This window comes from Streptomyces sp. TAA486 (assembly GCF_000426165.1).
In genome coordinates this window covers 114,833-171,071 of sequence record NZ_AUEV01000003.1, presented here as the reverse complement: position 1 = coordinate 171,071, position 56,239 = coordinate 114,833, and the positions used below count along the sequence as shown (strand labels likewise).

55 protein-coding genes, 1 pseudogene and 1 riboswitch (2 of these 57 cut by a window edge) are annotated in these 56,239 nt (G+C 71.9%); of the genes and pseudogenes, 27 read left to right on the top strand and 29 right to left on the bottom strand.

Annotation, left to right across the window (positions count from 1 at the left end; genetic code table 11):
• The 3 genes in view from I004_RS0107480 to I004_RS0107470 are tightly spaced (at most 10 nt apart) and all read left to right on the top strand, a layout consistent with a single transcriptional unit that may run on beyond the window.
• Positions 1-16 carry the final stretch of an Nramp family divalent metal transporter gene (locus I004_RS0107480; protein WP_028434961.1) on the top strand. Its footprint begins 1,436 nt before the window's first position, so only the last 16 of its 1,452 coding nucleotides appear in the window; the start codon falls outside the window, past its left edge; the stop codon is at positions 14-16.
• 10 nt (positions 17-26) lie between these two features.
• Entirely contained in the window at positions 27-410 is a 384-nt protein-coding gene (locus I004_RS0107475; RefSeq protein ID WP_158677014.1) for a hypothetical protein, read from the top strand.
• 1 nt (position 411) lies between these two features.
• A complete protein-coding gene (locus I004_RS0107470) occupies positions 412-1,260 on the top strand; it encodes an NAD(P)-dependent oxidoreductase (RefSeq protein WP_028434959.1) in 849 nt (282 codons plus the stop codon).
• A 467-nt stretch (positions 1,261-1,727) separates the two neighbouring features.
• Here I004_RS0107470 and I004_RS0107465 read toward each other — a convergent pair whose 3' ends face one another.
• On the bottom strand, positions 1,728-2,252 hold the full coding sequence (locus tag I004_RS0107465) for a DUF6578 domain-containing protein (RefSeq protein ID WP_028434958.1): 525 nt from the start codon (positions 2,250-2,252) through the stop codon (positions 1,728-1,730).
• A gap of 206 nt (positions 2,253-2,458) precedes the next feature.
• On the opposite strand from I004_RS0107465, the gene I004_RS0107460 reads away from it, so the two are divergent.
• Positions 2,459-2,842: a DoxX family protein gene (locus tag I004_RS0107460; RefSeq protein ID WP_028434957.1), complete on the top strand. Its 384-nt coding sequence runs from the start codon at positions 2,459-2,461 to the stop codon at positions 2,840-2,842.
• Here I004_RS0107460 and I004_RS0107455 read toward each other — a convergent pair.
• Entirely contained in the window at positions 2,832-5,063 is a 2,232-nt protein-coding gene (locus tag I004_RS0107455) for an AAA family ATPase (RefSeq protein WP_051344818.1), read from the bottom strand. The genes I004_RS0107460 and I004_RS0107455 overlap by 11 nt on opposite strands.
• Before the next feature lie 279 nt (positions 5,064-5,342).
• Here I004_RS0107455 and I004_RS32795 point away from each other — a divergent pair.
• A pseudogene (locus tag I004_RS32795) lies at positions 5,343-6,575 on the top strand (IS30 family transposase).
• A gap of 124 nt (positions 6,576-6,699) precedes the next feature.
• Here I004_RS32795 and I004_RS40200 read toward each other — a convergent pair.
• Both I004_RS40200 and I004_RS40195 read right to left on the bottom strand, forming a co-directional pair.
• Positions 6,700-7,218 carry a baeRF2 domain-containing protein gene (locus I004_RS40200; RefSeq protein WP_486579870.1) on the bottom strand — a complete coding sequence of 173 codons (519 nt, stop codon included), beginning with the start codon at positions 7,216-7,218 and terminating at the stop codon, positions 6,700-6,702.
• Positions 7,199-7,729 (bottom strand): hypothetical protein, encoded by a 531-nt coding sequence (locus I004_RS40195; RefSeq protein WP_486579839.1) that lies wholly within the window; start codon positions 7,727-7,729, stop codon positions 7,199-7,201. The genes I004_RS40200 and I004_RS40195 overlap by 20 nt, the downstream gene beginning before the upstream one ends.
• A 394-nt stretch (positions 7,730-8,123) precedes the next feature.
• Between I004_RS40195 and I004_RS0107440 the strand changes: the two genes are divergently transcribed.
• A complete protein-coding gene (locus I004_RS0107440; RefSeq protein WP_028434955.1) occupies positions 8,124-8,519 on the top strand; it encodes a DUF2267 domain-containing protein in 396 nt (131 codons plus the stop codon).
• Between the two features lie 211 nt (positions 8,520-8,730).
• On the opposite strand, the gene I004_RS40190 is transcribed toward I004_RS0107440, so the two are convergent.
• Complete coding sequence (locus I004_RS40190; RefSeq protein WP_486579838.1) at positions 8,731-9,291, bottom strand: MmpS family transport accessory protein; 561 nt, start codon at positions 9,289-9,291, stop codon at positions 8,731-8,733.
• 267 nt (positions 9,292-9,558) lie between these two features.
• Here I004_RS40190 and I004_RS32785 point away from each other — a divergent pair, with 267 nt between their 5' ends.
• Entirely contained in the window at positions 9,559-10,164 is a 606-nt protein-coding gene (locus tag I004_RS32785) for a hypothetical protein (RefSeq protein WP_051344817.1), read from the top strand.
• A gap of 169 nt (positions 10,165-10,333) precedes the next feature.
• Positions 10,334-11,425, top strand: coding sequence for a chitinase (locus I004_RS32780; RefSeq protein ID WP_199779348.1), 1,092 nt, complete (start codon positions 10,334-10,336; stop codon positions 11,423-11,425).
• A 122-nt stretch (positions 11,426-11,547) separates the two neighbouring features.
• Here I004_RS32780 and I004_RS0107420 read toward each other — a convergent pair whose 3' ends face one another.
• The 4 genes from I004_RS0107420 to I004_RS39810 form a co-directional block, all read right to left on the bottom strand.
• A complete protein-coding gene (locus I004_RS0107420) occupies positions 11,548-12,216 on the bottom strand; it encodes a VTT domain-containing protein (RefSeq protein WP_028434953.1) in 669 nt (222 codons plus the stop codon).
• Between the two features lie 210 nt (positions 12,217-12,426).
• Positions 12,427-14,298: an alkaline phosphatase D family protein gene (locus I004_RS32775; protein ID WP_051344816.1), complete on the bottom strand. Its 1,872-nt coding sequence runs from the start codon at positions 14,296-14,298 to the stop codon at positions 12,427-12,429.
• Positions 14,299-14,734: 436 nt separating this feature from the next.
• Positions 14,735-15,406: an HNH endonuclease family protein gene (locus I004_RS0107410; protein WP_037975357.1), complete on the bottom strand. Its 672-nt coding sequence runs from the start codon at positions 15,404-15,406 to the stop codon at positions 14,735-14,737.
• Positions 15,407-15,664: 258 nt separating this feature from the next.
• Positions 15,665-15,922, bottom strand: a complete 258-nt coding sequence (locus I004_RS39810) for a hypothetical protein (protein WP_199779347.1) — start codon at positions 15,920-15,922, stop codon at positions 15,665-15,667.
• 280 nt (positions 15,923-16,202) lie between these two features.
• Between I004_RS39810 and I004_RS0107400 the strand changes: the two genes are divergently transcribed.
• From I004_RS0107400 to I004_RS0107385, 4 genes are all read left to right on the top strand, one after another.
• Entirely contained in the window at positions 16,203-16,790 is a 588-nt protein-coding gene (locus I004_RS0107400) for a TMEM165/GDT1 family protein (protein WP_028434951.1), read from the top strand.
• Between the two features lie 333 nt (positions 16,791-17,123).
• Positions 17,124-18,221, top strand: coding sequence for a hypothetical protein (locus tag I004_RS32770; protein ID WP_158677013.1), 1,098 nt, complete (start codon positions 17,124-17,126; stop codon positions 18,219-18,221).
• A gap of 361 nt (positions 18,222-18,582) precedes the next feature.
• Entirely contained in the window at positions 18,583-19,635 is a 1,053-nt protein-coding gene (locus I004_RS39400) for a peptidoglycan-binding domain-containing protein (protein ID WP_486579837.1), read from the top strand.
• A gap of 219 nt (positions 19,636-19,854) precedes the next feature.
• Positions 19,855-20,520, top strand: coding sequence for an HAD-IA family hydrolase (locus I004_RS0107385; RefSeq protein WP_028434950.1), 666 nt, complete (start codon positions 19,855-19,857; stop codon positions 20,518-20,520).
• 58 nt (positions 20,521-20,578) lie between these two features.
• Here the strand turns inward: I004_RS0107385 and I004_RS0107380 are convergent, their stop codons facing one another.
• The 9 genes from I004_RS0107380 to I004_RS0107340 all read right to left on the bottom strand — a co-directional run bounded on the left by I004_RS0107380 (position 20,579) and on the right by I004_RS0107340 (position 29,559).
• Positions 20,579-21,331: a class I SAM-dependent methyltransferase gene (locus I004_RS0107380; protein ID WP_028434949.1), complete on the bottom strand. Its 753-nt coding sequence runs from the start codon at positions 21,329-21,331 to the stop codon at positions 20,579-20,581.
• 189 nt (positions 21,332-21,520) lie between these two features.
• Positions 21,521-21,700: a hypothetical protein gene (locus I004_RS39395; RefSeq protein WP_028434948.1), complete on the bottom strand. Its 180-nt coding sequence runs from the start codon at positions 21,698-21,700 to the stop codon at positions 21,521-21,523.
• 158 nt (positions 21,701-21,858) lie between these two features.
• Complete coding sequence (locus I004_RS0107370) at positions 21,859-22,176, bottom strand: antibiotic biosynthesis monooxygenase family protein (protein ID WP_028434947.1); 318 nt, start codon at positions 22,174-22,176, stop codon at positions 21,859-21,861.
• Complete coding sequence (locus I004_RS32760; RefSeq protein WP_106965297.1) at positions 22,136-23,080, bottom strand: ECF transporter S component; 945 nt, start codon at positions 23,078-23,080, stop codon at positions 22,136-22,138. The genes I004_RS0107370 and I004_RS32760 overlap by 41 nt, the downstream gene beginning before the upstream one ends.
• Before the next feature lie 14 nt (positions 23,081-23,094).
• A complete protein-coding gene (locus tag I004_RS0107360) occupies positions 23,095-24,912 on the bottom strand; it encodes an ABC transporter ATP-binding protein (protein ID WP_028434946.1) in 1,818 nt (605 codons plus the stop codon).
• The gene (locus I004_RS32755; protein WP_051344862.1) at positions 24,909-26,063 is read right to left on the bottom strand and encodes a CbiQ family ECF transporter T component; all 1,155 of its coding nucleotides are present in this window, start codon (positions 26,061-26,063) and stop codon (positions 24,909-24,911) included. The genes I004_RS0107360 and I004_RS32755 overlap by 4 nt, the downstream gene beginning before the upstream one ends.
• 22 nt (positions 26,064-26,085) lie before the next feature.
• On the bottom strand, positions 26,086-26,856 hold the full coding sequence (locus I004_RS0107350; RefSeq protein ID WP_486579836.1) for an SCO2322 family protein: 771 nt from the start codon (positions 26,854-26,856) through the stop codon (positions 26,086-26,088).
• Between the two features lie 59 nt (positions 26,857-26,915).
• Positions 26,916-28,277, bottom strand: coding sequence for an SCO2321 family membrane protein (locus tag I004_RS0107345; RefSeq protein WP_028434944.1), 1,362 nt, complete (start codon positions 28,275-28,277; stop codon positions 26,916-26,918).
• A 183-nt stretch (positions 28,278-28,460) separates the two neighbouring features.
• Positions 28,461-28,568: riboswitch (cobalamin riboswitch) on the bottom strand.
• Between the two features lie 286 nt (positions 28,569-28,854).
• Positions 28,855-29,559, bottom strand: a complete 705-nt coding sequence (locus I004_RS0107340) for a GntR family transcriptional regulator (protein WP_028434943.1) — start codon at positions 29,557-29,559, stop codon at positions 28,855-28,857.
• A 107-nt stretch (positions 29,560-29,666) separates the two neighbouring features.
• Here I004_RS0107340 and I004_RS0107335 point away from each other — a divergent pair, with 107 nt between their 5' ends.
• The 6 genes from I004_RS0107335 to I004_RS0107310 all read left to right on the top strand — a co-directional run bounded on the left by I004_RS0107335 (position 29,667) and on the right by I004_RS0107310 (position 35,943).
• Positions 29,667-30,419, top strand: a complete 753-nt coding sequence (locus I004_RS0107335; protein ID WP_028434942.1) for a 5-oxoprolinase subunit PxpA — start codon at positions 29,667-29,669, stop codon at positions 30,417-30,419.
• Positions 30,420-30,460: 41 nt separating this feature from the next.
• Entirely contained in the window at positions 30,461-31,084 is a 624-nt protein-coding gene (locus I004_RS0107330) for a 5-oxoprolinase subunit B family protein (RefSeq protein WP_037975355.1), read from the top strand.
• Positions 31,081-32,094, top strand: coding sequence for a 5-oxoprolinase subunit C family protein (locus I004_RS32750; RefSeq protein ID WP_078510913.1), 1,014 nt, complete (start codon positions 31,081-31,083; stop codon positions 32,092-32,094). Before I004_RS0107330 ends, I004_RS32750 begins: the two co-directional genes overlap by 4 nt.
• Before the next feature lie 546 nt (positions 32,095-32,640).
• Entirely contained in the window at positions 32,641-33,984 is a 1,344-nt protein-coding gene (locus tag I004_RS32745) for a glycosyltransferase family 4 protein (RefSeq protein WP_051344859.1), read from the top strand.
• An 82-nt stretch (positions 33,985-34,066) separates the two neighbouring features.
• Positions 34,067-34,879: a methyltransferase domain-containing protein gene (locus I004_RS0107315; RefSeq protein ID WP_028434940.1), complete on the top strand. Its 813-nt coding sequence runs from the start codon at positions 34,067-34,069 to the stop codon at positions 34,877-34,879.
• Positions 34,876-35,943, top strand: a complete 1,068-nt coding sequence (locus I004_RS0107310) for a prenyltransferase (protein WP_028434939.1) — start codon at positions 34,876-34,878, stop codon at positions 35,941-35,943. The genes I004_RS0107315 and I004_RS0107310 overlap by 4 nt, the downstream gene beginning before the upstream one ends.
• Positions 35,944-35,989: 46 nt before the next feature.
• Here the strand turns inward: I004_RS0107310 and I004_RS32740 are convergent, their stop codons facing one another.
• The 5 genes from I004_RS32740 to I004_RS32735 form a co-directional block, all read right to left on the bottom strand.
• Positions 35,990-36,334, bottom strand: a complete 345-nt coding sequence (locus I004_RS32740; RefSeq protein ID WP_051344813.1) for a transcriptional regulator — start codon at positions 36,332-36,334, stop codon at positions 35,990-35,992.
• Entirely contained in the window at positions 36,334-36,789 is a 456-nt protein-coding gene (locus tag I004_RS0107300) for a hypothetical protein (RefSeq protein WP_028434938.1), read from the bottom strand. The genes I004_RS32740 and I004_RS0107300 overlap by 1 nt, the downstream gene beginning before the upstream one ends.
• Before the next feature lie 146 nt (positions 36,790-36,935).
• Positions 36,936-37,850, bottom strand: coding sequence for a hypothetical protein (locus I004_RS0107295; protein WP_028434937.1), 915 nt, complete (start codon positions 37,848-37,850; stop codon positions 36,936-36,938).
• Between the two features lie 114 nt (positions 37,851-37,964).
• Positions 37,965-38,954: an N-acetylmuramoyl-L-alanine amidase gene (locus I004_RS0107290; protein WP_486579834.1), complete on the bottom strand. Its 990-nt coding sequence runs from the start codon at positions 38,952-38,954 to the stop codon at positions 37,965-37,967.
• A 22-nt stretch (positions 38,955-38,976) separates the two neighbouring features.
• Positions 38,977-39,564 (bottom strand): class I SAM-dependent methyltransferase, encoded by a 588-nt coding sequence (locus tag I004_RS32735; protein WP_486579869.1) that lies wholly within the window; start codon positions 39,562-39,564, stop codon positions 38,977-38,979.
• Positions 39,565-40,021: 457 nt separating this feature from the next.
• Here I004_RS32735 and I004_RS32730 point away from each other — a divergent pair, with 457 nt between their 5' ends.
• The 3 genes from I004_RS32730 to I004_RS32720 all read left to right on the top strand — a co-directional run bounded on the left by I004_RS32730 (position 40,022) and on the right by I004_RS32720 (position 43,104).
• A complete protein-coding gene (locus I004_RS32730) occupies positions 40,022-40,690 on the top strand; it encodes a molybdopterin-dependent oxidoreductase (RefSeq protein WP_037975456.1) in 669 nt (222 codons plus the stop codon).
• On the top strand, positions 40,671-41,432 hold the full coding sequence (locus I004_RS32725; protein ID WP_078510912.1) for a cytochrome b/b6 domain-containing protein: 762 nt from the start codon (positions 40,671-40,673) through the stop codon (positions 41,430-41,432). The genes I004_RS32730 and I004_RS32725 overlap by 20 nt, the downstream gene beginning before the upstream one ends.
• Before the next feature lie 127 nt (positions 41,433-41,559).
• Complete coding sequence (locus I004_RS32720; RefSeq protein ID WP_078510911.1) at positions 41,560-43,104, top strand: MFS transporter; 1,545 nt, start codon at positions 41,560-41,562, stop codon at positions 43,102-43,104.
• Between the two features lie 172 nt (positions 43,105-43,276).
• On the opposite strand, the gene I004_RS0107265 is transcribed toward I004_RS32720, so the two are convergent.
• Entirely contained in the window at positions 43,277-44,083 is an 807-nt protein-coding gene (locus I004_RS0107265) for an SAM-dependent methyltransferase (RefSeq protein WP_051344811.1), read from the bottom strand.
• A 165-nt stretch (positions 44,084-44,248) separates the two neighbouring features.
• Here I004_RS0107265 and I004_RS0107260 point away from each other — a divergent pair, with 165 nt between their 5' ends.
• Positions 44,249-45,157: a MaoC/PaaZ C-terminal domain-containing protein gene (locus I004_RS0107260; RefSeq protein ID WP_028434933.1), complete on the top strand. Its 909-nt coding sequence runs from the start codon at positions 44,249-44,251 to the stop codon at positions 45,155-45,157.
• Positions 45,158-45,495: 338 nt separating this feature from the next.
• Here the strand turns inward: I004_RS0107260 and I004_RS37450 are convergent, their stop codons facing one another.
• Positions 45,496-47,262: a hypothetical protein gene (locus I004_RS37450; protein WP_051344810.1), complete on the bottom strand. Its 1,767-nt coding sequence runs from the start codon at positions 47,260-47,262 to the stop codon at positions 45,496-45,498.
• A gap of 332 nt (positions 47,263-47,594) precedes the next feature.
• On the opposite strand from I004_RS37450, the gene I004_RS0107250 reads away from it, so the two are divergent.
• The 3 genes from I004_RS0107250 to I004_RS0107240 are packed head-to-tail and all read left to right on the top strand — an operon-like array spanning position 47,595 to position 50,496.
• Complete coding sequence (locus I004_RS0107250; RefSeq protein ID WP_028434932.1) at positions 47,595-48,518, top strand: Nif3-like dinuclear metal center hexameric protein; 924 nt, start codon at positions 47,595-47,597, stop codon at positions 48,516-48,518.
• A complete protein-coding gene (locus I004_RS0107245; RefSeq protein WP_028434931.1) occupies positions 48,515-49,258 on the top strand; it encodes a CT398-like coiled coil hairpin domain-containing protein in 744 nt (247 codons plus the stop codon). Before I004_RS0107250 ends, I004_RS0107245 begins: the two co-directional genes overlap by 4 nt.
• Complete coding sequence (locus I004_RS0107240) at positions 49,258-50,496, top strand: bifunctional RNase H/acid phosphatase (protein ID WP_028434930.1); 1,239 nt, start codon at positions 49,258-49,260, stop codon at positions 50,494-50,496. The genes I004_RS0107245 and I004_RS0107240 overlap by 1 nt, the downstream gene beginning before the upstream one ends.
• 69 nt (positions 50,497-50,565) lie before the next feature.
• On the opposite strand, the gene eda is transcribed toward I004_RS0107240, so the two are convergent.
• A complete protein-coding gene (eda, locus tag I004_RS0107235) occupies positions 50,566-51,228 on the bottom strand; it encodes a bifunctional 4-hydroxy-2-oxoglutarate aldolase/2-dehydro-3-deoxy-phosphogluconate aldolase (RefSeq protein WP_028434929.1) in 663 nt (220 codons plus the stop codon).
• 86 nt (positions 51,229-51,314) lie between these two features.
• Positions 51,315-52,115, bottom strand: a complete 801-nt coding sequence (gene yaaA, locus I004_RS0107230; protein ID WP_028434928.1) for a peroxide stress protein YaaA — start codon at positions 52,113-52,115, stop codon at positions 51,315-51,317.
• Positions 52,116-52,435: 320 nt separating this feature from the next.
• Here yaaA and I004_RS0107225 point away from each other — a divergent pair, with 320 nt between their 5' ends.
• Positions 52,436-53,716, top strand: coding sequence for a PP2C family protein-serine/threonine phosphatase (locus I004_RS0107225; protein WP_037975353.1), 1,281 nt, complete (start codon positions 52,436-52,438; stop codon positions 53,714-53,716).
• 26 nt (positions 53,717-53,742) lie between these two features.
• Here I004_RS0107225 and I004_RS0107220 read toward each other — a convergent pair whose 3' ends face one another.
• Positions 53,743-54,984, bottom strand: a complete 1,242-nt coding sequence (locus I004_RS0107220) for a SpoIIE family protein phosphatase (RefSeq protein ID WP_028434926.1) — start codon at positions 54,982-54,984, stop codon at positions 53,743-53,745.
• 303 nt (positions 54,985-55,287) lie between these two features.
• Between I004_RS0107220 and I004_RS0107215 the strand changes: the two genes are divergently transcribed.
• A complete protein-coding gene (locus I004_RS0107215) occupies positions 55,288-55,989 on the top strand; it encodes a zinc metalloprotease (RefSeq protein WP_037975351.1) in 702 nt (233 codons plus the stop codon).
• 107 nt (positions 55,990-56,096) lie between these two features.
• On the opposite strand, the gene I004_RS37445 is transcribed toward I004_RS0107215, so the two are convergent.
• On the bottom strand, positions 56,097-56,239 hold the 3' portion of the coding sequence (locus tag I004_RS37445; RefSeq protein ID WP_051344809.1) for a helix-turn-helix domain-containing protein. It continues 1,423 nt past the right edge of the window; the window shows 143 of its 1,566 coding nt (coding positions 1,424-1,566); its start codon lies beyond the right edge, outside the window; the stop codon is at positions 56,097-56,099.

The window sequence follows — 56,239 nt, the reverse complement described above, 5'->3', positions numbered from 1 at the left end:
GGAACTCTTCGCGTAGGGAGAGAGCGATGCGACCTGGAACCCTCATCATGGCGGCCTGCCTGGCGCTGGTGTCCTGCCTGCGCTTCACCGAGCAGGCCTACGGTCTCGCGGCGCTGTTCGCCGTCCTGGCGCTGGGCGCGCTCGCGCTCGGGGCACGCCCCGGGCGGACGGCGTCGCCGCCGCCCGCCGAATTCCCCTCGGCCGGCAGCGTGAAGGCGGCTTGGGCCACGCACGCGAGGAACGCACGCACCTGGCGCGCTATCGCGCTCTTCGGCTTCGCGGCCAGCGCGGTCGGCGCGTTCGTCTTCCCGCCGATGGCTCTGGTCGTGGCCGGGCTGTCGGTGTACGCGGTGCACCGGATGCGCCAGTCACGGCAGTCCACGTACCTGCTCGGGAAGGTGACCGACTGAGATGCGGACCGGATTCGTCGGCCTGGGCACCCTGGGAACACCCATGGTGCGTGCGTTGCTCGGCGGCGGCTGGGCCGTGCGCGTGTACGACGTCGACGCGCGCCGCGTGGAGGCCTGCGCGCGGGCCGGCGCCGAGGCGGCCGGTTCGGTCCGGGAGCTGGCCGGTCAGGAACTGGTGGCAGTGGCGGTGCCGGACGACGACGCCGTGACCCTCGTCCTGGCCGGCGACGAAGGGCTCTTCGCGCTGCTGGCTCCTGGTTCAACGGTCGTGCTGCACAGCACCGTGCGGCCGGAGACGGTGCGCCGTCTGAGCGAGCTGGGCAGCCGGCGCGGCATCCACCTGCTGGACGCCCCAGTCAGCGGCGGACCGGCGCGCGCGGAGAGCGGCGACCTGACGGTCATGGCCGGCGGCGACGGCGACGCGTTCCGGCGCGCGGAGCCGTTGCTGCACACCGTGGGCTCGGAGGTGGCACACGTCGGCCCGTCCGGAGCGGGCGCGGCGGTCAAGCTGGCCAACCAGCTGATGCTCTTCAGCGCCCTCGCCGGAGTGCACGAGGCCCTGGACCTGGCTGCGGCGTACGCCGTCCCCGAGGAGGCCGTCCTCGACGTCGCCCGGACGAGCCTCGGCGACTCCTGGGTGGTGCGCAACTGGGGCTTCTTCGACGGGATGGCGGCCGATTACGACCGCGGCGGCACGCCCGTACGGGAGCGGTCGTGGAGCAAGGACCTGTGGGACGTCGTCGTCACCGCCCGCGACGCGGACCTGCGGCTGCCCGTGGCAGGTCTGCTGGCACAGCACCTCACCGAGGTGGTCGAGGGCCACGCCCGCAGGAGCCGGCGCGAGCGGTGAGCGGCCATCCAGGCGAGCCATCCAGGGAGCCAGAGGTCACAACACTGACTACAACTCGCTGGACGGTAGCGGACCATCCACGCGTGAAGCTTCTGGTGAGAGGCGGCTTCGGGTCTGCTGCAGGGTCTGGTGACATCTGACCTGCCCCACCTCTCAGGTTCCGTAAGAGGGCCGTCGGTGGCGGGGCCTCGGCGAACGACCTCGAAGAAGCCGACAACATCGATCTGCTCACGTCCGGGCCCGTGCTGAACGGAACGGCCTGGCAGGTCACGGTCGAAAGCCTTAACAGCGGCACCACCGAGGGGCAGTTCTCTGCGGTCTGCGCGGATGTCGACGCCTGACATCTGATCCGCCGGCGGCCTGGCTCGTCCGTCAGGCCGGAACGGTCTCAGCGGTGCTGGGCCCTGGCCCGGAAGCGGGAGGAACACCTCCGGTTCGCGGGCCAGGGCCCTGGCATTCGGGGACGCCTACTGCCGCCGACCGCGGCGCCGGGCCCGGCCCCGGGTCACGTTCACCAGCGTGATGAGCCAGCCGTCGAGGCCGCACCGCCTGCCGCGCGGAGCGTCCGGACTGATAGCGCTGTTTGCGGAGCTGTCGACGGCGTGCAGCCACAACCGACCGGGCACCGGAGTGAACGCACGTGACCCTGGCGGGTCCTCCCGCCAGGACAGCGCCACCGTGTGGATGGCGCCGATCCGCGCGGTGACCCGCTCGGGCTCGCCGCCGGCCAAGCCGTGCAGGCTCATCTCGACCATCCCGTACATCCGCGCCCCCTTGGGCGGGGAGACGGGCTCCCGATCGACGGCCGTGCGGCGCAGAGCGGGCAGCTCGTCCGGGTCGAGCTCGGTGAGATGGTCCCGCCAGGTGGCCCCTTGGCCCTTGTCCAGGTCCATCAGCCCGAGCTCCCAGGCGACTTCGTCGTCGACGCGGAACGGTTTCCCGCAGCAGGAGTGCTCCCACTCCGCGTGGAACGCTTCCACTTGCTTCGCCACGCCGCCATCGTGCCCCGTCGTCCGGGTGGGGGCACCTGGATTACCGGGCCGCGGCGACTGCACGGACAGGGCGGGCGGTCCTGGTGGTGTGCGCGGGAAGCCGCTACGGGAGTGCACCTCCCCGGAAGGGGCGTCGGCGGATGTCACAGGGCGGGGACTGCTGTCCGTCCTAGGTGTGCAGGCGATTCTCGATCGAGGAGCGGATGATGAACCTCGCGCTGTGGATCGCTGCCGGACTGCTGGCCGTGGTGGCCCTGACCGGCGGCATCAGCAAGGCGTTCGTGCCCAAGGAGAAGCTGGCTGCGGCGAAGGGCGGGGGATGGACGGAAGACGCGGGCGTCGGCTTCGTGAAGACCCTCGGCGTCATGGAACTCCTCGCCGCGGCGGGCCTGATCCTGCCCGCCGTGCTCGGCATCGCGCCGGTTCTGGTGCCGGTGACCGCGGTCTGCTGGGTCCTGCTGATGGTGGGCGCGATGGTCACCCATGGCCGACGCGGCGAGTTCAAGTTCGTGGCGCTGAACCTCATCTACCTCGCGCTTGCGGCATGCATCGCGTGGGGCCGCTTCGGCCCCGAGCCCTTCACCGGCTGATGGCCCCCGCTTCCTCCAATCCGCCGAGCTCCGCGGGCAGTTCGACGGTGTGCAGCACCCCGAGACGCTGGGTGGCGCGGGTCAGTGCGACGTACAGGTCGCTCACTCCGTACTCGGCCGGTTCCACGACCAGCACCGTGTCGAACTCCAGCCCCTTGGCCTGCCTCGCGTCCAGCAGCACCACGTCCCGGGTGAGGTCGGGCTCGGGCCCGTGACCCGCGTCCGGCAGCTCCGCCAGGAGCGACGCGTGCAGCGCCGCCGGGGCGACGACCGCGACCCGTCCGCCGTCCAGGGCCGCCGCGGCCTCCCGCGCCACGGCAGCGGCGAGGACGTCGGCGGCGACTCGCAGCGCCCAGGGCCGCACCCCGGTCGACCGCACCGAGCGGGGCGCGGCGAACGACGTGTCGTGCGCCCGCAGGAACCCGGCCGCCACCTCCATGATCTCGGCGGGCGTGCGGTAGTTGACCCCCAGGCGCACGTGCTCCCAGCGGTCGCCCACATACGGTTCCAGGATGCGTTCCCAGGAGCCGAGCCCGGCGGTTTCCGCGGTCTGTGCAGGGTCGCCGACGAGCGTCATGGAACGCGTCGGGATGCGCCGCATCAGCAGCCGCCACGCCATCGCCGAGAGCTCCTGCGCCTCATCGACGACGATGTGGCCGAACGCCCAGGTCCGGTCGGCGGCCGCACGCTCGGCGGCGCTGCGGTGGTCGGCCTCCTCGTGCCGTTCGGCCATGCGCTCGGCGTCGATGATGTCGTGCGCGGCGAGGACCTCGGACTCCTCGTCCTCGAACTCGTACGTCTCCGAGCCGGCGGACAGCTCCAACACGCCCTGTGCGTAGGCGATCCGCTCCTGACGCTCGGCCTCGGCAGCCGCCTGGGCCGCACTGTCGTCCGCGCCGAGGAGTTCGGCGGCCTCGTCGAGGAGCGGCACGTCGGCCTGCGTCCACGCCCCGCCCTGACGCCGGATCAACGCGGCCGACTCGTCGTCGAGATGGACCGGATCCGCGAGGAAGTCCGCGACGAACTCCTGAGGGGTGAGCTGCGGCCACAGCTCGTCGATGGCCGCGTGGACCTCCGGGCTCGTCGCGATCTCCTTGCCCATCTGGGCGATGTCGTCGGGCCCCAGCAGATTCGGCCCGCCGAACGGGTCGGCGCCGATCCGCTCGACCAGTTGGTCCGTGAGCGCGTCGATGACGTGGAACGCGAAGACGGGCCTGGCCAGGTTGTGCGGCAGCCCGCTCTCGCGCGCCCGCCAGCGCGCGTCCTCGGCCATCGCCCGTTCCAGCTGGAGCGTCCCGTAGCCGTCGTGGTCGATCTCCGTCGCCCACTCGGGCGCGGTCTGACGGTCACGCAGTGCCTTCGCCAGCACGCCGGCCATCGCGACGCGTCCCTTGACCTCCGCGGCGGCGGGACTGTCGGTGCCGGTGGCGCGCACACCGGGGAAGAGTTCGCCGAGTGTCGCCAGCAGCACCCCGGTCTCGCCCAGGGACGGCAGCACGTCGCCGATGTACCTCAGGAAGGCCGGGTTGGGGCCGACGATCAGCACTGCCCGACGGGCCAGCAACTCCCGGTGCTCGTACAGCAGATACGCCGCCCGGTGCAGCGCGACCACGGTCTTCCCGGTGCCGGGACCGCCCTCGACGACCATGATGCCCTGGTGCGGTGCCCGGATGATGCCGTCCTGCTCGGCCTGGATCGTCCGGACGATGTCGTGCATCCGCCCCGTGCGGGCGGCGCCCAGGGCGGCCAGCAGGACCTCGTCCGCGTCCGTGCCCTCGTGGCCGGTGCGGGTCGGGTCGCTGAGGTCCATCAACTCGTCGTGCAGCGCGGTGACGGTGCGCCCCTCTGTGGTGATGTGCCGTCTGCGCCGCAGGCCCATCGGGGTATGACCGGTGGCCAGGTAGAAGGGACGCGCCACCTCGGCCCGCCAGTCGATCACCAGGGGCGTACGGGACGGGTCGTCCTGACGGATTCCGATGCGCCCGATGTGGTGGGTTGCGCCGTCCCGGAAGTCGAGGCGTCCGAAACAGAGCCCGTTCTCCCCCGCGTGGATCGCACTGAGCAGCCCGGACTGCTCCGCCACCAGCACATCCCGTTCGAGCCTGGCCTGAAAACCGTTCCCGGCCTGCACGAGCGCGTCGCGCATCGACTCCTCGGCCTGCTCCCTGAGCTGGTCGAGGCGGGTGTAGAGGCCGGTGATGAATTGCTGTTCCTGCCGCATTTCGTCGGTTGACAATTCCACTCCTGACGGGATATGCTGCTCGCGGTTGAATTCTTCCGATGCCCTTTTATGTGTGGGCATGAAAGATTGAATATACGCGAGATCAAGCCCCGGATGCCAATTCATCCAGGGCTTTTTCAATGTCTCACCGCTCCCGTGTGGGGAGAGCATGCCTGCGAGCCCACCCTGCGGCTGGTCGTGAGGCACCGCACGTCGAAGGCCCGCCGCAGGATTCTTGGGTTCTAGTGATCGTCGCAACACCCCAGCCCAAGGGGTGCGATGGACTTCGAGATCCGGGAGATCCGGACGGTGGCTCAAGGGCCCAAGAAGCTGCTGCGTGAGCGGGAGGCATACTCCCAGCTCGTGCAGCAGGGGCTGAGCAACAAAGAGGTATGCCGGATCGTGGGCATCAACGAGAAGACCGGCCGACGATGGCGGAACGGCCGGAGCGCCGACCGCAGACAGAAGGCGGCACCACCGATCAACGCGGTGGTGCCGCCTTCCGGTCCGTCCCGGTAATTGCGTGAGGCGGACCGGATACACATCGCTGATCGGTGGCGGGAGAAGGCCGGCATCCGGCAGATCGCCGCCGAGCTGGGCCGCAGCCCGTCCACCATCAGCCGGGAGATCCGCCGCAACGGCACACCCTTGCGAGGAGACCGTTCCCGGTTGGCCTACCGGCCGCACGCCGCCCAGGCCCGCGCAGAGGCCCGCCGCCCCCGTCCCAAGCCCGGGCAAGATCGGTCAGAACTGCGCGTTACGCGACTTCATCCAGCGTCACCTCGCGATGCGGTGGAGCCCGGAACAGATCTGCCACGCTCTGCGTGCACGTTTCCCCGACCGGCCGGAGATGCACGTGGTCCACGAGACGATCTACCGGGCCCTCTACGTCCAAGGCCGCGGAGAACTCCGTCGGGAGTGAGACAAGCCTTGCGCACCGGCCGCGCACGGCGCCGGCCGCACCGCCAGTCCAACAAGCGGCAACCGCGCAGCATCCCGAACATGGTGATGATCAGCGACCGTCCCGCCGAAGCCGCCGACCGGGCCGTTCCCGGCCACTGGGAAGGCGACCTCATCATCGGCAAGAACGGGAAATCCGCGATCGGCACCTTCGTGGAGCGATCCACCCGCTACGTGATGCTCGCCCACCTGCCCGCCGATCACAGCGCGGCCAGCACCCGCGACGCCCTCATCGAGACCGTCAAGATGCTCCCGCCGCACCTGCGGCGGTCCCTGACCTGGGACCAGGGCTCGGAGATGGCCGCCCACCAAGCCTTCACCATCGCCACCGACATCCCCGTCTACTTCTGCAACCCCGCCAGCCCCTGGCAACGCGGCTCGAACGAGAACACCAACGGCTTGCTCCGGCAGTACTTCCCCAAAAGCACCAACCTCTCGGTCCACACCCGCGAGCACCTGGATGCCGTCGCCGCCGAACTCAACAGCCGCCCATGCAAAACGCTCGGCTGGGAAACCCCAGCCGAGCGCCTGCATAAACTCCTCGTGGCCTGATCAACACGACCACGTGTTGCAACGACCCCCAGAAAGCGCCATTCGCGGCGGGCCCTTCATGGTCCACCGTATGGGCGGACCGGTGCGGCGAACCGGGCGCTGCTCGCCTTCGGTTGGGCGCCGGTCAGCCCTCGGGGTGGAAGCGGAGGATGCCGGCGCTGCCGCCCTCCAGCCCGGTGCCCTGCGGCACGAGGGCCAGGTGGGCGCCGGTCCGCGAGGCCTCCCTCAGGAGCAGGGACTCCCGCTTCGCGGCCGCTTCCTCCTCCAGTAGCAGGGTCTCCAGGGCGCCGGTCTCGGCGGCCTTGAGGACCTGCGCGTCACCCTGCACCGCGTCCTGGTGGCCGAGCGCTTCCTGCAGCCGGGACGCGTTGTCCTGGAGCCGCCGCTCGATGTGCTCGGTGGCGATGCGCAGCACCTCTTCGTCCAGGGCATCCTGGGCTCCCAGGTCGGGTGCGCCGCCGCGCGAGGTCTCAACGACCTTGCCGTGCAGGTCGCCGGGCAGCTGGTCGCGCGAGGAGGTGCGGTCCTGTACCTCGCCGGCGAGGATCACCACGTCGGGTGTGAAGCGGTCGAGCGCGGAGGAGACGGCCGCAGCCAGGGCGTCGCCGTTCGCGACCGTGGCGTCATCCGTGCGGTGCCGGATGCGCCGGTGGGCCGGCTCTCCCGTGCGCGAGCGGTGCGAACCTTCGGCCGCACCGTCCTGCGCCCCGTTTCGGAGACTCCGTCAGGTCCCGGGCCACGACGAGCCTGCTCAACTTCGTCTCGTCATGCCCGGCGACGAGCAGCAGCACCCGGGCCGCGTGGGTGGCCTCCCGTACGTAGGCACCCGGTTGGGGAAGTACGCCCCAGCGGGCGTCGTCGCCCGCGCCCAGCGAGGCGTCCCACGGCTCGTCGAGAACGACCTCGCCACGGTCGGACGCCACGAGAACCCGGCCGTTGACCTGCTCCTCGCCGGCCTTGTCCCGCGCGAGCGCACTGTCGAGAGCCGTGAGCGCGGCCTCGTTGGCACCGTCGGCCGCGAGCCTCTCCCGCAGGGACTTCCAGCGAAGCCGGACCTGGTCCGCGGCGTCCTCGCCAGGAGAGCGGCCCTCCAGGTAGACGGTGGCGAAGGCTTCTCCTTCCGTGTAAAGCGGCTTGAGCGGAGTGAGTTCCACTGCTTGCTCCTTCGGCTCTGGGCTGTGCAAGCGGCTTTCTGTGGCCGGCCCCTGGGCCTCACCAGTAAGCCGCAGTGAACTTCGGGGGCCGAACGCAGCGTGAGGCCGCCGTCCGACTTGCCTCTCACCCGCCCGTCAAAACCCAAAGGAATCAATCAAGTCAATTCATGTATAAGGGGCTGAGCAGTGCATATCGGAAGTACGTGGATATTCTTCACCGGACAGCGGTGAATGAAACGAGGCCGGTTTCAGCGGCACGCACAGGGAAACCCAACACATTCACCCATCGGAAAAGGTCCGCTGCCCAGCCCTTTCCGTGCCCTGCATGCGAGAGAGGTTTTGTTCCGGCGATGTCGCCGGTGAAACCCGGAATGACGAAGACAGGTGTCCATTCATGCGCGAAGACGAATTCCTGGCACAGGTCCGCGACCTGGGCGACTACCAGGATCAGGACGAGGCCTACCGCGTGACCTACGCCGTACTGACGGTTCTGGCCTCCCGGATCACCGCGAGCGAGGCTCACGATCTCGCCGCGCAGATTCCGCCGCCCCTGGACGAGCCCCTGCGGGACGAGGACCGCGCTGACGGCGAACCCTTCGATCTGAACGAGTTCTACAGCCGCATCAGCGAACGCACCGGCGCCCGCCCCCACACCGCCGAATGGGACGCCACCGCCGTGTTGTCCGCGGTTTCTCACGCGGTTTCGGCCGGGCAGGTCAGGCATCTGGTCAGCCAGCTTCCCGACGATTTCGCCCCGCTGTTCCACAAGCAGGTGAACAGTCGTCGCTGAGGCGACGTCACCGCAGCGCGGATGCGGCTGCAGGAACCCGGGAACCCCGGACGTGGACCGCTTGGGGATTCCTTGCGCGGTTCCACGCGTGGCCCGTGCCACCCCGAACGTCGAGGGCCGCCGCGAACTTGCGGCGGGCCCTCGACGTGCTCAGATGACCGGCCCTGCGGCCGGGATGGGGTATCGCTCTCCGCCGTGACGGGCGGTCAGATCAGTTCCAGCCGCCGAGCGGGTCGCCGGACAGCTGGGTGTTGCAGATGTTGTATCCGCCCGAGGCGTGGCCCTTCTTCGTCTTGCCGTCGACCGTGACGGAGCAGTGGATGTCTCCACCGCCCTGGAGCTGGGCGTTGATGTGGTACCACAACGCGTCGTCCTTGAGCTTCATGGACTTGGTCATGGGCAGGCCCTCGCCCTGGATGGAATCGGAGTCGCTTCCGTAGTTGATGTCGACGCCGGCGGGCGCGGTGCCCCAGACCTTGAAGACCACCTTCTCCGCTCCGCCCTTGTCGGCCTCCGGCGTCGCCTTGGCCGCGTCCTTCGGCTCGTCCTTCGCCTTGTCCTCGGTGTTTCCGGACGCGGCTTGCTTGTCCGATCCGCTGTTGCCGCTCTCGCCGCCGCCCATCACGGCCGAGGCGAGCACGATGAGTATGACCAGAGCGACGATGCCGAAGCATCCGATGCCCAGGAACCTGCCGGTGGAGGATTTGCGGGGCTGCAGGGCGGGCGGGTACGTCGTCGTGGGGGCGCCCCAGCCGGGCTGCTGTCGGCTCATCGTCGTGTCTCCGTGGATGTGATGGAAGGGTGAAGGAGAGATGGCGATGATGTGACCGGTGGAGTGAGGTGATGGTTGTACGGCGTTCAAGTAATTCTGGTGACGGTTGCTGAATCGCCGAACTGGCCCCCACGGCCAGGGCGTTGGAGGTCCCGGCCCGCGCTGGCCACGGGAACCGGGGAGCGTGCCGGCTGCGTCTTCGGGGCGTCTCTGCCGCCGGGCGGAGGCGCTCCGACGGGGAACGACCACTCAGAGGGGAACCACGACGTGGGCATCCGCAAGGCACACAGGGCAGGGCTTGCCGGGCTGGCCGTCGTCGCGCTGCTGGCGACGGGTTACGGCACCGCACAAGGCGTCTCCGCCGCTGAGGACGTGCGGGGGGACACGGGCAGCGCCGACGTGCGACACGAGCCGGCCGCCGCGGCCGCGGACGACGACTACGAGTCGACGCTTGAGCTCGGCGACGGCCGCAAGGTCAACGTCCGGCTGGTGAAGGGCACCGGCGTGCAGGAGAGGCACCAGCCGGCCGGCGGCGGGAAGTGGAGCAAGTGGAAGACGCTCTACAAGACCAGGACGGACCTCTGCCAGGGCGTCGGCCTCGCCGAGCGTGAAGGCACGGTCTCCCTCATCGCCGACTTCGGGCTCTACTGCTCCGACGGTGAGCCGCCGACCGAGTCGGTCGCCGGGGTGGGCACCGGCGATCTGACCGACTGGGACATCGACATCACGAAGGACTTCGACGGCTGGCAGGACACGTCCATCAACGACGACGGCAGCAGGGTCGTCTTCCTCTACGACAGCGACTTCGGTCTCTACACGCTCCGCTGGGAGCGGAGTGAGGGCTTCTCGGAGATCGTCCGCCCGGAGGAGTGACCCGCCTTCCGTCAACTCCCCGAGGACTACGGGACGTTGAGGCGCGGGCAGTGCGGAGCACGCGTCCGTACGGACGCAGGACACGCCGGTGCCAGGATGCTGTGTCCCGGCGCCCGGCGTGTTCAGCATCTCGGCAGGGAGGGGCACCGGCCGAGAGATGAGGGATCGGATGAGAGCACTGACCCGCCTTTGCGCCACCCGCACCACCCGCGCCACCGGTTCCGCCCGTGGCGGCACCCACTGCGCCGTAACGGTACGGACCGGACTCGGCCGCGCCGTCGCCGTCGCGGCGGTCGTCCTGGCCCTGGCCGGTGCCGTGACCCCCGCCGCTCCCGCTCCCGCTGCCGCGCGGGCGACTGCCGAACCGCCGCCGCCCGCCCCGATGGCCGTCGCCCCGTACCTCTCGCTCGGCTGGGGAGACCCGCCGGACCCGGCGAAGGTGATGGAGGAGACGGGCGTGCGCTGGTTCTCGCTCGCCTTCGTCCTCAGCAGCGGCACATGCGAGCCGCGCTGGGACGGGTACCGGCCGCTGACCGGCGGCGTCGACGAGCGTACGGTCCGGGCCGTGCGGAAGGCCGGCGGCGACGTCATCCCGTCCTTCGGGGGCGGAGCGGGTCACAAGCTGGAGCAGAGCTGCCCCGACTCGGCGTCGCTCGCGGCCGCCTACCAGAAGGTGATCGACGCCTACGACCTCAAGGCGATCGACATCGACATCGAGATGAGCGCGTACCGGAGTGCGCAGGCGCAGCTGAAGATGCTCGGTGCGCTCGCCGCCGTACAGAAGGCGAACCCCGGACTGGTCACGTACATCACGCTGCCCAGCTACCGTTCCGGGCCCGACAGTTCGCTCATCGACCGGGCGGCGCAGACGGGTGTGGAGCCGGATGCCTGGAGCATCATGCCCTTCTCCTTCGTGCCGTCGGCGAAGGGCGAGGACATGGGACTCATCAGTACCCGCGCGGTGGACGGGCTCAGGAACCGGCTGGTGAACGCCTACGGCTACACGGAGACCGAGGCGTACAAGCACGGCGGCGTCTCCTCCATGAACGGGATCACGGGGGAGGGCGAGACGATCGGTGTCGCGGACTTCCGAACCATCGCCGCCCATGCGCGCCTACACAAGCTGGGCAGGCTCACCTTCTGGTCTGTCAACCGCGACCGGCCGTGCGGCAGCCGCCCCTACCCGGCCGAGGACCGGTGTTCGGGCGTGCAGCAGAAGCCCTGGGAGTACACCAGGACGCTGGCCCAGTACGGGCGGTGAATGCATTTTCCCTGAGCGGGGGCGCTGAATCCGGGGTGAACGCGGGCGGTGAACTCCGGGGCCGGGCACGGGCTCCCAGCGGGACGGCCGAGCCGTGGCATGCCGGGAGCGGGGTGGTGCGTCTAGGAGGAGCGCGTGCGCTTCCGGCGCGCCGGATCGTCAGCCGTCCGGCGCACCGCGTACGCCGCGAGCGTGCCGAACGTGAACAGCGCCAGCACCGAGACCGCCGTCCCGAGCCAGGTCGCTCCCAGCCAGCGGCCACCGAAGTAGCCGAGGCTCACGCTGTACGCGGCCCAAGTGAGCCCCGCCAGCGCCGACCACGGGACGAACTCCTTCGCGCGCCGGTGTGCGGCCCCCGCCGTGATGCTGACGAGGGAACGCCCCGCCGGCGCGAACCGTGCCAGCACCACAAGCGCGCCCCCGCCCCCGGCGAGCGCCTGGCCGAGCTTCTCCTGAGCGGCCTTCAGGCGGCGCGAACGGGACAGGGCGCGGTCGAAACGGTCACCGCCCCGCCGGGCCACGCGGTACGCGACGAGGTCGCCGAGCACCGAGGCGGTGGCCGCGCACAGCACCAGGGCGATGATCTCCGGGAGGTGCGCCGACTCGGCGGCGTCACGTGCGTGGCTGGGCAGGGCCGCGGCATCAGCGGCCGTACCCGCGACGGCGGTTCCGGCGGCGACGACGAGGACCCCGCTCGGCAGCAGAGGCACGAAGACGTCGAGCAGCACGGAGGCCGCGATCATCCCGTACAGCCATGGGGATCCGGTCACAGACCCCAGGATCTCCAGCACCGTTCGTCCCCGTACCTCTCGCGGTCGCTGTGCCGCCCCGTGCGTTCCCGGCCGGGAACGAAGTCAGTCAAATCAAGGTCTCTCCAGCGTACGCCCGCCGGTGACGCGGGGGACGGCTGGGACGTGCGGGATCGATCTCGGTCCTGTCTCAGCGGGATAACGGATATTCAGGGCCCGGGGGAACCCTGCTGGGAGCCTCCGGGTGGAAGGTCAACCTCCGCTATGGCCCGGCTCGTTGGGGGACGGGGACGGGGACGGGGGAGGCGACTGGGCCGGGACGAGCGTCCGCTCGAGAATCCGGTCCAGGCGGGAGCGGCTGCCGCGTCCCGCGCCGGGGACACCACCTGGACTGTCCGCGCCCTCGGGGACCGCCCGCGCCTGCTCCAGCCACAACTCGGCCGCCCGGCCGCGCAGTCGGAGCGTCATGAGCTGATTGCCGAACCAGGGACCCCCGGAGCGCTTCCACTTGACCACGGGACGCCCCGTGCGTCCGTGGCGTGCCAGTGCACGTCCCAGGCTGCGACCGGCGCGGCTCCAGCCGAAGCGGAACCCGGCGCGCATCACCGCCGGAATGCTGTTGTGCATCGGTGAGCAGGTCAGCTGCAGCACCCGCGAGGTCACGGGACCGCTGAACCGGGGTTCGCTGACGTAGGCGTGGTGCACGTCCCCGGACAGGACGCACACCGTCGAGGGGGCCCTGTGCGCGCCGGCGACCTCCTCGAGGAGTTCGCTCAGCGCCTCGAACGAACTGGGGTAGGCGGCCCAGTGCTCCAGGTCGCCCGCCCGCCGCATCGCTTCGCCGATGCGCGCCCAGCGGTCGCCCCGAGCGCCGCGGCACAGGGCGGCGTTCCACGCCTCCGCGTCGTGGATCGCGGGAGGGAGAAGCCACGGGAGCGATGTGCCAAGGAGGAGGTGGTCGTAGCCGCTGTCGTTCCCGTGCCCGGAGGTGAGGGGTGTTCCGGCGTCGGCTGGTCCGGCGGCGGGTGTGCCGGGATCGTGGACGGCGGTGCTGGGGCCTTCGAGGGTCGCGATGCCGCCCGGGCCGTCGTCCGGTCCGGTCCCCGTCAGCATTTGCTCGCGCAGCCACGTCATCTGCTGCTTGCCGAGCATCGCGCGCTGCTGTTCGTCCAGCACCCTTGCTGCCCGGGTGTCGACGATCAGCATTCGCACCCTGCCGAAGTCACGGCGGAAGCTCCACCGTGCAGTGTCCGGATGCATGTCGGCGCGTTCCACGAACTCACGGAGCACCGCCGTCCCGTCCCCCGCGGCGGCACGTACGGCGGCGAAGACCGAGTCCTCGGCGAGTTCACCCGGCGAGAGATTGCCCAGGTGCTGGTAGACCCAGTACGAGGCCAGCCCGCCCAGGATCCGCTCGCGCCACCAGCCCGTCTCACGCATCTCCCTGCGCCACGCGTCGCTGGTGTTCCAGTCGTCTATCACGTCGTGGTCGTCGAAGATCATGCAGCTGGGCACGGTCGAGAGCAGCCAGCGCACTTCCGGGTCCGTCCAGGACTCGTCGTAGAGGAGCGTGTACTCGTCGAAGTCCGCGACCTGGCTCCACGGCGGCTCCGAAAGGTCCCGTCTCGCGGCGAGTTTCTCGCGTACGGCCTCGGAGGTCTCGTCCGCGTAGACCTGGTCGCCAAGGAGCAGGAGGACGTCCGGGCGCTCGCCGCCCGCGATGGCGCGCTGGGCGAGCGCGTCGAGAGCGTCGGGGCCCACCGGGTCGTGGGAACTGGCGGAGGGCCGGGCGGCCCAGCGGCACGAGCCGAAGGCGACGTCGACCGTGCCCGTACCGGGTGCGGGGGTGCGGATCGTGCTCGGAGGCAGTGGGGAGTCGGGCACGGGCCACACCTCCGTGCCGTCGAGGAGAAGCCGGTAGGCGGTCTCGGTGCCGGGTTCGAGGCCGACGACGGTGATCAGCGCGTAGTGATGGCCCGAGATCTGCCAGGTACGGGCGCTGCCGCCGGCGCTGCCCGGGGCACAGCGGACCTCGGCCTCGCAGGGCCCGTCGGTCTCGATCCAGATCGTCGCCGTGTCCTCGTCGACGTAACGCAGCAGCGGTCCCAGGCGCAGCCTGCCCATGGAGTTCTCCCTCCGTCGTCCCGCACGGTACGGAACGACCAGGGCAACCGGCGAGTTTCCTGCAACGAGAGCACCGCTCTTTTCTTTGGGGGCGCTGCTCTTTTTCCTTGGGGGAGGGGCCGGCTCCATGCCGATGCACGTCGAGCGTGGTGCGCCATGTCGCTCCAGACGAGAGCACTGCTCACCCCAGCTCCCCGAGCCCTCCGCAGACCCGGAGCCCTGAATCCTGAACGTGCCCGCACCGGGCTCCGGCCTCCATGCCCAGGCTTCCGCATCCGCACCGCACCCGCACCGCCCCCGACACGCAAAGAGCACTGCTCCGGAATTGCCCTGATCCCTCGCATGGAGAGGTGCATTCCGGAGCAGTGCTCTGTGTCGTGACCGGCGTTCTGACCAGAAGGGCGCCCGTGCCCGGACTAGGCGGCCCCGGCAGAACTCAGCACTTGCCCAGGGCCTCGGTGAGTGCGGTCTTCTCGGCCGAGTCCGCGGTCAGCTCGTAGGTGCTCTTCACCCAGATCCACATCCGGGCGTAGGTGCAGTGGAAGCTGTCGTTCGGCGGCATCCACTCGGCCGGGTCCTGGTCACTCTTCGACTGGTTCACGTTGTCCGTGACCGCGAGGAGCTGCGCGATCTTCATGTCGTTGGCGAGCTGCTCACGCTTGTCCTGCGTCCAGTCGCTGGCGCCCGAGGTCCAGGCCTCGGCGAGCGGCACCATGTGGTCGATGTCGACGTCCGAAGGGTCGGTCCACTTGCCGTCGTCGTACGGGCTGGTCCAGGAGCCACTGCTCGGGTAGCAGTCGCTGCCCGTCTCCACGCCCTCGCCGTCACGCTTGAGGACGGCTTCCCGGGTGTCGCATCCGTCGCCCTGGTCGCTCCAGTGCGGGAACTTCTCGCGGTCGTAGCCGTCCATGGAGCCTTCTGTCTGCTCCGTCAGCCCGTCCAGCATGGTCTTCGCCTCGGAGGCGCTGGGTGGTGCGGGCGGTTCGGCCTGAGCCGTGGAGATCCCGCTCGTGAACAGCAGCAGCCCGGCGGCGGGCGCGGCGAGCGCGGTGATGATGACCGATTTGCGGCGACGCGCGTAGAGCTCGGTGCGTATGCGCTTCTGCATACGAACTCCCTCGGTGTGGGGGGATATTGCAAGGCGTGCAGCCCGTGTTGGACCGATGTTGCCGACGACACGTTGCCGGAAGGCAGGCATCAGGTAACAGCGTGACGACGTGTTCACGTCACATCAAGGCCTTGGTCACAATCCGCTGACGGAACGTCCAACACGCGCCTCGCAGCCTTCACTTATCGCCTCCCACCTGCCCGTCCGGTACATCACGCCCGCCTCGTACATGACGCACAATCCGTCCCGCCGGAGCCTCTACGGAGCCCTGACCGGCCGGCCGCAAGGGGGTCTCTTACGCTGCTCGCCGCCGAAGCCCTGCTCACCGTCGGCCGCACGCTCGGCGACTGCGGCCGTCCTGCTGCCGGCCGCAGTCGCCGTCGCCGCGCTCGCGCGCCTCGCCCATGACGACGGCCGCGTCGCTGCTGGCAGCTGTTCGTGCTCGTCGCTCTGCTGCTGGTGCAGGTGGTCGCGGTGGCTGCCGTCCTGGAGCTGATCGCCTTCGGACGCATGCATCGTCTAGCCTTGCTGACTGCAGAAGGGGAGTAGCTCTTCGCCGGACCGTCGACACACTGGGCGGACCACCGGTCTGCGGCCTCCGTCTCCGTGACGGTGCGCCCGGCCGTACGTCCCGCCCCGGCGCCCGGAGCGCGGCATCCCGGACAGGCGGCTGACGGCCGGTCCGGGCCTGCGGCGCCAGCGAGACCTTCGGCCGAGCAGTGTCAGTCATGTACGACGCTGCCGTGCCGAAGCGTGCTCCGCGCCGGTACGGCAGCCCTTCCCGGAGGACCGATCAGTGATCAGCCTTTCCGTCGCAGCCGTCGTCTTCGGCGTCGTCTTCCTCGCCGAACTGCCCGACAAGACGGCCCTCGCGGGTCTGATGCTGGGGACCCGCTACCGCGCCTCGTACGTCTTCGCGGGCGTCGCCGCCGCCTTCGTCCTGCACGTCGTCCTCGCCGTGGCCGCGGGCAGCGTGCTCACGCTGCTTCCGCACCGCATCGTCCAGGCCGTCGTCGGTGTGCTCTTCCTCGCCGGTGCCGCGGTGCTGCTGCTGAAGAAGGACGAAGGGGAGGGGGAGGAACAGGCCAGGACCCCGGCGGGCCAGTCCTTCTGGAAGGTGGCGTCCAGCGGCTTCATGCTCATCCTGGTCGCGGAGTTCGGTGACCTGACACAGATCATGACCGCCAACCTCGCGGCCCGCTACGACGATCCCGTCTCCGTCGGCCTCGGCGCCGTGCTCGCGCTGTGGTCCGTGGCGGCCATCGGCATCCTCGGCGGCCGTACGCTCATGCGCTTCGTGCCGCTGCGGTGGATCACCAGGGTCGCCGCACTGGTCATGATCGGTCTTGCCGCCTTCAGCCTGTACGAGGCCATGGCGCCGTGACGGGACGCTGTGACGAGGGGCTGTGACGGGACGCTGTGACGGGACGCTGTGACGAGGAGTTGTGACGGGACGCCGTGACAGGAGTGCCGGTTTGGGGACGCCGCACGGCCTGATCCGCCGCGCGGCTTTTCCCGGCGGCGTGTGCCAGTGCGGACTTCCTCCTCCTGGTGATGCGCCCGGTGAACGTTGCCTTACTCTGATGCCTCTCGCGTCACCGCGATGTTTCCGGCTGCCTCCGACTCGACAGGGCCGAAGCGGCGGTTGAGCTGTGAGGCGCCGGGCGGAACCGGGCCCGGACCAGAACCGGACCACGAACCGAAGACGGGGGAACCTGTGCGTATTGACGGGCGTATAGGCAGGGCAGCGGGCGTTGTCGTGCTGATGCTGGCCGCTGCGGCCTGCGGCGGCGGCGATCCGGAGGAGGGGAAGACCTCGGCGGACGCGCCCGAGCAGGCCGCTCCCGTGCGTCCCGTCCCGGTGGAGAAGCAGCAGCGCGACATCAGATGGTCGGATCTCAAGAACCAGTCGCATGCGCTGCGGGCGGCTCCCAGCGAACTGGCACGCGGTTCGGAAGCCGACTTCAAGAATGTCCGGCTGGACGAGAACCTGAAGGGCAAGGTGCCCTACTACCTCACGGTCTCGTACACGAACGAGGGCAAGAAGCGGCTGGAACGCCCCTCGCCTGAACGGGACTTCGCGCTCGCCGCCGCGGACGGGAAGGCGGGCGAGGTGGTCTCCGTCCTCTCCTCGGCGCTCTCCAAGAAGTCGGGTCTGCCGAAGGCGTGTTCAAAGAGCGCACCGGAATCGCTGGAGCCGGGAGGCAGGGCGACCGTGTGCCGGATCGTCATGATGCCGAAGAACCGGCCGCCGGCCGCGGTGTCCTACGCCGGCAGGGACGCCCGCGGCAACGAGAGCGACCCGGTCATCTGGAAGGCCGGCGACGGCGGGAAGGGTGAACTCCCCAGCGGCGTACTGCCGTTGAAGAAGCCGGCGGAGTCGGCCGTGGAGGACGCCGAGGGCCGCACGGTCAAGGTGCGGGCGACGCCCCGGAGCATCCGGGCCGGCAAGCCCGCGGACCTCAGCCGGTTCAAGCTGGATGCCCGCGACAAGAAGAAGGTTCCCTACTACGTCACCGTCGAATACCGCAACGACGGCTCGGACAAGCTGCTGCCGCAGATGAACCAGAAGACCGAACTGCGCGCCGTCAGCGGGCAGTCGGCACGCAGGCTGACTCTGATCGACTTCGGCGGCGACGGGGTCGCCCAGTGCCCGGACGCCGAGCCCGACGGGCTCGTGAAGCCGAAGTCCTCGGTGACGGAGTGCTCCGTCTTCATGCTTCCGAAGACCGACTCGCCCGCCGCCCTCGTCTTCACCGGTGAAGGCAGCTCGGCGAAGACCGTGACCTGGCAGGCACCGGGACGCGGCAAGTAGCCCCGTCCGCACGGGATTTTCCGACCGCCGGCCGGCGACAGCGGCTCACCGCCGTGCTGGCGCCGGCCGGTCAGATGGCGCGTGCCGTCACGGTGCTGGGTCTCCCCGCCTGGAGACGAATCGCAGGACGTCAGCGGGGTTGAGCGCGTCTGGTCGGGTCCTCCTCGCAGGAGCCCGGTCGCGGACCAACGGCCCCCGGAGCTAGATCGAATGACTCTCGTCACCTTCGTACGTCATTTCGGACTGCGATTGACCGAACTGCTCACGAACCACGTAAGGTGCACGGCTGGACAGTCACTGGCGATTCGGGTGGCATCGGCGCGTAAAGGCGCGGCGACAGCACCCAAGGGGAGGGGCCGGGATGACGGCGCATAGATGCTGCCCGGAATGCGGTGCGGAGTTGACCGCCGACGGGGGGAAGTTCTGTGGCTGCGTAGGCCCGTTCACGGCTGAGCACGTCGACCCGATGCACATACGCCCGTATGTGGACCTGCCGGAACCCGAGGACGAGGGGTCTCAGGCGCCCGACCTCGAACCCTTCGCCCGCTGCGGCCAGGGCGAGAGGGCGGAGATGCCCGTGGTGCGCCCGTACGACGACATGGGGCCGGAGGAGTCCCTCACTTCGGGCAGGCCCGGCGAGACCGGCATCCTGCCGGTCCACGTCCACGGAGTCCCTCAGAGCGGCCCGCCCGCCACGCGGGGCGGCAGCCACCGCCGCACGAAGGGCCGTGGCGACTACGCCTACGGGCGGGACGAGGGTGCCGGCAGGCGCCGCGGTCCCGCCAGAGTCGCGCTCGCCGCAGCCGGTGTCGTCGCCGCGCTGGGCGCCGGACTGCTGACGACGCAGGCACTCACGGACGACGGCGGCGGCGACGACCGCAGCCTCAGCACCGACGACACCGCCCTCCCGGACATGCCCAGCGGAGGCCCGACGAAGGACCCGTCGCGCACGGAGGTGCGCAAGAGCGACAAGAAGCCCTCCGCGAAGCCGACTTCACGCACCGCCGGCCCCCGCGCCGACCGGGACGGCGACGGGCACACCGGCCGGGGCCCCGCCCCGTCCCGTACGTCTTCCGCGGCGCCCGGCACTCCCGGTGACTCGGACGGACGCGGCAACGGCGGGGGTTGGGGCGGCGACCACGGCCCTGACCGTCCGCGGCCCCCGCAGGAGTCGACGCAGCCGAGTGGCGAGACGCTGCGCCAGGGTGACAGCGGCCCGGAGGTCGCCGAGTTGCAGCGGCGGCTCAAGCAGGTCGGTGCGCTCGACGACGACACCCCCGAGGACGGCGTCTACTCGCGGCAGGTCCAGCGTGCGGTCGCCCAGTACCAGGCACGCAACGAGGTGCGCGGGGACGAGTTCGGCGAGTACGGCCCCACCACGCGGCGCGCCCTGGAGTCCCAGACCTCGGGCTGACCGGCCCCGGCCCCGGCCCCGTTCGCGGCCCGGACTTCCGGGCGGACGAACGACGTACGGACGGGCACGGCTGGCGCTCACCCCCTTCTCTTTGTATCGTGATGAAACAAAGTGGTTCCGCCCGTTCCCCCTGCGCCAGGCTGCCTGGCCCGCGGGTCCCCTGACCGGGCGGGCGGGACCACCTTGGTTCTGTCTCCGTACGTGAGGGAGCCCGCACCCATGACGACACCGCAACCGCCCCTCACCGCCCGCGGGCTGCTGCTCGACATGGACGGCACGCTCGTGAACTCCGACGCCGTCGTCGAACGCGTCTGGCGCGACTGGGCCCTCTCCAAGGGCGTCGACCCGGCCGCGGTGCTCAGCATCGCGCACGGCCGTCAGGGATACATGACGATGGCCGACGTCCTCCCCGACCGGCCCATGGAGGTCAACCACGCGGAGAACGAGGAGCTCCTGGCCCGTGAGACGCGCGAGCTGGACGGCATCGTCCCGGTCCCGGGAGCCCTCGCCTTCATGGCCGCTGTCGCAGGCGTGCCCCACGCGCTCGTGACGTCCGCCGACTGCGGTCTCGCGACGGCCCGCATGCGCGCGGCCGAGGTGCGCATCCCGGACGCGTGCATCACGTCCGAGAACGTGAGCGCGAGCAAGCCGGACCCCGAGGGCTTCCTGAAGGGGGCGGCTGAACTCGGCCTTCCGCCGGAGGAGTGCGTGGCGTTCGAGGACTCCGGCGCGGGCATCGCGGCGGCGCGGGCGGCCGGAATGCGGGTCGTGGGTGTCGGGGCGCGGGCGGCCGAGCACCAGCCCACCGCCCTCGTCGCCGACCTGACCCAGGTCAAGGCCGAGCCGCTGCCGGACGGGAGCGTCCGGCTCGCCTTCACGGACTGACCCCGCCCGGGGACGGTCGAACTCGCGCTCTCGGGCTGGTGCGGTCAGGACTCGCCGGTCAGGTCTCGCGGCGGAACAAGGCCGTCCACAGGAAGGGTTCGCCGAAGTACGGGGACTCCGGCGGCTCGTCCCGCATGCGGCGCAGCTCCACCTCAGTCAGGCCCGAGAGGATCCGGCGCAGGGACTCCGGGGTGTAGGCGAGACCTCCCTCAAGGCTCGACCCGCGGTAGAGGTCCGCGTCACCGGTCTCGCACCCCATTTCCCCGGCGGCGAAGCAGCTGAGGCCGAGATGCCCGCCGGGAGCGAGGGCGCGGTCGAGCAGTGCGAGATAGCTGATGCGGCGGTGCGGCGGGAGATGGTGGAAGCAGCCCGAGTCGTAGATCAGGTCGTACGGGCCGCCGAGTTCGGCGCCGGTGTCGCCGTCCGGTCCGCCGGTGAGGGCGAAGGCGTCACCGCAGTGGAAGTGCACCTGGGCGCCCGCCTCGCGGGCACGGTCCTCGGCCCAGGCGATGGCCGCCGGTGAGAGGTCGACGGCGTCCACCTCGAAGCCGAGTGCGGCGAGCCGGAGGGCGTTGCGGCCGGGGCCGCAGCCCAGGTCGAGGGCGCGGCCCGGCGTGATGAGGCCGCGCTCGGCGTACGAGATCAGATTCTCGTCCGGTTTCGCGACGAAGAACGGCACCGCTCGCTCGCGGTCGGCGTAGAAGCCGTCCCACCAGGAGGACGCGCCGTTCGTCCACCGGTCCGCCTCCGGCTCGAACAGGCCGTCCAGAAGCCTGAGTACGTCCTCCACGCTGCGGATGTCCCGGTCCATCGCCACGCCCCCCTCTTTCCCCCGAGATCGTAGGCCCGTCGGGCCGGTGGGAGACCGGGCCGGAGAATGCGGCCGGAGGGAACGGAAGTGGCGGGACGCGGGCCGAATGTCCCGGAGGGGCCGCTTCAGCCGCTCACTGCCGCCCCTTGCGCCGGCACACCTCGCACGGGAACGGGCACGGCGCAGGGGTCACCACGGGAGCGGCAGTTCCTGTCCGTGTGCCGCCCGTGCGTGTCTGCGCAGCCGCACCCGCGCGTCGGTCTCCGCGCTCCGGTCGTACTCCCCGGCCGCCTTCTCCACGAGGCCCATCAGCGTGACGCATACCGAGCACTCCCTGGCCGCCTTCACATCACGAGTCATGTCCGACATGCGTGGATGTTCGCTCGTACGGGAGCGGCAGCGCGTCAGACATCCCCCGGGCGTGACCAGTTGGCGTCATTCGGGTGGCGTTGCGGGCGTGCGGCCCGCCCGGTTCGGGGCAGGGCCGCCCCCTGGGTGGGGTTCCTCGGTTTTCGGTTCTGAGTGGTTCAGCCGGCCTTCGGGCCTGCCTGCTGGACGACCTCGAAGGACCAGACCGAGGAGCTCTCGGAGACGGGCTTGGGCCGGTCGCCGCCGCCCTGGTGGGCCGACTTCATCGGGCCCTCCATCCAGGCCCGGAACGACTCCTCGTCGCGCCACCGCGTGTAGACCAGGTAGTTGTCGGTGCCTTCGACGGGGCGGAGGAGTTCGAACCACTCGAAGCCGTCCGAGCCCTCCACGGCACCCGCGCGGGACGCGAAGCGTTTCTCGAGGATTTCCCGCTGCTCAGCCGGGACCTGCAGCACGTTGATCTTCACGATGCTCATGCGCCCCATCCTGCCGCACTGCCTCAGGTCGCCCGCGCGCCGGTTCCCGCGGCGCTGCCGGCGGTACGAAGCCGGCCTGGGCGTCGAAGGCCGCGCGGCGGGTGGCGCGGCGCAGGGCACGCAGGACCGTGCTGCCGAGGGTGAGGACGAGGACCACCGTCAGGGTGGCGCGGGGCAGGTCCCAGCCGAGGGACGTGGCCAGGACGTAGGTGAGGAAGCGTGCCAGGTTCTCGGGCAGCGGGTCGCCCGGAACGAACGAGATGCCCGAGCCGAGACCGGCGATGTAGGGCCAGCCCTGGAGGTTCATCACCAGCCCGTACAGCAGCGCCGAGACCGCGCCGTACAGCGCGAGCATCAGCAACTCCGGTCTGCCGCGGAGCCGTTCGGTACCGGGCAGCAGCCCCGCGCCCATGGCGACCCAGCCCATTGTGAGCATCTGGAACGGCATCCACGGCCCGGCGCCGCCCGTGAGCAGCGCACCGGCGAACAGCGACAGCGCACCCAGTACGAAGCCGAAGCCGGGTCCGAGGACGCGTCCCGAGAGGACGATGAGGAAGAACATCGGTTCCAGGCCCGCGGTTCCCGCTCCCAGGGGCCGCAGCGCCGCACCGGCTGCCGCGAGCACGCCGAGCATCGCGACGGCCTTGGCGTCCATGCCGGTGTCGGCGATCGTCGCGACGACGACCGCCAGCAGCAGCGGCAGCAGCGCGGCGAAGAGCCACGGCGCATCCCGTGAATGGGCTAGTCCGGATGCGGAGTCGGCGAGCAGGGGCCAGCCGAAGGCGGCGACGCCGGTGGCGCTCGTGAGCACGAGCGCCGCGACGGAGCGCGGGCCGAGGCGGAGGGCGCGCGGAGCGCCGCCGTGGGCGCGGGGCGAGGCGGGGGATGCGGTGCGGGGGTTCACTTGGGTGCCGGGGCTCACTCGACGGCTCCTTCGGTGGAGTCGAGCGCCGCACGGACCTGGGAGACGGTGAGCCACTGCTCCGGGGCCAGCACCTTGGCGACCTGTGGTGCGAACGCGGGTGAGGAGGTGACCACTTCGGCGGTGGGGCCGTCCGCGACGATCTCGCCCTGCGCGAGTATCACGACGCGGTGCGCGACCTCGGCCGCCAACTCGACGTCGTGCGTTGCCAGTACGATCGCGTGGCCCTCGCCGGCCAGTGTGCGCAGGATGCCGACGAGCCGGGACTTGGCCGCATAGTCCAGGCCGCGTGTGGGTTCGTCCAGCAGGATCAACTGCGGCCGTGCGGTGAGGATCACGGCGAGCGCGAGCGCGAGCCGCTGGCCCTCCGACAGGTCCCGCGGGTGCGTCTCCCCGGCCACGTCGGGCAGCAGCGCGGCGACCAGGCCTCGGCAGGTGCCCGCCTCGGCTGCGGCGTCCTCGTCCGCTGCCGCGCACTCGGCGGCGACGGTGTCGGCGTACAGCAGGTCGCGGGGCTCCTGCGGTACGAGGCCCGCGTGCCGCAGCAGCCGCCGGGGGTGGGTCTCGGCCGGGGTGAGGCGCTCGGGTCCTCCGACCGTCACTGACCCGCTGGTCGGTGTGTGAACTCCCATGAGCGTGCCCAGCAGCGTCGACTTGCCCGCTCCGTTGCGTCCCATGAGTGCGACGGTCTGCCCCGGACGGAGGGCCAGATCCACGCCGCGCAGCGCGGTGACGTGGCCGCGGCGGAGGGTGAGGGCCGAGAGTTGCGCCGCCGGTGCCGCGCCGTGGCCGGCGTTCGTCGCACCGTGTCCGGGACGACGTGGACGGGTCTTGAGGGCCGTCCGGAGTCGAGCCAACGGGCCTGCTGTGTCGCGGAGTTCGCGGTCACCCCTCGAGGCGGGGGCGTGCGCGCCGGCGCTGTAGCCGACGTCCGCGAGGTCGGTGCCCTCCGGGTCCGGGGTTCCGCCCTGCCGATCGGTGAGTCGGTCGCGCAGGGGCCCCGCCATGCGGCGCGCGTCCCGCACCGACAGCGGCAGCGGCGACCATCCGGCGAGCCGCCCCAGCGCCACGACGGGTGGCCGGACCGGCGAGACGCCCATCTGCTCGGCCGGATCGCCCAGCAGGGCCGTGGCGCCGGGCTCCGGCAGCAGCAGCACCTGGTCCGCGTAGTGGACGACGCGCTCCAGCCGGTGCTCGGCCATCAGCACTGTCGTACCCAAGTCGTGGACGAGGCGCTGCAGTACCGCGAGCACCTCCTCGGCGGCGGCAGGATCGAGCGCCGACGTCGGTTCGTCCAGGACCAGTACGCGCGGATGGGGGGTGAGCACGGATCCGATCGCCACGCGCTGCTGCTGGCCGCCGGAGAGGGTGGTGATGGGGCGCTCGCGCAGCTCGTTGAGGCCGAGGAGGTCGAGGGTCTCCTCGACGCGGCGCCGCATCGTGGCCGGGGGCAGCCCCAACGACTCCATCCCGTAGGCGAGTTCGTCCTCGACGGTGTCGGTGACGAAGTGGGCGAGCGGGTCCTGGCCGACGGTGCCGACGAGGTCGGCCAGTTCACGGGGCTTGTGTGTGCGGGTGTCACGTCCGGCGACGGTGACCCGGCCGTGCAGGGTGCCGCCGGTGAAGTGGGGCACGAGCCCGGAGACGGTGCCGAGCAGCGTGGACTTGCCGACGCCGGACGGGCCCACCAGCAGGCACAGTTCGCCCTCCGGGATCTCCAGATCCACCTCCCGCAGGGCGGGCGCGGGTACTTCGCCGGTCCGGGCGGCTGCCTCGCCGTCGTAATGGACGGACACATGCTCGAAGCGGATCACCGGGCGGGCTCCTCGTGTACGGGCGACGACGCGGTTGCGGAGGGGGCCGGGGCGAGGTCCGGCCCCGGGGCGGGGGCGACGAACGCCGGCAGCAGTCCCACCAGCAGCCCGGCCGCGGGCCACAGCGGAAGCTCCGGTGCCGTCAGCGGCACCGCCGGCGGATGCAGCGCCTCCGGGAACGCGCCGCCCGCCGCCACCATGACGGCACCGGCCGCCGCACCCGAGGCGGCCGTCAACCAGGCCCGGACACCCCACAGTTCGGGCCGGTGGCGGGTGCGGATGCTGCGACGTCCACCCAGCCGCAGCCCGGCCAGCGCCAGCAGCACACCGCCGAGCAGCACCGGCAGGCCGTACACCGCTCCCTGCGCCGACAGCAGCGCGTACGTACCGGCGCACACGCCGAGCAGCCCGCCGAGCGTGAGCAGAGTAGTCGTCCGGCGTACGGCGGGCGGCACGTGGGCGCTGCGTCCGTAGCCGCGTGCGTCCATCGCGGCGGCCAGCGCGACCGAACGCTCCAATGCGCCCTCCAGCACGGGCAGTCCGACCTGGAGCAGCGCTCGGACTCCCTTGTCGGCACGCCCGCGCAGGCGGCGTGCGGCACGCAGCCGCCGCACGTCCGCGACCAGGTTGGGCGCGAACGTCATCGCGACGACGACGGCGACGCCCGCCTCGTAGAGCGCTCCGGGAAGGGACTTGAGCAGTCGGGCTGGATTGGCGAGTGCGTTGGCGGCGCCCACGCAGACGAGCAGGGTCGCCAGCTTCAGTCCGTCGTACAGCGCGAACACCAGCCCCTCCGCGGTGACCCGGCCCCCGACGCGCACGCCTCTCGCCCAGTCCGGCAGCGGCACTTCGGGCAGCGTGACCAGGACGTGGCTGCCGGGGATGGGCGAGCCGAGGAAGAAGGCGAAGAAGAGCCTGATGACGAGCACCACGAGCCCCAACTTCAGGAACACGCCGTACGAACGGGCCCAGGGGGCGTTCGTACGGCGCGCGGCGACGACATAGCCGGCCACGGCGCACAGCAGCATCAGCAGCAGCGGATTCGTCGTGCGGGACGCGGCGGTCGCCATGCCCAGCGCCCACAGCCACCAGCCGCCCGGGTGCAGGTCGAGACCGCGGCCGGCCTCGGGTGCGCGCAGCCGATCCTTCATCGCCTCACCGCGTCCCACCCGCTCACCCGCGGCGCCGCGAACGGCGGACGGCCGCGAAGGAGAGCGCGGCGACGGCGGCGAGGCCCGCGGCGACACCCGTCGCCGAGCCGAAGCCGCTGCCCGAGTCGTCACCGCCTCCGTCGTCCCCCGCGCCTGCCGTCGCCCCGTCGTCCTTCTGCGTGCCCTCCTGCCCCGTGCCCTTGTTGTCCTCGCCGCCCTCGATCTGCTCGCCGCAACCGCGTTCCGGGTAGCCGTCGATGGCGCACAGCAGCGCGTCGGAGTTGTAGCGCAGCGGCTTCGCGACGTCCGCGAGGGCGTCGGCGGCCGTGGCGTCGTCGTCGACCTGCGCACAGGCGGTACGCCGCCGGGGCGGGCTCTCGCCGCGAGGTGCGTGGGCCCGAGTGCCGAAGTCGATGGCGAGCGCGATCCGCTTGCGGCCCCTCTCGGTGTCGGTGCCGCCGCAGACGGCCGCGAACTCCGCGTCGCCGCGCGGCTGTTCCGCATCCTTGGAGTCCTCGCTGAGCGCGAAGCGGAAACCGAGCACGGCGCCGTCCTCAGGGCGCAGTACGGACGGGCCCTGGGTGGCGTACGACCACGCGGCGCTCCCGTTCTTCCCTTTCCGCTCCCAGAACGCCCAGTACCGGTAGCTGCCCGACTCCGAGGTCCGGGCGGGCACCGCGGCAGGCGCCGCCGCAGTCACCGTTGCCTTCGCCGCCTCAACGTCGGCGGCGCTCGCGGGTACCTGCACGGTGGCCGGGAGCAGCGCGAGCCCGATCACCGCCGCAGCGCGCACCGCGCCCCAACGGACCGGCAGGCCCCGGCTGTTCGCCGGACCCGATGCCCTGCGGGCGGTCACTGTCCCTGCCGCTTTCTGCGGGCGCTGATCAGGAAACCGACGCCCACGCCCGCGGCCAGCCCGGCGCCCAGCAGGGACCAGCGCAGCACGTCGCCGCCGCTTCCGTCCTCCTTCGTCGTCCCGCCGGTGGCCTTCTCGTCGGGCATGCGGGCGGGCTCCGGGCCGGTGGCGACGAGGCGGTCGAGGAGCTTCGTGCCCTTGAGCGCCGACGCGTCGCCGCCGGTCGCGTGCACGGCGAGCATGACGCCGGCGACCGCGGCCGGGTCGTTCTCGGCCTTGTCCCAGGAATCGAGCTTCTCCGCCAGCCAGTTGAGCGGCTTGCGCGCCTCGGCCCGGTGGCCTGCCGCGGCGAGTGCGATGACGGCGTCGGCCGTGTTGGCGTAGTCGGGTGTGCCCTCGGCGCCGGGCGTCACCGCGAGCAGGTGGTCACCGTTCTTCTCCAGCACGGACGTGAGGTGGGCGGCACCGGCGTCGGCGGCCTGGTCGCGTGCGAGGGGCTTGCTGTCGTCGACCTTGCCGCACTTCAGCGGCTCGACCGGGCGGTCCTGCTTCCGTTCGGGCAGCAGCCCGGAGCCGGTTCCGGCCAGGACGGCCGCGGCGGTCGCGTCGTCGTTGGCGGCCAACTTCCCGTCCTTGCCGGGCTGGTAGGCGAAGGCGCCACGCTCCTCGGTCTTGGCATCGCAGCCGAGCTGGAGCGAAGTGAGCGCGTCGTAGGGCGACTTGCCGTCCTTTGTGACCTTCTCCGGCGCCTTTCCGGCGGCGGTGTGGGCGCCGATGACGACGGACACCGAGTTCGCGTCGCTGGGGCCGCCCGGGTTGTAGCCCCAGCCGCCGTCCTTGTTCTGCACGGAACGCAGCCACGCGAGGGACTTGCGCACCGTCCCGTCCTGACCGCCGACCGCCGCGAGCGCCTGCACCGCGGCGCCGGTGGCGTTGGTGTCGCCCGGGGTCTTCTTCGCGTCGCACGCGGCGCCGGGGTCGGCCCGGTACGCGGTGAACGAGCCGTCGTCGCACTGCTGCCCGGCGAGCCAGTCCACCGCCGCACGGGCCGGTTCCGCACCGGCGGCGTCCAGCGCGAGGAGGGCCATCGACTGTCTCCACACGCCGTCGTACTTGGGGTCGGCCTTGCCGTAGAGCGCCTTCGGCGTCTTCTTCCCGCGCGCGGATGCGGAGTCGGAAGTTGCGGACTTCGATGTGGCCGATATCGAAGTACCGGGCGCGGCAGCGGACTTGGCAGCGCCGGCGAGTGAAGTACCGGACGTCCATGGGGCGGAGCCGGCGGCCGACGCCACGGGTGCGGTGACGGCGCAGATGGCAGTGGCCGCTGTGACGGCTGTGATGCTCCGGCGCAGGAACATGGGGGTGCCCTTTCGGTGAGCGGTCCGCAGCTCCGCACGGCCGCCCCGCCCGTGCGGTGGCATGCGTGCGCTGCACGCGTACCGTCGGGCGGCACACCCGGCTCAGCTCCGTAAACCTCGACGGTGGGAGCCGGCCTCCGCCCATGGCGGCGGACACGGCTCCGCGAGCCTTGCTTCCGGCCGGGTGCTCCGGCTCACGACGCCCACAAGGGGCCGCTGTCCAGCGGCTGTTCACCTCGTACGGGCGTCGCTCACGGTTGCGGGTCAGCGCCGGATTCTCACCGGCTTCCCTCGATCGGATGCGATGTACGGCTCTCACTCTAGTGCCGCCCTGCGGGGACCTGCTCCGGGCGGATGCCGGGCGGCCGGGAACCACCGCGGGACATCGGGGGGTTGGGTCCGTCCCACCGGTCCGGTAGCAGGACGGCACACGCACCTGGTGTGTGCGGAAGCCTGATCAGTGCGTAGAGGTTGTTCAACGATCGGACAAGGATGTTCGCTGCAACTATTCCCCGTGAAGGTCACGGACCGCAGGCGCAGGCCGGGGTCCGCCGCCGACGCCCGGCCGGACGCCCTCTCAGCCGCGCTGCTCCGGGTAGGCCTCGATGACCTGGCGCCGCGAGTCCTCCAGGTAGAAGCCGAGCATTCGTTCCGCACCCTCTGCGTCCCCGTCTTCGAGGGTGGTGAGGATCTCGCGGTTGCGGGAGAGGTAGGGCTCGTAGAAGCGGCGCGGGTCGTCCATGACGTGGAACGCCAGCCGCAGCTCGGCCAGCACGCCGCGCATCAGGTCGTCGGTGCGCTCGCTGCCCGCGAGCCCTGCGAGGGCCTGGTGGAAGTGGATGTTGGCGGTGCCGCAGTCGTTCCACTCGTTCCGCTCGGCGGCCCGCTCTCCCGCCGCCACGGCGCCGGCGACCTGCTCCAGCGGGTACGGGGGGTCTTCCAGTCCGCGCACGGCGGCGCACTCGACGAGATTCCGCACGCGATAGATGTCCGCGATGTCCGCCGCCGAGAGGACCCGTACGAACGCACCCTTGTTGAGCCGGTGGACCAGCAGCCTCTCGTGCGTGAGCAGGCGGAACGCCTCACGCAGTGTGTTGCGCGAGACGCCCAGGGCGTTGCCGATGCGCTCTTCGGAGAGCCGGACCCCGGGTAGGAAGAAGCCCTGTGCGATACGTTCACGCAGGATGCCGGCGACCCGCTCGGCCGTGCTGGTGCGGCCCAACAGGGCGCGGTCAGCGGCGAGTTCGGACAGCTCCAGGCCGGAGTCGGTATCGGCGGTCATGGTGATCTTTCTTCAGGGCAGGTGGTCCGCCCCAGTGAAACCTACAAAGCCGTACGGGACAACAACCCCCTTGCCGTATTGTTCAACAATCCTCTAGGTTGGCTTCGATGATCGACCTCAACGCCGACCTGGGAGAGGGCTTCGGCCGGTGGGAACTCACCGACGACGACGCCCTGCTGAACTCGGTCACCAGCGCCAACATCGCCTGCGGCTTCCATGCCGGCGATCCGCTCACCATGCGCCGCGTCTGCGAGCGGGCCGTGGCCGAGGGGGTGCGGATCGGGGCCCAGGTCTCCTACCGCGACCTGGCCGGATTCGGCCGCCGCACCATGGACGTGCCGGCTGCCGAACTGGCCACCGAGGTCGCCTATCAGATCGGTGCCTTGGAGATCTTCGCCCGGGCCGCGGGTGCCGCCGTCGCCTACGTCAAGCCGCACGGTGCGCTCTACAACCGCTGCGTGCGCGACACCGAGCAGGCCGCCGCCGTCGTCGAGGGCATACGGATGGCGGGCGCGCCCCTGCCCGTGCTGGGGCTGCCCGGATCCGAACTGCACAGCGCCGCCGCGGCCGTCGGCCTTCCCGTGATCGACGAGGCCTTCGCCGACCGCGGCTACCGCCCCGACGGCACCCTCGTGCCCCGCAGCGAACCCGGCGCGGTCCTCACGGATCCCGAGCAGGTCGTCGCCCGCTCGATCGCCATCGCCGAAGGGAAGGACGTCGCCGCCGTCGACGGCCGGCCGTTGCGTCTGCCCGCCCGCTCCCTCTGCCTGCACGGCGACACCCCGGACGCCGCCCGCCTGGCCCGCCGGATACGCGACGAGCTGACGGGTGCCGGGATAACAGTACGGGCGTTCGCGTGAGCGGCTCGGCCACAGCCTTGGGCGGTCACGGGAGCGAGCGTGTGGTCCTCCCCGTCGGGCGTCACGGCCTGCTGATCGAACTGCCCGGAGCCGAAGAGGCCGAGGCGTTCCACGCCGAAGTGCTGCGCCGCCGCTCCGCCGGGCTGCTGCCCGGCATCACGGAGATCGTGCCGGGCGCCCGCACCGTACTGCTGGACGGGCTGGCCGAACCACGGCGTCTGGCGGCGGAGGTGGGGGAGTGGGAGGTCCCGCCGCTCGCGCGCGGCAGCGAGTCCGCCGTGGAGATCGCCATCCGCTATGACGGGCCGGACCTGGCGGACGTCGCCGGCATGTGGGGCGTGGCCCCCGAGGAGGTCGGGCGGCTGCATGCCGCCACCTCCTTCCGCGTCGCCTTCTGCGGCTTCGCGCCAGGTTTCGGCTACCTCACCGGACTGCCCGAGCAGTACCACGTGCCGCGCCGGTCAGATCCCCGTACGAAGGTCCCGGCGGGCTCGGTCGGACTGGCCGGTCCGTACACCGGCGTCTATCCCCGCTCCTCACCCGGCGGCTGGCAGCTGATCGGCACTGCCGTGGGCACCGTGCTGTGGGACGCGGCACGTGAGCCCGCCGCGCTCTTCGCACCCGGCACCCGTGTCCGTTTCGTCCCGGAGGGCGGAACGGAATGACGGCCCCAGCCGACTCCGCCGGCTCCGGCCCCACCGGTTCCGGCCGCGCCCCGGCACGGGCCGCCGCCGGACTCCACGTCGTACGGGCCGGGGCGCTCACCACCGTCCAGGACCTGGGGCGGCCGGGTCACGCACATCTGGGCGTGCCCCGTTCGGGAGCGCTGGACGAGCCCGCTCACCGGCTCGCCAACCGGCTTCTGCGCAACCCGGAGAACGCCGCCACCCTGGAGACCACGCTCGACGGCTGTGCGGTGCTCGTCACCGCGGGCGGGCAGGGCCGCCCAGGTCCCGCGCCCGCAGATCCGAAGGGCACGGACGGCGCGGGAACTTCACGAGGTCCCGTCACCGAGGCAGTGGTCACCGGCGCCCCCTGCGCGGTCACCGTGAACGGACGGCCCGCGCCGTGGGGCGTCCCGTTCCGGCTGGCCGCGGGCGCCGTGCTGGACGTCGGGCCCGCCGAACGCGGGCTGCGCAGCTATATCGCCTTCTCCGGCGGCGTCGACGCCGAGCCGGTGCTCGGCAGCCGTGCCACCGATCTGCTCTCCGGGCTGGGGCCCGAACCGCTGCGCGACGGTGCCCGGCTGCCCCTGGGTGCCACTCCCGCCGCCGGGCCCCGTCACGGGGGCGCCATCGACGCCGCACCCTGGGCGGGTCCGCCCGGCGAACTCGTGCTGCCCGTGGTCCAGGGGCCGCGTGCCGACTGGTTCACCGGCGAGGCCCTGCGCATCCTCCTCACCGGCGGCTACCGCGTCTCCTCCGCCAGCAACCGCATAGGCCTGCGCCTCGAAGGGCCGGTGCTGGAGCGGGCGCGCGAGGGTGAACTCCCCAGCGAGGGCATCGCGTTGGGTGCCCTCCAGGTGCCTCCGGAGGGACGCCCCGTCGTCTTTCTCGCCGACCACCCCGTCACGGGCGGCTATCCGGTGATCGGCGTCGTGCCGCAGGAGGCCCTGGCCGCCGTGGCGCAGGCCGTGCCCGGCACGCCCGTGCGCTTCACGCCCGTCTCGGGGTGACGCCTCCCGTGGCGACGCCGAAGCCCTCGGCGGGGAACGTCGTGGCCGGTCCGGCGAATTGGCCGCACCCCGGGCCGAGGCGGGCCGTCCCGGCCTCATCCGGCGTGTGCGCGGCGGGAGTTGGCTGTACGCCGCGGTCGTGTCAGCGACGCGGACGCCCCTGCCGGTGACCCCGTCCCGCACCGCTCAGGCCCCTCCCGCCCGTGCGAGCGGACGGCGAACCCCCGCCCGCATGGCCCGTTTCGCCACGGGTGCCCTCTTCCGTGGTGAAACCGCCTTGCGTCCGCCACGCCCGCCGTGGGGGATCGGTGCAGGTGGGGGACGGGTGGCGCGAATCACCTGCCTCGGCTGCTCCGTATAAGTGACCGGCCGGTAAATTCTTGGTCCGAAGGTGGGCGGACCCGGCAGGGCCTGTCTTCCCGACGTCCAGGAACAGCGCCGGTGTCTCCGATCCCCTTGGAAGCGCCGTGACGAAGGGGGCCGTGAGTGACCGCAGAGGCCGTACGGGACACCCTGGCCACCGGAGAACGCGGACCCGCCGGGCCCGTGACTGTCCCCGCCACACCCGCTCCAGCGGCGGCCTTCGGCGGCCACGCCGACAGACCTCTGCGCATCGCCATGCTGACGTACAAGGGCAACCCGTTCTGCGGCGGCCAGGGCGTCTACGTCCGGCATCTCTCCCGCGAACTGGCCCGGCTGGGCCACACGGTGGAGGTGATCGGCGCCCAGCCCTACCCCGTGCTCGATGAGGGAGTCACCCTCACCGAGCTGCCCAGCCTCGACCTGTACCGGCAGCCGGACCCGTTCCGCACCCCCGGGCGGGGGGAGTACCGGGACTGGGTGGACATGCTGGAGGTCGCCACGATGTGGACCGGCGGCTTCCCCGAACCGCTCACCTTCTCCCTGCGTGCGCGGCGCCATCTGGCCGCGCGCCGCGGCGAGTTCGACATCGTGCACGACAACCAGACACTCGGCTACGGACTTCTCGGCGACCTCGGCGCCCCGCTCGTGACGACGGTCCACCACCCCATCACCGTCGACCGGCAGCTGGATCTCGACGCGGCCAGGACCCGCACGGCCCGCGCCTCCGTACGCCGCTGGTACGGCTTCACGCGCATGCAGAAGCGCGTCGCACGCCGGCTGCCGTCCGTCCTGACCGTCTCCGGCTCCTCGCGGAAGGAGATCACCGACCAGCTCGGGGTCCGGCAGGAGCGCATCCATGTCGTCCACATCGGTGCCGACACCGGCCTGTTCTCGCCGGATCCGTCCGTTCCGCAGGTGCCCGGACGGATCGTGACGACGTCGAGCGCGGACGTGCCCCTCAAGGGCCTGGTGCATCTGGTCGAGGCACTGGCCAAGGTGCGCACCGAAGTCCCCGAGGCGCATCTGGTCGTCGTCGGCAAGCGGCCTGAAGAAGGCCCGGTCGCGGACGCGCTGGCGCGGTTCGGGCTCAGCTCGGCGGTGGAGTTCGTCAAGGGCATCAGCGACGCCGAACTGGCCGGACTGGTGCGGGGAGCACAGGTCGCGTGCGTGCCGTCGCTGTACGAGGGTTTCTCGCTGCCCGCCGCCGAGGCAATGGCGACGGGGACGCCGCTGGTGGCCACGACGGGCGGCGCCATCCCCGAAGTCGCGGGCAAGGACGGCGAGACGTGCCTCGCCGTGCCGCCCGGCGACGCGGGCGCCCTGGCCGCCGCGCTGCGACGGCTGCTGGGTGACGCCGGGCTCCGCGCCCGCCTCGGCGCCGCAGGCCGCGAACGCGTGCTGCGCAACTTCACCTGGGAGCAGGCGGCCCGCGGAACGGCGGAGCACTATCGCGCCGCGATCGCCGGGCAGGCCCGCGCGTCCAGAGACTCGAGCGACTCCGCACGGGCCGCGTGCGTACCGCGCTGATTCCAGCCCCGGAAGCGGCCGGCCGCGTGCCGCACCGGATCCCCCATCTGTCGCCGAACCCGCCGAAAGCAGAGGCAGACCCGTGCTGACCGTCGACTTCTCCCGCTTCCCCCTCGCTCCGGGCGACCGCGTGCTCGACCTGGGCTGCGGCGCCGGCCGGCACGCCTTCGAGTGCTACCGGCGCGGCGCGCGCGTCGTCGCACTGGACCGCAACGCCGAGGAGATCCGCGAGGTCGCCAAGTGGTTCGCGGCGATGGCCGAAGAGGGTGAGGCACCCGCCGGTGCGACGGCCACCGCCATGGAGGGCGACGCGCTCGCCCTGCCCTTCCCCGACGACAGCTTCGACGTCGTGATCATCTCCGAGGTGATGGAGCACATCCACGACGACAAGGGTGTGCTGGCGGAGATGGTGCGGGTGCTGCGTCCGGGCGGCCGCATCGCCGTGACCGTGCCGCGCTACGGGCCGGAGAAGGTCTGCTGGGCGCTGAGCGACGCGTACCACGAGGTCGAGGGCGGCCACATCCGCATCTACCGCGCGGACGAACTCCTCGGCAGGATGCGCGAGGCAGGTCTGCGCCCGTACGGAACACATCACGCGCACGGCCTGCACTCGCCGTACTGGTGGCTCAAGTGCGCCTTCGGTGTCGAGCGCGACGGCGACGACGCCGCGCTCCCCGTGCGCGCCTACCACCGCCTGCTGGTCTGGGACATCATGAAGAAGCCCCTGGCGACGCGCCTCGCGGAAAAGGCCCTCGACCCGCTCATCGGCAAGAGTTTCGTGGCGTACGCGACGAAACCGCATCTCCCGGAGGGCATTTCACCCGGTGACGCCGCCGAGCCCGCCGGTGCGGCTGCCGGTTCCGGGACGGCGGGCGCGGCCCAGGGGCACGCGTGACGACCCCGGGGCGCACCGAACGCCTCGTCCTGGACGGCGTCCTGACGGCCGCGCAGGCCGGGCAGACCGTGAAGGGACTGCTGGCGATCCAGCGTCCGGACGGTGCGATCCCGTGGTTCCGCGGCGGGCACCTCGACCCGTGGGACCACACGGAGTCCGCGATGGCCCTGGACGCCGCCGGTGAACACGCGGCCGCCGAGGCCGCCTACCGCTGGCTCGCGGAGCACCAACTGCCGGACGGCTCCTGGTACGCCGCCTACGCCGACGGTGAGGTCCAGGAGCCCAAGGACCGCGCACGGGAGAGCAACTTCTGCGCGTACGTCGCCGTCGGCGTCTGGCACCACTACCTCGCGACCCGCGACGAGACCTTCCTCGAGCGGATGTGGCCCGTGGTCGTGGCCGCGGTCGAGTTCGTGCTGCGGCTCCAGCTGCACGGCGGGCAGATCGGGTGGAAGCGCGAGGCCGACGGCACCGTGGTCGGCGAGGCGCTGCTCACCGGATCCTCGTCCGTGCACCAGGCGCTGCGCTGCGCCCTGGCGTTGGCCGAGCACCGTGAAGAGCCCCAGCCGGACTGGGAGTTGGCGCTCGGTCTGCTGGGTCACGCCGTGCGCCGCCACCCGGAGCGCTTCCTCGACAAGGGCCGCTACTCCATGGACTGGTACTACCCGGTGCTCGGCGGCGCGCTGCGCGGCGAGGAGGCGAGGGCACGCATCGACGAGGGCTGGGACCGCTTCGTCGTGCCCGGCCTGGGCGTGCGGTGCGTGCTGCCCAACCCGTGGGTGACGGGCGGCGAGAGCGCCGAACTGGCCCTGGCGCTCTGGGCGTCCGGGCAGCCGGACCGTGCCCGGCGGATCCTGGAGTGGGTGCAGCACCTGCGTGCCGAGGACGGCCTCTACTGGACCGGTTACGTCTTCGAGGACGACGCCGTCTGGCCGGAGGAGCTGACCAGCTGGACGGCGGGCTCGCTGCTGCTGGCTGTCGCGGCACTGGGCGGCGACGAGGCGACCGTGCAGGTCTTCGGCGGGGAGCACCTCCCCGAGGGACTGCCGCCGGACTGCTGCTGAGGGCGGGTGTGCGGCGGCCGGGCGGCACCGCCGGCCGCGGCCGCCGTCACCCGGCGTCCGTGCCCGGCGCCCCGTGGCCGGCATCGCGGGTGGTGCCCCGTGCCGCGTGATCGACCAGCTGCTGCAGATACGCGAGATGGTTCTCGTAGGCCCTGCGGCCCGCCCGCGTCAGGGTGGCCCAGGTGCGTACCCTGCCTGAGCCGCGGGGCTTGGTCACGGTCACGTATCCGGCGTCGGAAAGAACCTTCAGGTGCTTGCTCAGCACCGAATCGGCGACCCCGAGGGTGTCCCGTACGGTGCTGAACTCCGCTTCACGGGAAGTGGCCAGAACCGCGCAGATCTGCAGCCGGTTGGGCGCGTGGACGATCTCGTCGAACTCCGGCCGGACCATCAGGAGCGGTCCCCGGGCCGGGCCCGCAGATCGTGGCGCAGGGCGGCCTCGTACCGGCGGCCGAGGAGGACCGTCGCCAGGAGGACGACCGCCGCGGCGCCCCAGGAGATGGTGGCGTTGTCGGCCACCGAGGCACCCAGGACGCATGCCATGGCCACCAGAGCGAGCAGGATCAGCGCCGACCGGCTGCGCGGGCCCTGGGCGCCGGCCGCGGTGAGCCCTGTCAGTCGCCGGTAGGCCAGTACGAGCAGGAGGCACCCGCCGAGCAGCAACAAGGCGGAGGGCAGGGTCCAGTTGGAGTCGTCGAGACCCTGTGCGAGCACGTGCTGGGCGACCAGCAGACCCAGCACGGGGTGATACCACCAGGGTGTGACCAGCCGGTCGGCCGTACCCGTGCGGGCGGCCGCCACGGCGTCCAGCGAGGCGCGAGCGTCGTCGAGTCCCTTGCTTTCCATGATGGAAAGTCTACACAGGGAGTTTCCATCATGGAAAGTGCCTTGTGCCGGGGAGCAGGGGGGCAAGGCCCGGCTCCGCAACGCGAACGGCCCCTCCTCCCGGGAGCAACCGGGAGGAAGGGCCGCTGTGTTGAGGGATCCGGACCTCAGCCGCGCTGGATGCCCGAGGTGTCCTGCAGGACGCCGCGTCGGCCGTCCTGGGTCTGCGCGATGAGCGCCGGACCCCGCTGCTCGACCGCCAAGTACCAGGTGCCGGGCGCCAGTTCGGCGACGGGCTGCGGCGCGCCGTCCTCGCCGAACAGCGGACGCGTGACCGGCACGGCGAACCAGAACGGCTGGAAGTTCGGGCCCGGGGCGCCCCCGCCTGCCGCCGGACCGCCGTGCTGCTGTGCCTGCTGCGCTCCCGGCTGACCCGGGGCCCCGGGCTGACCGGGCTGACCGGGCTGACCGGGCTGCGGTCCACCGGGGTAGCCGTAACCACCCTGCGGCTGGCCGCCGTACGGGCCCTGCGCACCCGGCTGGGGCCCGCCCGGGTAGCCGTAGGCACCCTGTTGCGGCGCCCCGTACGGAGCGGGCTTGGGAGCGGGCAGCAGCGGAGCCTTCAGGGCCGCGGCGGTGGTGCTCAGAGCGCCGACCACGGCGAGTGCGAGCGAGAGGGCGAGCGTGAGATATGCGCCGGCGGCCAGGGGCCACTTCTCGTTGGGGTCGCCCGAGAAACCCGGCTGCTCGAGGTCCGGGAAGATGACCGCGACCATCGACCAGATCCCGGCCCAGCCGACGACCAGGCAGAGCACCATTCCCCACTGGTCCAGAGCGAGCCCCAGCACCTTGCGGCCGTCCGGCAGCAGACGGGCGGCGACGAACAGACCCGCGGCGACGATGCCGAGCAGGTGCACCGTCGGCAGCATCGGAAGGGTGGAGCGCGACCAGGCGGACACGCTGCAGGAGTCGACGGGGCAGTCGCCGTCGAACTCGAAGAACGGGAAGAAGGAAGCGACCAGCAGCAGCAACGCTGCCCCGATCACCGCGCCATCGCCTCGTGTGAGCGAGCGGATGTTCACTTAGCGTCCTTAGTAGGTTTCATACGGTCTGTGGTCTCTGCCGGGGTAGGGCCCCATCGTACGGATGGGTGCAGCGGCCGTACCGGCGGGGCGACTTCACTCCCGGGGGTGCCCTCAGCGCTTCTGGGCGAGGTAGTCCCCGATGCCTTTCACCACTCCGCGTGCGGCGCGATCACGCCATTTCCGGTCGGTCAGTTGGGCGGCGTCCCGCGGATCACGCATGTTGCCGCACTCGAGGAAGACCTTGGGAACGCGGGTGAGGTTGAGCCCGCCCAAGTCGCCGCGTGTGTCCGTGCCGTCACCGTCCCCCGCATAGGAGGCGGGCTTCGATCCGGTGAATTCACGGAAGGCGTCGGCCAGTTCGTTGCCCAGGCTGCGCGAGGGCCCGGTCACCGCCCTGGTGTCGGCGCGTCCCTCCTTCACGGACTCCGGCAGGATCACGTGGAATCCCCGTTCACCGGCCGGTGCCCCGTCGGCGTGCAGCGAGACGACCGCGTCGGCGTCCGCGCGGTTGCCCGCGCGGGCACGGGAGTCCACGCACGGCCCCCATGGCCTGCGTCCGTCGTGCGTCAGCTTCACCGTCGCGCCCTGCGACCGAAGTCCCGCCTGTACGCGGCGGGCGAGGTCGAGGGTGAACTTCGCCTCGGAATAGCCGGATGCGGTGGCCGTCCCCGTGGTGTCGCACTCCTTGCGGCCGGTGCCGATGCTGACGCTGCGGTTGATCTCGGCGGCGTGGTAGCGGTTGTTGGGATTGTGGCCGGGATCGATCACGACCGTCATGCCCTTGAGCGGCTTCCCGCTGTCCGCCCCCGAACCGCCCCCGCCGCCCGGGCCGTCGCCCGGCAGGGCGGACCCCTTGCGCGACTGTGAATCCTCCGGCAGCGGCATCAGCGTCGGCGCGGACCCTCCCGCCCCCGCCGCTCCGCCGGCGGACTGCCAGATCAGCCAGCCCGCGAAGCACGTCGGAGCCAGCACGCCGAGCGTGATCAGCAGACGCATGCCCGTCCGGCTGGACCGCCGCGGCTCCGGGGACCACTGGGTGTCCGGCCCGGCGCCGGTCTCGGGACGGTGCGGATCGGGCGGGATCGGGCTTCCGTTCGACACGTCCTGGATGCTAGCCGCCCGTTCACAGCGCCGGACCGGTACGTCGAAGAACTCTCAGTGACCTCGTCACCGAAATCTCCCTGAACGCACCGGAATCGAGCGCACGCCTGTAGATGCGGTACGGCGCCCGGCCACCGTCGGCCGGGTCGGGGAAGACGTCGTGCACCACCAGCAGCCCGTTCCGCGTCAGGTGCGGCACCCAGCCCTCGTAGTCGGCCGTGGCGTGCTCGTCCGTATGACCTCCGTCGATGAAGACGAGGCCCAGCGGACGTCCCCACAGCGCCGCGGCGCGCGGCGAGCGTCCGACGACGGCGACGACGTGCTCCTCCAGACCCGCCCTGCGCAGAGTGCGGCGGAAGGCGGGCAGGGTGTCCATCAGCCCGGTGTGCGGATCGACGACCTCCGGGTCGTGGTACTCCCAGCCCGGCTGCTGCTCCTCGCTGCCGCGGTGGTGGTCCACGGTGACGGCCGTGACGCCCGCGTCCCGAGCGGCGTCGGCGAGGAGGAGGGTGGAGCGGCCGCAGTAGGTGCCGACCTCCAGCAGCGGCAGGCCGAGCCGCGCAGCCTCGACGGCGGCCGCATACAGGGCCAGCCCTTCGTCGGTGGGCATGAAGCCCTTCGCCGCCTCGAACGCGGCGAACGTCTCCGGGGCAGGACGCTGTGCCGAAGGCTGGGCCGGAGACCGGTCCGAAGGCCGGTAAGGAGACTCCGACGCGCGCTCCGCTTGCGGCTGCGGTCGCGACTCCTGGGCGGGCTGGCTCATCGGGCTCCTTCGGCGGCGTGATCCTGCGGTTCATGCTGCCTCACGGTGCCCGTCCGCCCCCGCGCGGGCCCTCCGCGACGGGCCCGGTGACCACGCCGGCAGATGACGGAAGTCTGACGGTGACCGCCGGGCCCTGGCGCCGCGCGGGCCGGAGTGCTCGAATCGTCGTGTGGAGACAGCCGATTCAGCCCACACCGCAGACAACGACGACACTTCCGGCAGAGCCGGTGCCGGGACACCCCGTCCGGCCGGGCCGCCAGCCGACGGCGAGGGCTCTCCCGTCGGGCGGCGCCTGGTCCTCGGCATGCTCGGCCTGGGTGCCGCGGGACTGGCCGCTGCCCCCTATGTGCAGCGCGGCACGGAGAGCGTTCTGAGTGCCGTCTCCGGCAAGGACCCGACCGGCGTCACCGGCCTGCTCCCCAACGGAGGGGGATTCCGCTACTACTCGGTGGCCGCGTCCGTCCCGCGCCGCGGGACCCGCGACTACGGCCTGACCGTCGGCGGCCTCGTCGAACGCCGCGCCCGTCACAGCCTCGGCGATCTGCGCGCGATGCCGCAGCGGCGCATGGTGCGCGACGTGCAGTGCGTGACGGGCTGGCGCGTACCGAGCACCCCCTTCGAAGGGGTGCCGCTCTCCCACATCCTCGACCTGGCCGGTGTGCGTCCCGAGGCCAAGGCCGTCCGCTTCACCTGCTTCGACGGCATCTACAGCGAGAGCCTCACGCTCGAACAGGCCCGGCGCGACGACGTACTGGTCGCGCTGAGCATGCAGGACGAGCCCGTCAGCCACCAACACGGCGGCCCCGTACGGCTGTACGTCGCACCGATGTACTTCTACAAGTCGGCGAAATGGCTCTCCGGCATCGAACTCACCCGCGAAGTGGAGCCCGGCTACTGGGAGAAGCGGGGCTACGACATCGACGGCTGGGTCGGCAGATCGAACGGACGTGATGATGCTCCGACAGCCGCCTGACCAGCACGCTCCCGCCGCACGGCCGGAGAGCGAGAACTCCGCGGAACACCCGGTGGAGGGAGCGGAGGCGCGCACCGCCGCGAAGCCCCCTCCGGCCGACGTGCTGCGCTTCGCCAGGGCCGTGCGCTGGTGCCATCGCGCCACGGCCGTGCTGATGGCGCTCTGCGTGGGCACCGCCCTCTGCCTCTACGTACCGGGCCTCGCCCAACTCGCCGGGCGCCGCGCCCTCATGGTCACCGTCCACGAGTGGTCGGGGCTGCTGCTGCCCGCACCGCTCCTGCTCGGGCTGGCCTCGCGCGCGCTCCGCGCCGATCTGCGCCGCCTCAACCGCTTCGGGCCTCACGACCGGCGATGGCTGCGGCGGGCCCGCCGTGCCCGCAGGCCGTATCCGCCGCTGGGCGAGGACTGGGGCCGGGACGCGGGCAAGTTCAACGCCGGGCAGAAGGTCTTCGCCGCCTGGATAGCAGGCGCCGTGCTGGTGATGGCCGGGACCGGGCTAATCATGTGGTTCACGGGGCTCACCCCGCTGGTGTGGCGTACGAGCGCGACCTTCGTGCACGACTGGCTCGCCCTGGCCGTCGGCGCCGCACTCGCCGCGCACGTCGGGATGGCGGTGGTACACCCCGAGGCGCGCCGCGCCATGCGCACCGGCAGGGCCGACCGCGCGTGGGCGCGCCGCGAACACGCGCTCTGGGAGCCCCTTCGGGAGGACGAGCACGAGCACTCGCGGCGGGGCGAATGACGAAGGGACGCGGAGCCCGCGGGTAGGTCCGCCCGCGTGACAGGGGCCGCCGAGCCCGGCCTCCGAGGTCCGTTCCTGTCCTGAACGCCCGGATATCCGGTGGGCGCCGAGGAGGCCGGCTGCGAGCATGACGGGCGTGACAGACAAGGCTTCCTCCGTCTCCGCGTCCCACGCCGCCGCTTCCGGCACGCCAGTGCGCCTGTGGGTCGTCGTGCTCGCCGCCTGCGCCGGGCAGTTCCTCGTGGTGCTCGACGTCTCGGTGGTCAACGTCGCGCTGCCGTCGATGCGGACCGACCTCGGCATGGACGCGGCCGGTCTCCAATGGGTCCTCAACGGCTACACCCTGGCCTTCGCCGGGCTGATGCTCCTGGGCGGACGGGCCGCCGACATCTACGGGCGGAAGCGGACGTTCCTGCTGGGGCTCGCTCTGTTCACGGCGGCCAGCCTCCTCGGGGGCCTCGCGCAGCAGCCGTGGCATCTGCTGGCGGCCCGGATCGTGCAGGGCACGGGAGCGGCCGTACTGGCACCGGCGACACTGACGATCCTCACCACCGCGTTTCCGCCCGGCCGCGCCCGTACGCGCGCCATCGCCACATGGAGCGCCGTCGGCGCGGGCGGGGGAGCGGCGGGCGGCCTGGTGGGCGGTGTGCTGACCGACGCGCTGTCGTGGCGCTGGGTGCTCCTGATCAACGTTCCCGTGGGCGCGTTGGTGCTGCTGGCCGCCGCGGTGTGGGTCTCCGAGGGACGGGACGCGAGCGCCCGCCGCCGCCTCGACGTCCCGGGCGCGCTGCTGGTCACCCTGGGACTGGGGGTGCTGGCCTGGGGGATCGTACGGACGGAGGCCGTGGGGTGGACGGCGCCGTCGGTGCTGTGGCCGCTTGCGGCGGGGCCCGCGCTGCTGCTGGTGTTCGTGGCGGTCGAGGCGCGTACGCAGGACCCGCTGATGCCGCTGCATCTCTTCCGCAGCAGAGCCGTCTCGGCGGCGAACGCGGCGATGTTCGTATGCGGGGGCGCCCTGTTCTGCATGTGGTACTTCATGACCCTTTATATGCAAAATGTGCTGCACTACACGCCGCTTCAGGCCGGGCTCGGATTCATCCCGCAGTCGCTGAGCATCGTGCTCGGATCCAAGGCGGCGCCGCGGCTGATGGTCCGGTTCGGGGCACGGAACGTCGCGCTGGCGGGTGTTGTGCTGGCAGGCGCCGGCTGTCTGTGGCAGAGCGGTATGCACGCCGGCGGCGGGTTTCTCCTGACGGTCACCGGGCCCGGTGTGCTGATGGCTCTCGGTGGGGGACTCGCGGGGACGCCGCTGGCGTCGGTGGCCATGTCCGGGGCGCCGCACGGGGACGCCGGGCTGGTGTCCGGCCTGTTCAACACCGCACGGACGATGGGCGGTTCGCTGGGGCTCGCGGTCTTCTCCACCATCGCCGCGGCTCACATCGGGGACGGCACCGGCCCCGAGATCCTCGCCTCCGGCTACGGGCTGGCCTTCCGCAGCGCAGCCGCCGTCCTCGTGCTGTGCGCGGCGCTGGTGCTGTTCGTCCTCCCGCGACCGGACCGAGAGGGTACGCACGGGGAGGATGAGGACGGGCCGGCCGCCGGCACCGTCCCGGCGGAGCCCCTGACCTCCGGCACGGGGAATCCCGGGCCGAAGGTCAGCGGGGAGAGCTGACCAGCGGAACGGCGTCCTCGGCGCGACGACAGCCTCGAAGGAGCGGAAGGCCCGCGGATCGGGCTGTATCGGCGTCAGGGCGGCCGAACCGCCGTGCGGGGGACGGCGGTTCGGCCGGTGGTTCGGTCATGGCCGGCTGCATGCTCGCGGCCGGTGGCCGGCCGCACCCCGCTCACGGCTTGCGGCCGACGCCCCCGTAGGCAGCCGCGTCAGGTGCGTCGTCCCCACTCACATCGGGACGCCAGTGATTGATGCGCACCACGCCGGGCGGCACCAGCTGCAGCCCGGCGTAGTAGGCGCGGATCTGATCCGGGGAGCGCAGGACGTAGGGCACGGCACCGGAGTCGTTGTAGTCGTCCTGGGCGGCGTTGGTGTCCGGGTTCTCATCGATGCCGTCGTTGTGGGAGAGGTAACTCCCTGACGGCAGTTGCGACATGAGGCCGCGGATGATCCCGCAGGCCTCCGCGTGGTTGCCGATGTGGCCCAGTACTCCGCTGAGGATGAGCGCGACCGGCTGCGAAAGGTCGAGGGTCTCGCGCGCACCCGCCATCACCGCCCCCGGATCCCGCAGATCGGCCTCGATGTAGGCCGTCACCCCCTCGGGAGAGCTGGTGAGCAGGGCGTTCGCGTGGACGAGGACGAGCGGGTCGTTGTCGACATAGACGACGCGGGCGTCGGGCGCCTCGCGCTGCGCGACCTCGTGCGTGTTGTCGACGGTGGGCAGGCCCGTACCGACGTCGAGAAACTGGCGGACGCCGGCCTCGGCGGCCAGATACCGGATGGTGCGGACGAGGAAGTAGCGGGAGGCGCGGGCGAGTTCGTCGATGCCCGGGAACGCCTGACGGTACTGCTCGCCGGCCTCGCGGTCGGCCGCGTAGTTGTCCTTGCCGCCGAGCCAGTAGTTCCAGATGCGTGCCGAGTGCGGAACGCTCGTGTCGATCTCACCGCTGCCGTTGCCGACGGTTCTCTGCGGATCCATGACTGCCCCTCCTGAAAACGCGTGGTGCGAGCCGGCTTCCCGAACTCCCCCCGGACACCGCAGTCTTCACCTCACGGCTGCAGTTGTGTAGATGCCCCCTGCGGCTCCGCCGGCGGGCCGGTCAGTGCAGGTGGTTATCCTCCCCCGGGGAGAGGAGCTGAAGTCATGCCGATCGACGTCGAGCGGGCACTGTCCGCCGAGCCCGTCAGCACCCGGATCACCTGGGGCCACAAGGATGTTCAGCTGTATCACCTGGGGCTCGGTGCGGGCGTGCCCGCGACCGATCTGCGCGAGCTGCGCTACACGCTGGAGAGCCGGCTGCACGTCCTGCCCAGCTTCGCCACCGTGGCGGGCGGCGGGATGGGCGTCGTGGGCGCGCTGTCGGCGCCCGGCATCGACGTGGATCTCGCCGCAGTGCTGCACGGCGGGCAGCGGGTCGAGACGCACAGGCCCGTTCCGGTCGGCGGCAGCGCGACGCAGACGTCGTCGGTCGCAGCCGTGTACGACAAGGGCAAGGCCGCCGTCATCGTGCTGCGCTCCGAAGCCGCCGACGAGGACGGCCCGTTGTGGACGTCGGAGGCCCAGATGTTCGTGAAGGGCGAGGGCGGCTTCGGCGGCGACCGCGGCCCCTCGTCCGGCTCCGGAACACCGGAGCGGGCCCCCGACCGTGAGGTGCGCCGCGCCGTGCGGGAGGACCAGGCACTCCTGTACCGGCTCTCCGGCGACTGGAATCCCCTGCATGCCGATCCGGATTTCGCGGCGCTGGCCGGTTTCGACCGGCCGATCCTGCACGGTCTGTGCTCGTACGGGATGGTGCTCAAGGCCGTGGTCGACACCGTGCTCGGCGGGGACGTGACGCGAGTGCGGAGCTACAGCACGCGCTTCGCCGGGATCGTCTTCCCCGGGGAGACGCTGCGCGTGCGGATGTGGGCGGAATCGGACGGGGGGAACGGTGGGGACGGGGGCGAAGCCCCGAACGGAGCGGGCGGCGCGGGGCACGTGCTGCTGTCCGTGACCGCCGTCGAGCGGGATGACGCCCCCGTGCTGACGGACGCCGTCGTCGCACACTCCTGATGCCTCGGGGCCCTCGGCCCCTTACCTGTCCGGGCCGAAGCCCGACCCGTCCCTCCAGAAGGCGGCGTTCGCGCTTCGGGCTCCTGACCACTCCTCAGGTCTGCCCGGAGTTACTCCGACTCGCGCTGCTGAGGCGGACGCCGGTGCCGACCCTGCGCGCGCTGCCCTGACTCCTCCGCCCCGGCAGCCTTCCCTCTGTGCCTGCCTGAGCCGCCGTTCGATGCCTGACTGCTGTGCGTATCGGTCCCGGTCTCGGTCTCGGACATCGCGGGGTAACTCCGTGGATCACTTTGCTGCTTGATACCCGACCAGGCTCTCACGACAGGTACCCGACCTGGTCATGCCGTCCTCGCGCGGACGGCCGCATCGTGCAGAGCCGTGGCGAGCGGAGCGTCCTGTAGCGGCACCGGCCTGCGTCCGGCGCACGTTTGGGCGACGGCGAGGGACGGGGTCGGAGCTTGAGACGGCGAGGGGGCGTCAACTGCTGGCTGTGCGACCGCAGTTGACGGGCCGTCCGCAGACCCTGCCGACTCTGCCCTTTCCGCGTCCTGCGCGGCGGGCATCTGCGCCGGCAGCCGCAGCGCCGCCTCCGGCGGCCGCCGAACCTCTGCCGGCATCGCTCCCGGCGGCACGAGGGCCGCCGTTCCCGTCGGTTCCACCGGCGGCAACGCCCTTGTGGGAGCTCCCGGTTCGAGCTGCGGTGCGAGCCGGGGCGAGGCGGTTCCGTCCGCCGGGGTGCCGCTTGCTGGGGAATCGGCCGCCGGGCGACCGGCCGAGGGGACGCCGCCCCTCGTGACGGAACGGGAGCCGTCCCCGGACGAGCCGGCCGGCCCCTCAAGGCCGTCTTCGCCGGCCTCGCGCCGCGCGGACTCGGCGGCCGCACCCGCACCGGGGCCCGCATCCTTGCTCTCGGCAGGACGGCCGGCATCCGCACCCGCGGGACCGTGACCCGGACCGAGAGCGCGCCGTGCGCCGGGCCCCGCTGCCAGGGCCGGCCTCGTGTTCACGCCCGCGCCCGGGCTCCCGCCCGTGCCTGTCCCCGCGGCCGTCGTCCCTGCCTCGGCGTCCGGGCTCTTGCCCCGCATCCGCAGCCGTGCCAGCCCGCACGGCGCATGCGCCGTGGCGCAGGGAAGCCGCAGTTCGCCCTCGCGTGTCCACACTCCCTTGCCCGGCAGCCAGCCGCCGGGAGCACGGAAGCGCCGCAACTCCCTCTGCATCGGGCGCCATACGCCCAGCCAGGCACCGCCCGCGCGCGCACCCGTGGTCTGGCCGTGCAGCGCCACCGCACAGCTCTCCGGGAGCAGCATCTGCCCGGGCTGCACGGCGAAGGGCGTGAGCAGCGCGTCCTCGGGGTGCAGCGACTCGGAGAAGCGCACCGGGCGGTGGGAGCCCAACACCCCCCAGCCCAGGCGGAATTCGCCGGGCGCGTCGGAACGGACGATCAGCAGGCCGCTGTCGGCGTCGGCCAGCAGCAGCCGGTCGTCGCTCTCGTCGGTGATCTGCAGCAGCGGGCTGACCTCGCCCCCGCGGCCCAGGTCGAGGGCGACGGTCTTCGTGCGGCCGGTCCCTGCCGTGTCCGTACGGTCGACGGCGAGCAGCCTGCCCTCGCGGTCGAGCCAGGCACCGCCCCCGCAGCGGCCCGGCACATCGGCGATCAGCTGCGGCACTCCGTCGCTGCTGCCCGCCACCAGCCATACACCCGTGGAGTGTTCGCCCACGGTGAGCGCGTACGCGCGACGCCCGCACGGGGCCGGCGGCAGCAGTGTGAGCCTCTCCGACTCGACCGAGCCCAGGGCGAGTTCGCCGGTGCTCGGACCCGTCGGGTAGAGAAGCGCGAGCCTGTGGGCGCCGCCTTCGCGGCGGGCGATCAGGACCCTTCCGTCGGTCAGCGGCAGCACCTGGCTGTCGGGCTCCTCGGGCCGGGCTCCGGGCAGCGGGACCGCGTACGGCTCCGGGCCGTCGAGAGTCCACCGCTCGGGGAACCAGCCTTCCTCCGCGGACGCGTTGAGCCTGGCCGCATAGGCGCCGTCGGCTGCGATCGTGAACGTGGAGTGCCTTGCCGTCCGGCTGTCCGCGGCGATGGCCTCGGGGGCACAGGCGGTCATGGGTGGATCACCTCCAGTGAGGAACTTAGGTGTCGTACTGCCGCCCGAACAATCCGAGTTCGGACCCTTCACGCGGATGAGTGGCGGATGTGCGAATTGCCTGCACGAGCTTGTGCGCGTGTGCTGCGGACGTTGCAAGGCCCGGTTGCCAACGGGCCGCTCCACCAGGAGTGCGCGGCCACTTCAGCGCCGGGCGGGGGGGCAGCGGAACAGAGGTAGCGGTGGAGCGCGGAAGCGGACCGGAAGCGTTCGCGGCGTCCGTGTGCGGGCGGTGTCCCCCGGTGGGGCGGTGACCGGACGGGCCGGCCGGGCCGGAAGGTAGCCTTTCACCCGTGCCAGCACTCTCCGAAGTCATCGCCGCGCTCGACGCCCTCTGGCCGCGCGAGCGGGCCGAGCAGTGGGACGCCGTCGGCACCGTCTGCGGCGACGTCGGCAGCTCGGAGGCCCTGGTGGACCGGGTGCTCTTCGCCGTCGACCCCGTCCAGGAGATCGCCGACGAGGCAGTGGCGCTCGGTGCCCAACTGCTGGTCACGCACCACCCGCTGTATCTGCGGGGCACGACGACCGTCGCGGCCGACACCTTCAAGGGCCGCGTCGTCCATACGCTGATCCGGCACGGCGTCGCCCTGCACGTCGCGCACACCAACGCCGACACCGCGGACCCCGGGGTCTCGGACGCCCTCGCCGGTGCGCTCGACCTGCACGTCCTGCGGCCCCTGGTGCCGGACGCCTCCGACCCGCAGGGCCGCCGCGGACTCGGCCGTATCTGCGAACCGCCCCGCCCCATGCGGCTGTCGGAGCTCGCGGAGTGGGCCGCACAGCGGCTGCCCGTCACCGCGCAGGGCATCCGCGCGGCCGGCGACCCGAACCGTACGATCCGGACCGTCGCTGTCTGCGGAGGTTCGGGCGACGGCCTGTTCGACGAGGTGCGTGCGGCCCGCGTCGACGCGTATCTGACGGCCGACCTGCGCCACCACCCCGCCTCCGAGGCCCGCGAGCACTCGCCGCTCGCGCTGCTGGACGCCGCGCACTTCGCCACCGAGTGGCCGTGGTGCGAGCAGGCGGCGGCACAGCTCGACGAGGTCTCCGACCGGCACGGCTGGGGCCTGCGCACGCACGTCTCGCGTACGGTCACCGACCCCTGGACCGCGCACGCCGCGTCGCACCGGGCCTTCGCCCCCGGCGTCGCGCCCGGCGGTCCCTCCGAATCCGACCGCAGCGCCATCGACGACATCACCTCGGGAGCCCCCAACTGAACGCCGCGCCCGCCGATCAGATCCGACTGCTGGACGTCCAGGCACTGGACACGCGCCTGACGCAGCTCGCACACAAGCGCAAGAACCTGCCCGAGCACGAGGAGATCCAGTCGCTGGAGGCGGACCTCGCCCAGCTCCGCGATCTGCTCGTCGCCTCCCGAACGGAGGAGAGCGACACCGCCCGCGAGCAGACGAAGGCCGAATCGGACGTCGACCAGGTGCGCCAGCGCTCTGCGCGGGACCAGAAGCGGCTCGACTCCGGCCAGGTCACCAACCCCAAGGACCTGGAGAACCTGCAGAGCGAGATCGCCTCGCTCGCCAAGCGCCAGGGAGACCTGGAGGACGTGGTCCTGGAGGTCATGGAGCGGCACGAGGCCGCCACCGAGCGGGCGGCGGAGCTGGCGCAGCGCGTCGAGGCCGTGCAGGCCAAGGCCGAGGACGCGGTCACCCGTCGCGACGCGGCCCTGGAGGAGATCGACGGCGAGGCGGGGACGGTGAGCGGGGAACGCGAGACCGTCGCCGGCACGGTGCCCGCGGACCTGCTGAAGCTCTACGAGAAGATCCGCGAGCAGCAGGGCGGCGTCGGCGCGGCCAAGCTGTTCCAACGGCGCTGCGAGGGCTGCCGGCTGGAGCTGAACATCACCGAGCTCAACGAGGTGCGCGAGGCTCCGGAGGACGCTGTGCTGCGGTGCGAGAACTGCCGCCGGGTCCTGGTCCGCACGCCCGAGTCCGGTCTGTGATGGCGGCCGGGGGTGGCCGTCGCGGCAGCAGCTTCGTCATCGAGGCCGACGGAGGTTCGCGCGGCAATCCGGGCCCTGCCGGTTACGGCGCTGTCGTACGTGATGCGATCAGCGGCGAAGTCCTGCGGGAGACGGCCGAGTTCATCGGCAACGCGACCAACAACGTCGCCGAGTACAAGGGGTTGATCGCGGGCCTGCGCGCGGCGCACGAGCTCGACCCGGACGCTTCGGTGCGGGTGCGCATGGACTCCAAGCTCGTCGTGGAGCAGATGTCGGGGCGCTGGAAGATCAAGCACCCCGACATGCGGCCGCTCGCCGCCGAGGCGCAGCGGATCTTCCCGCCGGGCGCGGTGACGGGTTACGAGTGGATTCCCCGCGCGGAGAACGGGCACGCCGACCGGCTCGCCAACGAGGCGATGGACGCGGGCAAGCGGGGCGAGCAGTGGTCGGCCGGGGCGTCGACGGCCGAACTGGACGCGGCGGACGAGGCGTCGCGGCGCGGCGGGGCAGGCGGCGGCGCCGGAGCCGGCGACGAGCACATACCGGGGTCGGCGCCCGGCAGCGGCAGCGCCGCCGGTTCGGAGGTCTCCCAGAGCGGCTGGGGGCCGGACCTCGGGCCTCCCACCACGTTCGTACTGCTGCGGCACGGCGAGACGGCGCTCACGCCCGAGAAGCGGTTCTCCGGCAGCGGCGGCACCGATCCCGAACTCTCCCCGGCCGGCTGGCGCCAGGCGTACGCCGCCGGCGAGGTACTGGCCGCGCGCGGGACGATCGAGGCCATAGTCACCTCCCCGATGCGCCGTTGCCAGGAGACGGCGTCCGCCGTGGCGGAACGCACCGGGCTGAAGGTCCGCGTCGACGAGGGGCTGCGGGAGGCCGACTTCGGCACCTGGGAGGGACTCACCTTCGCCGAGGTGCGCGAGCGATTCCCCGACGACCTCGAGAAGTGGCTGGAGTCGACGGAGGCACGTCCGAGCGGCGGCGGGGAGAGTTTCGCGACGGTCGCGGACCGGGTCGCCGTGACGCGGGACCGGCTGCTGGCGCGCTACCCGGGCAGGAAGGTGCTGCTCGTCACCCACGTCACGCCCGTCAAGACACTCGTGAGGCTGGCGCTCGAAGCGCCTCCGGCCGCGCTCTTCCGGATGGAGCTGTCCGCGGCCTGTCTCTCGGCGATCGCCTACTACTCGGACGGCAACGCGTCGCTGCGACTGCTGAACGACACCTCGCACTTGCGCTGAGGGCACGTCGGGCAAGGGGCCGGTGCCCGGGGCGGCGGTGGGAAGCCGCCGCCCCCGGCCCGTCCGTCCTCAGGCGCGCAGCGCGGCGGCGCCTTCTGCGAGGCGCTGGATGCGGGACCAGTCCTGCGCGGCGAGTGCTCCGCCCGGAAGCATCCAAGTGCCGCCCACGCAGCCGACGTTGGGCAGGGCCAGATAACCCGGCGCCCGTGCCTCGTCGATGCCGCCCGTCGGGCAGAAGCGCGCATGCGGGAGCGGTGAGGCGAGGGACTGGAGGTAGGGGATGCCGCCGGCCGCCTCGGCGGGGAAGAACTTCATCTCCGTCACGCCGCGCTCCAGCAGGGCGATCGCCTCCGAAACGGTGGACACACCCGGCAGTACTGGCACCCCGCAGCCGAGCATCGCCTCCAGCAGCCGCGGGGTCCAGCCGGGGCTGACGAGGAAGCGGGCGCCCGCCTCCACGGCCTCCTCGGCCTGCGCGGGCGTGAGCACGGTGCCCGCACCCACGACCGCTTCCGGAACCTCGGAGGAGATCGCCTGGATCGCCTCACCGGCGGCCGGTGTCCGCAGCGTCACCTCGACGACGGGCAGCCCGCCCGCGACGAGGGCACGGGCGAGAGGCACCGCGTCGGCCGCGTCGTCGAGGACGACGACGGGGATGACGGGCGCCAGGCCGAGCAGCGAGTCGGAGGGCGAAGGCGACGCGGAGGCAGCGGAAGCGGAAGGGGGAGCCATGCGCGAATCCTCCCCTCGGCCGACCGTGCTGCGCAATCCGCATTGCAGATACTGCAACGACGGTGACCGTCCCGTGCGTGCTGTTCCTAGAGTTCGGTGACCACCACGTCCAGCGCCCGCGGCTTTCCCGGCTTCTGCTCAGGTGCGGGCTCCTCCACCACGTAGCCCAGTCCGCGCAGTGCCTCGACGAGGGCGGCGGGGGTGCGCGGCGCCGTGCCCTCCTCCAGCAGGGCGCGCACGATCCGGCCCTTCGTCGCCTTGTTGAAGTGGCTGACCACGGTTCGCTTCTCCACACCGTCGACCACGGCCGACTGCAACACCCTTACGGTGACGGTGCGTTCGGCCAGCTCGCCCTTGGGCTTCCACATCTGTGCGTACGCCGTCGAACGCAGGTCGAGTACGGGCCCCGTGCCGGCCGCCTCCGGGAGCACCGCCGCCAGCGGCTCCCTCCAGTGCGTGCCCAGCGGGCCCAGCCCCGGCAGCCGCACCCCGCCCGGGCACCGGTACGAGGGAATGCGGTCCTTGATCCCGACCGCACCCCACAGCCCCGAGAAGACCAGGAGCGACGTCGCTGCCCGCCGCTTGGCGGCGGGACCGAGCGTGGCCAGGCCGAGCGAGTCGTAGAGGACACCGGTGTAGATCTCACCGGCGGGCCGGGCGGGTGCCGCGCGCAGCCGCGCGTTCCGGGCGACCTCGCCGCGCAGCCCTTCGCTCAGGCCCAGCACGTCGCGGGCCTTCTCCTCGTCGGCCGAGCAGAGCCCGATGAGCTCCTCCAGCACCGCCTCGCGTGCCGGTGTCAGCCCCGGCAGAGACAGCCCGTCCGGGTCGAAGGGGCGTCCCCTGCCTCCGTCGGCCTTTCCCTCGGACGGCGGCAGCAGCACGAGCACGGCGGTTCTCCTCGGCGGTACGACAGGGGTGACTGACGCCGAGCAGCGTATGGGGTGTGAGGGGGGCGCGGGCACGCGGGCCCTGTCCGTCCCGGCACCGGCGGGCACCCGGCCATGTCCGCGAAGCGGAGTGTGCGCCTGGCCGGGACGTTCCGTTGGCGGATTCCCGGGAGCGGGGTGCAGCCTTGAGAGGGAACCGCGGCAGCGGGAGCAGCAGGGTTGAGCTGACAGATCCGGAACTGTTCGGAAGGCGCGTCGGTCCGGCCCGCCCTGGTCCGGGCACGCTTCCGTGCGCGTCGGCGGCCGAAGGAGGCTGAGCCATGGCCAGGGCGACCGACCGGGCGCAGATGCTCGGCGGGCTCATTTCCGCCAGTCATCTGAGCACCTTGACGCAGGTGCCCGGTGTCCTGAGCGACCAGGCCCAGCGCTACGGCTGGCCGGAGGTGCTGCTGTACATCTCCGACATCCAGCAGACAGTCCTCACGCTCTTGACGGGCGAGGGGATGGACGGCGGCAGCATGACCGGCGATCTTCCCGCCGAGCTGCAGATCGACGGCACGGCGCCGGGACGGGCCTTCCAGCTGGGCGAGATCCTTCCCACCTCCGCAAGCGGAGGCCAGTGGTGGGTGCCGGTGCTGAACGGCACCGAACGGATCGGGCTGATGCGGATCACGACGCCCGACGCGGACGACGGCTTCATGCAGGACATGCGGGACCTGGCCGGCCTCGTCGCGCTGCTGCTGGTCACGAAGCGCGGCACCAGTGACGCCTACGCCCGTCTGGTGCGCCGGCGCCGCATGAACGTCGCCGCGGAGATGGAATGGCGCCTGATGCCGCCGCGTACGTTCGCGACGGACCGGGTCGTCGTCAGCGCGCTCATGGAGCCCGCGTACGAGGTCAGCGGCGACGCCTTCGACTACGCCTTCTCCAGCGACGTCGCGCACCTGTGCATCATCGACGCCATGGGCCACGACACCGCCGCCGGCCTCACCGCGAACCTCGCGGTCGCCGCCTGCCGCAACCACCGGCGGCAGGGAAGCGACCTGTTGGAAACGGCGAACGGGATGGAGAAGGCCCTCGTCGACCAGTTCGAGGACAGCAGCTACGCCACGGGCGTGCTCGCCGACCTCGACCTGGGCACCGGGCTGCTGACGTGGATCAGCCGGGGCCACTATCCGCCGGTCGTCATCCGCCGTGGCCGCTTCGCGGTGCCCCTCGAGTGCCCGCCGGCGCCGCCGATGGGCACCGGCCTGGGCATCAACCCGTCCCTCTGCCGCGAGCAGCTGGAGCCCGGCGACCGGCTGCTGCTGTACACGGACGGCATCACCGAGGCACGCAACCCGAACGGTGAGGAGTTCGGGCTCGACCGCTTCACCGACTTCCTCATCAGGCACCACGCCGACGGTCTGCCCGTCCCGGAAACGCTGCGCCGCCTCGTCCGCCACCACCTCGACTACCACCGCGGACGGCTGAGCGACGACGCCACGGTGCTCGTCCTGGAGTGGCACGGCCCCGGCCCGTACCCGCCCGGGCAGGCCGAGGCGCTCGTGGGCCTGCCCGCGGGGAGCGCGCCGGCGCTGCTGGACCGCCCGTCGCGCTGAGGACGGGGCCGCACGGCACCGGCCGGTCAGAGGTTGATGACGACCAGGGCGATGTCGTCGGGGGCGCCGTGGCTGACGCCCATTCCGGCCAGCACGTTGTCCGCGATCCGCTCGGCGTCGAGCCCGCCGCAGGAGGCGAGGGCAGTCGTCAGACGGCCGATGCCCTGGCCGATGTTCTCGTCGCGGCGCTCCACCAGCCCGTCGGTGTAGAGGACCAGGGAGTCACCTGCAACGTAGGGGGCGATCGCCTCAGGCCGGGGGAGGACCTCCGGGCGGGAGGCCAGGGGCGGGTCCGTGGCCCGGTCCAGCAGCTCGCAGGCGCCGTCGGAGTGCAGCAGCACGGCCGGAAGGTGCCCGGCGCTGCTGTAGGTGATCAGCTGTTCGTCGGTGTCGACCCTGACCTTGAGGGCCGTCGCGGACTGCGCGCCCTCGACGGAGCCCGCGTAGAGGTCGAGGATCTGCAGCGCCCTGGCCGGCCTGTCGGTCGCGCGCATGGCGGCGCTGAGGGCACTGCGCAGCATCCCCATGATCCCGGCCGCCTCCAGGCCGTGGCCGACGACGTCGCCGACCGCGGCGGCGAACCCGGCCCCTGACACGTCGGTGACGTCGTACCAGTCCCCGCACACGTTCAGGGTCCCGACCGCGGGCAGGTAGCGAACGGCGACGCCGGGACGTGGAAGGTCCGGCGAGTAGAGCATCGCCTCCTGGAGGGTGAGGGCGACCCGGCTCTCCCTGGCGTGTGCGCGCCGCAGCTCCTCGTTGACCTTCTGAAGCTCCTGGGCCCGCGCGTAGAGCTCCGTCTCCGCGCTGCGGAAGCGCTCGTCGCTCGCCTCGTCCGCGGAGGGCAGGCGGCCGCGGTCCCTGATGAAGCGCGTCACGTCCTCGACGCGGTGGATGATGCGCACGACGGAGCCGTCGGGGCCGAAGACGGGGGTGTTGATCGGCGACCACCAGCGTTCCTCGAACTCACCGGGGCGGCTGACGACGGGGATGTCGTACTTCTGCAGCGCCATCGTGTCGACCCTGCGCAGATCGAGGACCCGGTGCAGCGAAGCGGCCAGGTTCTCCACGCCGTGCGACCACGGGTCGTCAGGGTTGGCCGGAAAGGCGTCGAAGATGTACTGCCCCACGAGGTCGTCGTGTGAGCGGCCGGTGGCCCGCAGATACGCCCGGTTGGCGTCCACGATGGTCAGCCCCTGGTCGAGGACCAGGTACGGGCTGGGTGTGGCCGCGAACAACGCGGCGTAGTCGATCTCCGATCTCTCCACGGCTCCTGCAAACCCCCGTGTCGGCTGTTGTTCCGAATCTAGGGACGGAACCGGCTCTCCGCGCGCCGGGCGCCGCCGTCCGCGCGTCTGCGCAGGACACACGGGCAGCGGCATGACGGCCCCGGCCGGTGGGCAGCAATCAACCGATCGGGAAGAAACCGGGCGAAAACCGATGACCGTCCGCGCGGCGCCGGACACGGCCGGAGCGCCGCGCCGGCCGGTGTCCGACTGTGTGCTGCCGGACGGCTTCGCCCTTGCTCCGCCCCCACCCGAGCTCGTCCCGTACAGCTTCACAGGAGCCACATGCTGAGGACCGGCATAGCAGTCGGCGCCGCACTGGTCGTGACGTGTGCGTTCGGCGTGACCCCCGCCCACGCCGCCCGGATCACCCTCGAGGGCACCGGCTTTCAGGTCGCCGCGAGGCTCGGGGTGATCTCGGTCAGTCCTTCACGCCCCTACACGGTCACGTTCGCCTCGGCGGAGCTGCGGGAGCGCTACGTCCCCCATCTCACGGCCGCGGTCGCACAGATGAGGGCCGCAGGGGTGAAGGTGACCATCGGCGGCCTGGAGCACGTCGACCCTGCGGTGTGCCCGCCCTGGGGCCACGTCCAGTACACGCAGACGTACCGGCCCATGGGCCGCGGCGGCTACAGCCGCGGCATGCCCTGCCCGGCCCCGGAGAAGGGGGTCGCGGCCGGCGGCGTGGTGACCATGGACAGCGAGTACTTCGACGGGACCTGGGTCATCGCCCCGCACCAGCTGCGCAACACCTTCGTGCACGAGATGCTGCACACGTTCGGCCTCGGCCATCCGAACCGCGACCTGGACGGCGACGGCGGCGTCGAATACTACGAGTGCGCCACCGGCTCGCACGGCACGAGGCCGGTGATGTGCTCACCCAACGGCGGCCACGGGACGGCACGTTCGGCGGGAAGACTCACGGCCTTCGACATCGCCGGGTTGAAGGCCCTGCTCGCCAACTCACGGCACAGCGTTACGGGTTGAGTCCGCGCCGCCGCCGGGATGGAGGGTCGGCGGCCGGGAAGGCTCGTGCGGCGGCCGGCCGCCCCATGCCCGCCGCCCCGTGCCGGGGACGCGCGGGCGGGACGGGCTCAGCGGGAGCGGCGGCTGCCGAAGCGCAGCGTGCGGCAGGCGAGTTGGACCACGAGGCGGTGGTCGGGGAGTGCGAGGTTCACATCGAGGAGGCTCTCGACGCGTGCGATCCGCTCCGCGACGGTGTTGCGGTGGACCCCCA

What these genes read in the sequence shown, in the direction of transcription:
- I004_RS0107475 (WP_158677014.1), top strand. Translation starts at nt 27, where the DNA reads ATGCGACCTGGAACCCTCATCATGGCGGCCTGCCTGGCGCTGGTGTCC.
- I004_RS0107470 (WP_028434959.1), top strand. Translation starts at nt 412, where the DNA reads ATGCGGACCGGATTCGTCGGCCTGGGCACCCTGGGAACACCCATGGTG.
- I004_RS0107460 (WP_028434957.1), top strand. Translation starts at nt 2,459, where the DNA reads ATGAACCTCGCGCTGTGGATCGCTGCCGGACTGCTGGCCGTGGTGGCC.
- I004_RS0107455 (WP_051344818.1), bottom strand. Translation starts at nt 5,063, where the DNA reads ATGCGGCAGGAACAGCAATTCATCACCGGCCTCTACACCCGCCTCGAC.
- I004_RS0107440 (WP_028434955.1), top strand. Translation starts at nt 8,124, where the DNA reads ATGCGCGAAGACGAATTCCTGGCACAGGTCCGCGACCTGGGCGACTAC.
- I004_RS40190 (WP_486579838.1), bottom strand. Translation starts at nt 9,291, where the DNA reads ATGAGCCGACAGCAGCCCGGCTGGGGCGCCCCCACGACGACGTACCCG.
- I004_RS32780 (WP_199779348.1), top strand. Translation starts at nt 10,334, where the DNA reads ATGAGAGCACTGACCCGCCTTTGCGCCACCCGCACCACCCGCGCCACC.
- I004_RS32775 (WP_051344816.1), bottom strand. Translation starts at nt 14,298, where the DNA reads ATGGGCAGGCTGCGCCTGGGACCGCTGCTGCGTTACGTCGACGAGGAC.
- I004_RS0107410 (WP_037975357.1), bottom strand. Translation starts at nt 15,406, where the DNA reads ATGCAGAAGCGCATACGCACCGAGCTCTACGCGCGTCGCCGCAAATCG.
- I004_RS39810 (WP_199779347.1), bottom strand. Translation starts at nt 15,922, where the DNA reads ATGCATGCGTCCGAAGGCGATCAGCTCCAGGACGGCAGCCACCGCGAC.
- I004_RS39400 (WP_486579837.1), top strand. Translation starts at nt 18,583, where the DNA reads ATGACGGCGCATAGATGCTGCCCGGAATGCGGTGCGGAGTTGACCGCC.
- I004_RS0107385 (WP_028434950.1), top strand. Translation starts at nt 19,855, where the DNA reads ATGACGACACCGCAACCGCCCCTCACCGCCCGCGGGCTGCTGCTCGAC.
- I004_RS0107380 (WP_028434949.1), bottom strand. Translation starts at nt 21,331, where the DNA reads ATGGACCGGGACATCCGCAGCGTGGAGGACGTACTCAGGCTTCTGGAC.
- I004_RS39395 (WP_028434948.1), bottom strand. Translation starts at nt 21,700, where the DNA reads ATGTCGGACATGACTCGTGATGTGAAGGCGGCCAGGGAGTGCTCGGTA.
- I004_RS0107370 (WP_028434947.1), bottom strand. Translation starts at nt 22,176, where the DNA reads ATGAGCATCGTGAAGATCAACGTGCTGCAGGTCCCGGCTGAGCAGCGG.
- I004_RS32755 (WP_051344862.1), bottom strand. Translation starts at nt 26,063, where the DNA reads ATGAAGGATCGGCTGCGCGCACCCGAGGCCGGCCGCGGTCTCGACCTG.
- I004_RS0107345 (WP_028434944.1), bottom strand. Translation starts at nt 28,277, where the DNA reads ATGTTCCTGCGCCGGAGCATCACAGCCGTCACAGCGGCCACTGCCATC.
- I004_RS0107340 (WP_028434943.1), bottom strand. Translation starts at nt 29,559, where the DNA reads ATGACCGCCGATACCGACTCCGGCCTGGAGCTGTCCGAACTCGCCGCT.
- I004_RS0107335 (WP_028434942.1), top strand. Translation starts at nt 29,667, where the DNA reads ATGATCGACCTCAACGCCGACCTGGGAGAGGGCTTCGGCCGGTGGGAA.
- I004_RS32750 (WP_078510913.1), top strand. Translation starts at nt 31,081, where the DNA reads ATGACGGCCCCAGCCGACTCCGCCGGCTCCGGCCCCACCGGTTCCGGC.
- I004_RS32740 (WP_051344813.1), bottom strand. Translation starts at nt 36,334, where the DNA reads ATGGTCCGGCCGGAGTTCGACGAGATCGTCCACGCGCCCAACCGGCTG.
- I004_RS0107300 (WP_028434938.1), bottom strand. Translation starts at nt 36,789, where the DNA reads ATGGAAAGCAAGGGACTCGACGACGCTCGCGCCTCGCTGGACGCCGTG.
- I004_RS32735 (WP_486579869.1), bottom strand. Translation starts at nt 39,564, where the DNA reads ATGCCCACCGACGAAGGGCTGGCCCTGTATGCGGCCGCCGTCGAGGCT.
- I004_RS32730 (WP_037975456.1), top strand. Translation starts at nt 40,022, where the DNA reads ATGCTCGGCCTGGGTGCCGCGGGACTGGCCGCTGCCCCCTATGTGCAG.
- I004_RS32725 (WP_078510912.1), top strand. Translation starts at nt 40,671, where the DNA reads ATGCTCCGACAGCCGCCTGACCAGCACGCTCCCGCCGCACGGCCGGAG.
- I004_RS32720 (WP_078510911.1), top strand. Translation starts at nt 41,560, where the DNA reads ATGACGGGCGTGACAGACAAGGCTTCCTCCGTCTCCGCGTCCCACGCC.
- I004_RS0107265 (WP_051344811.1), bottom strand. Translation starts at nt 44,083, where the DNA reads ATGGATCCGCAGAGAACCGTCGGCAACGGCAGCGGTGAGATCGACACG.
- I004_RS0107260 (WP_028434933.1), top strand. Translation starts at nt 44,249, where the DNA reads ATGCCGATCGACGTCGAGCGGGCACTGTCCGCCGAGCCCGTCAGCACC.
- I004_RS37450 (WP_051344810.1), bottom strand. Translation starts at nt 47,262, where the DNA reads ATGACCGCCTGTGCCCCCGAGGCCATCGCCGCGGACAGCCGGACGGCA.
- I004_RS0107240 (WP_028434930.1), top strand. Translation starts at nt 49,258, where the DNA reads ATGGCGGCCGGGGGTGGCCGTCGCGGCAGCAGCTTCGTCATCGAGGCC.
- eda (WP_028434929.1), bottom strand. Translation starts at nt 51,228, where the DNA reads ATGGCTCCCCCTTCCGCTTCCGCTGCCTCCGCGTCGCCTTCGCCCTCC.
- I004_RS0107225 (WP_037975353.1), top strand. Translation starts at nt 52,436, where the DNA reads ATGGCCAGGGCGACCGACCGGGCGCAGATGCTCGGCGGGCTCATTTCC.
- I004_RS0107215 (WP_037975351.1), top strand. Translation starts at nt 55,288, where the DNA reads ATGCTGAGGACCGGCATAGCAGTCGGCGCCGCACTGGTCGTGACGTGT.